The organism is Streptomyces sp. SLBN-118, assembly GCF_006715635.1.
Classification (GTDB): Bacteria; Actinomycetota; Actinomycetes; order Streptomycetales; family Streptomycetaceae; genus Streptomyces.
Genome location: NZ_VFNP01000001.1, coordinates 230,118 through 285,257, shown reverse-complemented (window position 1 = coordinate 285,257; position 55,140 = coordinate 230,118). Strand labels below are relative to the sequence as shown.

Below are 55,140 nucleotides of genomic sequence, written 5' to 3'. Positions count from 1 at the left end.
GAGGCGACACCTTTGCAGCGGCGCCTGGCCGCACTGGGACGGGTTCTCGCTCTGGCCACCCTGGCACTGTGCCTGCTGGTGTTCGCCCTGGGGCTGGTCCGTGGCCTGGCGCCGGGCACCATGGCGGTAACCGCGATCAGCCTCGCCGTCGCCGCCGTACCCGAGTCGCTCCCGGCCGTCGTCACGCTGGCACTGGCCCTGGGCGCGCGGCGCATGGCCGCACGCCACGCCGTCGTACGACGCCTCCCCGCCGTGGAGACGCTCGGATCGGTGACCGTACTCGCGACGGACAAGACAGGCACTCTCACCGAAGGCCGCATGGTCGTCGAGCGCGTATGGACAGCTGAAGGAGCCGTCGACTTCACAGGCACCGGGTACGAGCCGTTCGGTGACGTTCGCGTCGACGGCCGGGCAGCGGAGCCCGCCGAACTCGGCCCCGTACAAAAGCTGTTGACCACCGCAACGCTGTGCAACGACGCCGCGCTGCGCCCCCCGGACGAGTCCGACGACACCGGGCGCCGCTGGACTGCCCTCGGTGACCCCACCGAAGCCGCGCTCCTGACGGCCGCGGCCAAAGCACGCTGCGAGAAACCGAGCACGCTCCAGCAGACCTACCCGAGGACCGACGAAGCGCCGTTCGACAGCCTCCGCAAGCGGATGAGCACACTCCACCGAACGCCGTCCGGGTCATTGACGGTGTGTCTGAAGGGCGCTCCGGAAGCCGTCCTCGACCCCGCTGTGCTCGACGAGCCCGCGCAACTCCTCGATCGGGCCCGGGACGAGGCAGCGCTGCTCGCCGCGCAGGGGTACCGGGTGCTGGCCGTGGCCTGCGGCGAGCGGACCGAGGCTCCGGCGCGGGCAGCGGATGCCGAGTCGGGGCTGCGGCTGCTCGGTCTGGCGGCGATCAACGATCCTCCGAAGCCGGCGGCGACAGCCACGCTGGCCGCGTGCCGGGCCGCGGGCATCACGCCCGTCCTCATCACCGGTGATCATCCCGCCACCGCACGGGCCATCGCGACGCGCGTCGGCCTGCTGTCCCCCCACAGCGAGCCGGGCGAGGTCGTCACAGGTCAGTCCCTGGCGGCAGGAGCCGTCGACGACCTCACGGCGGTAAGTGTGTTCGCCCGCACGGACCCGCAGCAGAAGCTGGACATCGTCGAAGCCTGGCGCGACCGCGGGGATGTGACGGCGATGACCGGTGACGGCGTCAACGACGGACCCGCACTACGACAGGCGGACATCGGCGTCGCCATGGGGCGGCGAGGCACCGAGGTGGCGAGACAGTCGGCCGATCTGGTGCTCACCGACGACGAGTTGTCCACCGTGGTCGCGGCGGTCGAGGAGGGGCGCCGCGTCTACGACAACATCCGACGCTTCCTCGTCTACGGACTCGCCGGGGGCACCGCGGAGATCCTGGTGATGCTGTTGGGCCCGCTGCTCGGATTGTCACTGCCGCTGCGTGCGGGCCAGATCCTGTGGATCAATCTCCTCACCCATGGCCTGACCGGGGTGGCGATGGGGGCGGAGCCAGTGTCCCCTCGCGCCATGCACCGGCCCCCGCGCCCGCCGCAACAGCACGTGCTGGGGCACGGCCTGTGGCAACGGGTGCTCTTCCTCGCAGCCATGGTCACCATGGCAAGCCTCGCTGCAGGCCTCTCGGCTCATGCCGTGGATGCAGCCTGGCAGAGTGTGCTGTTCCTGTCCCTGCTGGCCGCCCAGCTCGGGGTCGTCATGGGGCTGCGGGACCGCCTTTTCACGCGGGAAAACCTCTTCCTGCCGGCGGCGGTGCTCGCCTCGGCCGGTCTCGCGGTGGCGGCACTGTACGTACCGTTCCTGCGTTCTGTACTTGAGACCGACCCGCTCGGCGGGACGGAGGTCGCTGCGGCCGCCGCCGTGGGCCTGGCCGGATTCGCCGCAGCCCGCCTCAGCAGGCAGGCGTGGCTGCGTCGATTGGTCGTCAAGCAGTAGCCGTCAAGCGGTAAGGGAGGGGTTGGGCCGAGCGGCACCGAAGGTGGGGCTGTTCGGCCCTGGCAGCAGCCCGCCCCCCGTGTTTCCATGGAATTGACGGAAAGGGCCCCTGACGAGGACGTGGAGAAGCGGCTCGTGGCCGTGCACCACGCAATCAGGATCCGCGAGAACCGGATGGGCCCTTTTCGCCTTGACGTGCCCGGGCCTTGACGGGCCGGGGCTGTCGTTCGCCTTGACGCGCCCGGGCTGTCGTGCTGATGCCTAGGGCGGTGGGGGTGCCTCGTCGTTGAGGCTCAGGCGGATGTCCACGACGCCTTCGACCGCGCGGGCGGCCCGGCCAAGCAGGGTGACCAGCGCCCGGTCCCGGAGGCTGCCGTGGAGGGTGACCACGCCGTCGGTGACGGAGACTTCCACTCGTGCCGGGGGTGGAAGGTGCTCGATGACGGTACGACGGATCTCGTCGGCGATGGCCTCGTCCGGCCTGAGGAACACCTTCAGCAGGTCGCTGCGGCTGACGACACCTTCCAGCAGGCCGACATCGTCGACCACGGGCAGGCGCTTGACCCGACGGCGCGCCATGATCCGTGCGGCCTCGGCGACCGTGGCGCTCGGGTGAACGGTGACGGCCGGGCTCGACATCAGCTCCTCCGCCGAGACCGCCCTCGCCTTCGCCATGTCTGACAGCGGCCGGTCTGCCTGTGCAGGGTCGTCGAGGTGGTATTCCTCCTTGGGGAGCAGATCGGCCTCCGAGACCACGCCGATCACACGGCCCTCGCCCTCCAGCACCGGCAAGGCACTGACCTTCCACTGCTCCATCAGCTCCACGATCTCCTTATAGGTCGCACGGCGCCCCACCGCGACTGCGGTGTGCGTCATGACATCGCTCACTGTGTGCGGGGAATCGGGCATGGCGGGCCTCTCGGACGTCGGGGTCACAGAGTCATGCCGCTGCCGTGCGGCGCGTACAGATCGAGCAGGCGGATACGGGCGGCATGCAGCCGGTGGGCGAGCACCCTGCCGACCCAGTTTCCGATCGCTGAGCCGAAGGCAGGGTCGGCATCCATCATCATCCGCACCGTTGACGCGTCGAACTCCTGGGCGCGTACGGGCGTCATGGCCTCGGCGCCGAGCTGCCACACATACGGAGGGAACAGCCAGGACCAGCCCACGAGTTCACCGAAGCCCAGGTTCTCGATCACCGCCGGGCGCCGTCCCGGAACCTTGATGTCGAGAGTGACAGTGCCGGACTGGATGATCCAGAACCGGTCGGCGCGGCCGCCTTCTTCGAAGATGCGGGTTCCCTCAGGGAATCTGACGTCGCGGGTTGTGCCCAGCAGCCGGGCACGGTGCTCGGGGGACAGAACGGCTGTCATGCGGATGGGGGAGGGGGTGCTCATTGCTGGGCCTCCGTTTCGAGCGCTCGGATTCCTCTGTGATGACCGGTGAGCCGTCCGGGCCGCACTCGCCGGTTCTCCTGCGGGGCCGCTGTCTGTGCTCAGCGTCTGTCACCCGATCGGCGCCGGGGAAGGGGCCGGGCGGCCCTGTCTACGGCCCCAACAGGGCCAGTTCTGCCCCGCCTCGGTATCGCGGTCAGGTAGGCGGCGATGCATTCGGCCCACAGGGCGATCCGTTTGAAGTCGCGGCAGTCGTCGCCGTCCTCCTCAAGGACCACCCGGGCGATGCGCCCTCGCGCTCCGTCTGCCGGCCGTCCGCCGAACGTGATGTGCTCCAGCGCTCCCAGTCGACGCTCGACCTGGTGGACCCCGCGCACGGCAGGGACGTCCCCTTCCAGTGCCGACGGGCCGAGGGGGCCACTGCTGAACAGCCACAGCGGCCGCCCAGCCAGAGCACGGCGATGGCGCCGGGCGAAGCGCCGTGCATCCCGGTGCCAGCGTCCCCTGCGCAGCGCGCCTCCGAGTACGACGGCCTCGTACGAGCGGATGTCACGCACCTCGGCCGCAGGCCGGGCGTCGGCCTTCACTCCTTCGTCGCGCAGGATGGAGGCGATGAACTGGGCGATCTCCGCCGTCGAGCCCTTCTTGCTGCCGTAGGCGACGAGCACGGTGCGAGTCATCGTGATCACTTCTCTTTACAGTGTGCGCCTCCGGCCGCTGTCGCCGTAGAACTCGTCCTCGGACAGCCCATTGCGCGCGTCGGTGACGCTGAAGGTCAGCTCGTCGACGACCGCGATCACACCGTCGATCTGGCGGGTCATCCGCAGCGCGACGGGTACGTCCCCGCGCCGTGGCAGCTGTCCTGTCAGGGTCACGACGCCGTCATGCACGTCAACACGGACAGTCTCGGGCGGGAGCCAGAGCGCGTGCACCAGAACCTCGTCGATCACCTCACGGCGGATTTCGGCGTCGGGCCGCAGGAAGATCCGAAGCAGGTCGCGTCGCGTGACGATGCCGACGAGACGGTCCTCCTCGTCCACGACCGGAAGTCGTTCGATGCGGTGTTCGGCCATGATGCGGGCGGCATGGGCGATGGACTGGTGGGCGTGGACGGTGACGGCCGGGTGGGTCATCAGCTGCCCGGCGTTGCGAGCCTGTGCCTTGGACTCCCGGACGCGTGCCCTGGAGGTGAGTGAGGACCAGTTGAAGCGGCCAGGAGTGTCTTCCTTTCCGGACCGGTGGACCATGAGATCGGTCGCGGAGATCACTCCGATGACCTTCTCGTCGTCGTCGACAACGGGAAGGCCGCTGATCCGGTGCTGCGACAGCAGCCGGGCGATCTCCTCGAAGGGGGTGTCGTAGGCGGCCTTGACGACTTCACTCGTCATCGTGGATTCGACGTTGTCGTGCTTCATCGCCCAGTCCTCCTTCAGCGGAGAGGGCGCCGGCGAGTTACCTGCGCGGGACGACGCGTCCAGAGTCCGGCGAACGGACGACGGATCACAGGGCTGCAAGGGGCAAGAAGGGGGGCCGGACGGCCCCTCCTCGCCATTGGCCCTGGTCACGGCCTGGACACGCGTACTGCCGTGACCTTGTACTCCGGGCACGATGTCGCTGTGTCCGAGCGGTCGGACATGTCGAGGGCCGGACCTCGTGTGGCACCGGCGTGCCCTCCGCTGCGCAATGGGGCCTTTCGGCCCGGGGCTCGGGCCCATGTGGCACATACGTGATCACGCGCATGTCGGCTTCGCTGGGATACATGGACGACCACCGGCCACTTCTCATCGCCTCCGGAGTGCAGAAGATCTACCGGACGGGCTCCGTGGCGGTGACCGCCCTGCTTGACCTGGACCTCGTCGTGAACCCCGGCGAGCTGGTCGGCGTCATGGGCCCGTCAGGGTCCGGGAAGACCACCCTGCTGAACTGCCTGTCCGGCCTGGACGACATTGACGGCGGGCGGGTGGAGGTCGACGGCCACGACCTGTTCGCCATGTCGGACGCCGCGCGCACCGAGCACCGGGCCCGCACGATGGGGTTTGTCTTCCAGGCGTTCAACCTGATTCCGGTCTTCTCCGCGGTGGAGAACGTCGAACTCCCGCTCCTGCTCGTCGGGACCCGGCCACGGGAGGCCCGGCGCCGGGCGCTGGCCATGCTTGACCGGGTCGGCCTCGGCCGCCGGGTCCATCACCGGCCGAGCGAGATGTCGGGCGGAGAACAGCAGCGGGTGACCATCGCACGCGCACTGGCCGGCCGCCCGGCCATCGTGTGGGCGGACGAACCCACCGGCAATCTCGACAGCGCGATGGCCATCCAGGTCATGGACCTGCTGTGCGAGCTGAACCAGGACGAAGGGCAGACGATCGTCCTGGTCACCCACGACAGCGCCATCGGGGACCGCGTCCCCCGGCTGATCCGCATGCGTGACGGACGACTTGTCGACGACATCCGTCAGCACGTCCCCCCTCCCGGCACGATGCCCAAGATCCCCACCGGCTGACCCCATGTACCCCAACCTGTTGGCTCCGCTGCTCATCGCCCTTGCGATCGCGCTCTCAGCCCTCGTGCTGGTCGCCGTCCGGCAGCCGGTCTCCCGCCGTCTGGCCTTCCGCCAGCTCGCCCGCCGCAGGACGGAGGCGGCGCTCGTGATCAGCGGTTCGGTGCTCGGGACGGCCATCATCGTCGGCGCGTTGGTCGTCGGCGACACCTTGAACTTTTCGGTACGCCAGGAGGCGTACCGGACTCTCGGGCCGGTCGACGAGCGCGTCATCGCACCCGCCGGTCCGGCCGGGCGGGGCATCGCCCAACGGCTGGGCGCACTCTCCGGAAATCCCGACATCGATGGAGTGCTGAGCGCCCAGGCCACACAGGCGGCAGCGGTCAGCCACCCTGGCGGCCAGCCGATCGCCGAACCGCGGGCGCTGGCGTGGCAGATGGACTTCGCCGAGGCGTCCCGCTTCGGCCGCGCGGGTGGCGACCCGGGGCTGGGCGGCGCGAACCCGAAACCGGGCCACGTCGTCGTCAACGAGCCGCTGGCTCGGTCACTGAGGGTGGGTGTTGGGCAGCGGGTCACTTTCTACCTGTTCGGGACACCGCAGACGTTCCGTGTCGACCGCGTTGTGCCGGAGCAGGGGCTGGCCGGTGTGGGGCTGGGCGGCAGGCTCAACCGCGACGCATTCCTGCCTCCGGGCACCCTTGACTCCGCTGCCCGTGCCGCCGGAGCGGAACCCCGCTCGGTCACCTTCGTGTCCAACCGCGGCGGCGTCGAGGGAGGCGACGCGCTGACCGAAGAGGTGACTGCGGACATCCAACGGACCCTGGGTCTGGTCGCCGAGCAGGCCGCAGTGGAAACGCCGAAACACACCGTGCTGCGGGAGGCCAAGGTCACCGGGGACACCCTCGGCGCGCTGTTCCTCATGATCGGCAGCTTCAGCATCATCGCGGGAGCCCTGCTGCTGGTGAACATCTTCGTCATGCTGGGCGAAGAGCGGAAATCCCAACTCGGCATGCTGCGGGCAGTCGGCATGAAGCGCTCGCGCCTGGTCGGGTCCTTCACCCTCGAAGGGGCTGCCTACGCGCTGCTGTCAGCTCTGCCGGGCGTCGCCATCGGTGTCGCCGTCGGCTGGGGAGTCGCCGTGGTGGCCGCGGAGATCTTCCAGGGCTGGTCGGTCGGCGGGAGCAGCCTGCAGATCGTCTTCGCCGTCACCCCCACCAGCATCCTCAACGGGGCGGCCATGGGTCTGCTCATTGCGTTCGTGGCGATTCTCGTGACGACGGTGCGGATCAGCCGCTTCAACATCATCGCCGCCATCCGGGATCTCCCTCCGGGGACCGGACGCAAGCCGCGCCGCAGGCTGCTGGTCATCTCCAGCACACTGGCGCTCCTTTGCGCACTCGCCGCCGTACCCGCCCTGGCACGCAGCCAAGCTGAACAGACCTACCTCATGCCGGCGCTCGCCATCGCCTTCGCCACCCCGGCCATGCTGCGCGTCATGCCCGGACGCACCGCCATCACACTGGCGGCGGGCGCCGTACTCGCCTGGACCCTCGTGGCGCCCGTCGTCCGCCCCCGTATCTTCGACACGCCCTCCATGGCCGTCTACGTCATCCAGGGCAGCCTGGCCGCGTTCTCCGCGGTGGTGCTGGTCAGCGAGAACCAGAAGGCGCTGGTGCGCCCGCTGCGCCCGCTGCTGGAACGCCCCTCGGAGTCCGGCCTGGCCGCGCGGCTCGCGGTCGCCTACCCCCTGGCCAAGCGGTTCCGCACCGGAGCGACGCTGGTGATGTACACGCTGATCGTTCTCGTCCTCGTTCTGCTGACCGAGATCTCGGGCATCCTCAACGCGAGCGTGAACACTGTCGTCTCCGACGCCACCGCCGGATACTCCCTACGGCTGGACTTCAATGCCCAGGTCGCACGTGATCGTCTTCTGACGGACCTGCGTAGCGGCCCGTCTGCCGGCCAGATCTCCGCCGTCACGCCGCTGCTGAATGCCACCGGCCAGGCCACCGACCCCGGGCATCGCACCAGCTCGCCCCTGGACACCGCGGTCGTCGGGGTGCCCGACGGCGCGATCACAGGCATCGCCTTCGGTGACCGGATGCCCGGCCTGCGCGACGACGCTGCGGTCTGGCGCGCGCTCGCCGCTCGTCCGCAGTACGTCGTGATCGACGCGTTCTTCGGCAGCACCGGCGGCCCCAGCGGCGACTACTACGACGCCGGTGACAAGCTCGCCCTGACCGATCCGCGCACCGGCAGGACCGAACAGAAGACCATCGCCGGAGTCCTTAAGAACGGCATGGTCTTCTACCCGGGTACCGGCGCCAGTTCGACGGTGTATCCCGTCGTGATCGGTGAGACCGGCATGCGCGACCTCTTCGGCACGGAGGCCCAGAACGCCTCCGTACTCGTCAGAACCCGGCCCGGGGTGTCCCCCGACACTCTGGCGACCCAGTTGCAGGGCGAGCAGTTGTCGTCCAGCCTGGTCGCCACGCCGATCGCCTCCGATGTGCGCCGCCAGTTCGACTCCAGCACCACCTTCTTCCGCCTCATGCAGGGCTTTCTCGCTCTGGGACTTCTTGTGGGCGTCACCGGCCTCGGGGTGGTCATGGTCCGGGCCGTCAGGGAACGGCGTCGCACCATCGGAATCCTGCGGGCGCTCGGCTTCAGGGCCCGGACAGTCCAGCGGTCCTTCCTGTGGGAGAGCGCTTTCATCGCCGTGGAGGGCATCGTTCTGGGCTCGCTGCTCGGGGTGCTCACCACGTGGCTGATGTATCGCAACAGTTCCGCGTTCGCGGGCCTCGAGGGAGGATTCCCCATCGAATGGGCCAGCATCAGCGTGCTCGCGGCAGCGACGTTCGCCGCGTCCCTCCTGGCCACGATCGGGCCGGCTCGCCGCGCCGCCGCCATCCGCCCGGCTCTCGCCGTTCGCATCGCAGAATGAAAGCGGCTCCCGCGTCACGAGGGGCAACATGCGGACTCAGTACGTCAGTTCATGCTGCGCTCGGCCGCCGGCCGGCCAGATCGTGCGGGCGGGAGGTGCCGTTCCGAGCCGCGTACCCGGATGCGACATGCAAGTGGGTAGAACCAGCACTCTGGCGCTGACCGATCACTCCCCGAGCGAAACGATACGTCTGTATCGGAAGGGTGCCCACCCCTCCCTAAAGCCCTTGGGAGAGGAGGAGTTCGTGCGCCAGCCGCGCGCCGCGGGCTGCCCGCTTCTCCATCTCAGTGTCCTCTGAGGGGATGTCCTCCAGTCCTTCGGCCAGTGCTCTGACGGCCTGTGCCAGGATCTGCACCTGGGACTCCAGGGTGCGCAGCCTTTCGTGCTCGTTCGGGGCAACGTTCTCAGTCATCGCACGTCTCCGTTCTCTGTACGGTCGACGAGGAAGCCGGCGCTGCCGGACAGTGTGGTGAAGAACACCGTGTCCTCGTCGTCGATGCGTATGCCGGTGCGTTCGCCGAGGGTCTCGACGAAGCTCAGGAAGTCCAGCGAGTCCATCTCGAGGACGTCGCGGAACGCGTCGTCCGGCCCCAAGGCGCCGAAGTCGGCATCCGGGATGACGCGGGCGATTGACTCCTTGACCACGTCCAGTGCTTCGGTTCGGTTCACAGCTGCTCCGGGTTCTGCAAGAGGCGGTCGACCGTCGTCAGGTAGCGGGCCCCCACGGCGCCGTCCGTCGCTCGGTGGTCCGCCGAAAGGGTGGCTGTGACGACGGGCCGTACACCCAGCAGGCCGTCGACAGCACACGGCCGGTCGCCCACCCGCCCGAAGCCGACCAGGGACACCTGCGGCGGGTAGATCACGCCGAAGACAGACTCCACGCCCTGATCGCCGAGATTGGTGACCGTGATCGTCGAGTCGGATACCTCCGATCCACGCAGCCGGCCCGTGCGGGCGCGGACAACCAGGTCCTTCAAGGCGGTCATCAACTGCGGGAGTTCGAGGCTGTCAGCGTCGTGGAGGGCGGGGGCGATGAGCCCGCCGCCGCGCAGGGACACGGCCACGCCGAGGTGTACGCCGTCGCCGGCGGTGAAGTGGTCGTCGGTCCAGAAGCCGTTGAGCTCGGGGACCTCGCGAGCTGCGCGGGCCGCGGCCTTGAGTAGCAGGGCTGTGGGAAGCAGTCGCTCGGCGACCCGGCTGCGCCGGTTGTGCTCGTGCAGCCAGTCCATGGCGGCGGCCATGTCGACGGTCGTGGACAGGTAGTAGTGCGGGATGTCGCGGTTGGCGCGGCTCATGAGGCCTGCAATCGCCTGACGCATGGCCGTCGCCCGGTCTTCGGAAGGATGCGCAGGGGCGGCGACATCGGGCGAGGGCGGGGCCGCGGTCGCCGGGCCGGGGGCTGCCTTGCGCACGTCCGCGGCACGGACGGCGGAGTCCTTGCCGGTCCCGGTCACCGCGGCCAGGTCGACGTCCAGTTCGGCGGCGAGCCGCCGGGCGAGGGGGGTGGCCCGTACGCGCAACGGCTGAGCAGCAATCGCGGCAGCCGTGGCCCGCTCGACGTCGGTTCGGGTGACACGCCCTCCGCGCCCGGATCCGTGGAGGGTATCCAGGTCGATGCCGCTGCGCTCCGCGGCATGCCGGAGCAAGGGGCCCGCTTCGGTGTGCCCGCGTTCGTGGGCAGCGGACGGCGCCGGAACCCCGGCGCGTTCGGGTGGGGTGGTGGGCGTCGCGAGGGTCGGCGTCGAGGGGACCGGTCGTTTCCCCTCGGCCTTCTCGGCCTTCTCGGCCTTTCGATGCTTCTCGCGTTTCTCGGGTCCTTCTGCGGTCGGCTCGATCACCGCGAGCGCCGCGCCGACCGGCACCGTCGTGCCCGGCTCGACGAGCAGCTGCCCCACCATCCCGGTCTCGAAGCACTCCACCTCGATCGTCGACTTCGCGGTTTCGACGACCGCGACGGCATCGCCTTTATGGACCTGGTCACCGGGCTGTACCAGCCATTCCTGGAGCGTGCCCTCCTCCATGTCGGCGCCCAGGGACGGCATGGTGAACTCGGCCATGGTCACTCCACCACCCGGTGCGCCGCCGCGACGATGTCGGCGGTCTGCGGCAGGGCCGCCTCCTCAAGCCGCCGGGCATATGGAATGGGGACTTCCGCGCTGCACACTCGCTCCACAGGTGCGTCCAGGTCGTAGAACGACTCCTCGGCGATGCGGGCGGACACCTCAGCGGCGAGGCTTCCGGTGCGCCATGCCTCATCGATGACCACGACTCGGTGCGTACGGGCTACCGAACCGGTGATGGCCGCATCGTCGAGGGGACGGAGCGTGCGCAGGTCGATCACGTCGGCGCTGATGCCTTCGGCGGCAAGCTCGTCCGCCGCCGCGAGGGCTTTGGGCAGCGAACCGCCGTACGTGATCAGGGAGATGTCGGTGCCGGGGCGGCGGATCGCGGCGTGTTCCAGATCCACGGGGGCGGTGGGAGGAGGGAGTTCGCCCGAGGCGTTGTAGAGGCTTCCGTGCTCGAAGATCAGTACGGGGTCGCGGTCAGCCAGCGCCGGGGCCAGCATATGGCGCGCGTCCTCGATGGTGGCCGGTGCGAGGACGCGGATGCCGGGAATGTGCGCGTACCAGCCCTCCAGACTGTGCGAATGCTGTGCGGCGAGCTGCCGCCCTGCGCCCGTCGTCATGCGGATCACCAGCGGCACGGGCAGCTGGCCGCCCGACATGTGCAACAGCGTGGCGGCGTTATTGAGGATCTGGTCGAGGGCGAGCAGGCTGAAGTTCACGGTCATGATCTCGACGATGGGCCGCATCCCGGCCAAGGCCGCGCCGATGCCCGCGCCCACGAACGCGGATTCCGACAGCGGGGTGTCGCGAACCCGTTCCGGCCCGAACTCCTCCAGCAGGCCGAGGCTGACGCCGAAACATCCGCCGTACCGGCCCACATCCTCGCCCATGAGGAAGACGCGATCGTCGGAGCGCAGGGCCTCACGCAGGGCCTCACGCATCGCCTCCCGGTAGGTGGTCTTCGGCTCCTGCGGCTGCCCGGTGGCGCCCATGGTCAGTTCACCTCCACCGGAGCACTGGTGACATGGCGGAGCAGGTTTTCGGCCGGTTCCTCGGGCGCCTGTTCGGCCGTTTCGACGGCGCGGTCGATCTCGTCGGTGACCTGCTGCTCGATCCGGGCGAGTTCCTTGTCGCCCAGCTCATCGTTCTCGCGCATGCGGTCCACGAGGCGGGTGATCGGGTCCCGGTTCTTCCACTGTTCGACCTCCTCCTTGTCCCGGTAGCGGTCCGGGTCGTACATGGAGTGGGCGCGGAAGCGGTAGGTGCGCAGCTCCAGGAAGTGAGGTCCGGCTCCGGCCCGGATGCTCTCGGCAGCCCGGCGGGCGGCCTGCTCGACGGCTTCGACGTCCATGCCGTCCACGGCCCAGGCGACCATGCCGTACGATGCGGCACGCATGGCCAGGTCTGTCTGTGCCTCGTGCCGCTCGATGGCTGTGCCCATGGCATAGAGGTTGTTCTCGCAGACGAGCAGCAGCGGCAGACCCCACAGGGCTGCGAGGTTCGCCGTCTCGTGGAACTCGCCCTCGGCGAAGGCCCCGTCACCGAAGAAGCAGCACGTGACGCGGGGCCGTGCGCGCATGCGGTCGGCGAGAGCGAGGCCGGCGGCCAGGGGGAGCCCGCCGGCGACGATCGCGTTGCCGCCGTAGAAGCGGCGGCTTGCGTCGAACAGATGCATCGATCCGCCCCGGCCACCGCTGCAGCCGGTCGTCCTGCCGTACATCTCGGCCATGACGGCTTCGGCCGGGATTCCGCGGGCCAGCGCGTGGCCGTGCTCGCGGTAGGTGGAGACAACCGCGTCCTCGGGGGTCAGCGCCTCGCTGACGCCGACGGCGACGGCCTCCTCTCCGATGTAGAGGTGGACGAAGCCGCGGATCTTGGCGGCGCTGTACAACTCTACGCATCGCTCCTCGAAGCGCCGGATGCGCGTCATGGCCTCCAGCAGATTCACCTTGTGCCCGATGCCCGGCCGGTCGTCGGGAAGTTCTGACGTCGTGCTCTGCTTGCTCGTCGGGGCCTTCTTCGCAGGCGTCGAGGTCGCCGAAGGCTTTCGGGTGCGGGTGCCGCGTGCGGGGCTCATGCCGATCCCTCCAGGGTGGACAGGTCGCCGGTGGGCAGGCCGAGTTCGCGGGCGCGCAGCACTCGGCGCATGACCTTGCCGCTGCGGGTCTTGGGCAGGTTCTGGTCGAATGCGATCTCCCGGGGTGCGACGGCGGGGCCCAGCCTGCGGCGGGCGAAGGCCAGCAGTTCGCGTTCGAGATCCGAGCTTGGCTCGATGCCGGGGCGCAGCGACACGAATGCTTTGACGATGTTTCCGGCGATGGGGTCCGGCCGTCCGATTACTCCGGCTTCGGCGACCGCCGGGTGTTCCATGAGCGCGCTCTCCACCTCGAACGGGCCGATCAGGTGGCCTGCCGACTTGATGACGTCGTCGGCACGTCCCACGAACCAGTACCAGCCCTCCGCATCCCGCCTGGCCAAGTCACCGGTCAGGTACCAGCCGTCGGCGAACGCGGCCTGGTAACGCTCCTTGTCGTGCAGATAGCCGCGGAACATGGACGGCCAGCCCGGCCTCAGCGCCAACTCGCCCTCGACGTCCGGGTTCTCCACCTGCGTGACCTTGCCGTCGGTGATCAGCGCCCGGCCGTCCTCGCCGCGCTTGAGCACGGCCGCCTCGACACCGGGCAGCGGTCGCCCCATCGAGCCGGGCCGGATGTCGCATGCCGCGAAGTTCGAGATCATGATGCAGCCGGTCTCGGTCTGCCACCAGTTGTCGTGGACCGGCAGGCCCAGCACCTCCTGGCCCCACACCACGGCCTCGGGGTTGAGCGGCTCACCGACGGAGGCGATGAACCGCAGGGCCGACAGGTCGTACGAGCGCGGCAGGTCGTACGGGCCTTGGCGGGGTGTGGCGCGCATGAGCATCCGCAGGGCCGTGGGTGCCGTGTACCAGACGCTGACCTGCTGTTCACCGAGGATCCGGTACCAGCGCCGGGCGTCATAGTCGCCCTCGTCGACGACGACTGTCACACCGTGGGCGAGCGGGGCGACGATGCCGTACGACATGCCGGTGACCCAACCGGGGTCCGCAGTGCACCAATACACGTCCTCGGGGTGCAGATCGAGCGCGGAGGCAGCCGTGGCCTGATGGGCGACGACCGCTTCGTGGACATGGATCGCACCTTTGGGTGTTCCGGTGGTTCCGCTCGTGAAGTGCAGCAGAGCCATGTCTTCCGGTGAGGTCGGCGGGATGATGAAGGAGTCGGAGACGGAGGACATGAGCTCGTCGAAGGAGACCGTGCCAGTCAGCTCCTCGGCACCCGGCCCGACGATGAGCACCTGCTCGAGCCCGGGCAGCGAAGCTCGGCGCTCGGCCACCTTGCGCTGGTACAGGGCCGCGGTGGTGACCAAAACCCGGGCGTCACCCAGACGCAGCCGCTGCTCCACCGGGTCAGGGCCGAACGCCGAGAAGAGCGGGCACAGCACGCTGGTGTTCTTCAGCGTGCCCAACACTGCCGTGTAGAGCTCAGGACAGCGGCCGAGCAGGGTGAAGACCCGGTCTCCATGGCCGACGCCGAGCGACCGCAAGGCGTTCGCGAAGCGGGCCGTACGGCGGGCCAACTCGGTGTAGGTGACAGTTGAGACGGCGTTGTCGCGGGCGACGCACTGCAGCGCGACCTTGTCCCCTGATGCAGAATCCGCGTGCCGGTCGACCGCCTCGTGTGCAATGTTCAGCCCCCCGCCCGGCAGCCCGGCCAGCGCAGTACGTGCCTGCGACCAGGTGAAATCGGAACGAGCCAGTTCGTAGTCGGCGAGATTCGGGGTGACACCGGGCGCGGTGTCCTTATGGATCGTCTCCCAGTGCATGGGCGCTCCTCCCGATGCATGCCTCTGCCTCCAGAGTCGCCGAGCCTGGGCCGGGCCGCACTGCGACCGGCCCTGATCGGGACTCGGGAGTGTCCACCAACCGGGGGCGCAGCACGCTGCCAGGTGTTCGGAGCGGTGTGGCTGCTGGGCCTGGCGCAGCGGCACCTCGACCGGTCGCTGCGCCGGATCGGTCCGGCTGTCAGCCGCAGTGCCTATGGGGCGTTCATCATGCGGGAACTGGTCCTGATCAGGCTCGCCGTCGTCCTGCGGCCCGTCCCCGTGCCATGGACGCCTCCGCTGGTCTTCGCCGACATGAACGCCGTGGTCGACACCAAGCAGGGGCTGACCGGCCCAGCAGGTGGGGACCTTCAGACCCTGCTCACATCGGCGCTGGAACAGAGAGGCTGACAGCAAGGGAAACCACCCCGACGACGACCGTCGGGGCCGCTTGTCCGGCTTGACATGGGGAGTGACACGCGATGATGTTCTGGTTCGACCACGACGTCAGCGGGTGGGGCTGGTTCGCGATGTCGGCCGGCATGATCCTGTTCTGGGCGCTGATCATCACCGTTGCCGTGCTGCTCTTCCGCGCCCTGGAACGCCCGCACGAGCACACCCGTACCCCCACTGGGCCTGCGCCAGAGCAGCTGCTCGCCGAGCGGTTCGCCCGTGGCGAGATCGACGAGGAGGAATACCGGCGCCATCTGAGCGTGCTGCGCGGTGCCGGCCCCGGTACCCATCCCTGATGTCGAGGCTGCGCACGTGCGGCCTGGGCACACCATGCGGCCCTTGAGGAGGCCCACTATGAGCACCAGCCAGCGCAACTACGGCCTGTACGCCATCGCGCTCGCCATCGTCGTGGTCAGCGCACTGGCGCTCGGAGTGCCCGTCGGCACCCTGGTCCTGCTGGGCGTCGTCATGGTCTGTCCGCTGATGATGTTCTTCATGATGCGCGGCATGCACGGCGGCCACCGCGGATCCGGCCAGGACAGTGACCCGACGGACCGGCTGCGTAAGCACGACCGGCACGCATCCGGTCGGCCGTAGGTCGGCCGGTCCGCGCGGTACCGGGCGAGAGCGTCATGGCTGCCGTGGTGGCCATCCTGAGCGGGGCACTGATCCTCGCGGCCGTGGTCTACGACCTGGCTCGCCTGATCACCCCCGACGAACCCCGCTGCCCGCCACTGGCCCGACTGCGGGGCTCTTGTGGGGTGCCGGCTACATCGCCGCAGCTCTCGTCCATGCCGTCGCCGCACTCGCCGCGACACCCGCGCTGCTCAGGGCCCGGCTGCAGCCGGGAGGAGGCCGTGACCGCCCGAGGCACGCTACGGCCTGGGGCGGGTGGAGCTGCCGGGACGGGGGCGTGCCCGGACAATGGAAGAGCCATGGTCGGGGCTGTGACCTGCGGCGGCAGACGCCGCTGCGCAGGTGCCCGCAAACGGCCCGGCCGGTCTCTCCCGCATCGCCCAGAAGCCGAGAGGAAGGCGTTGTCATGACCAGCATCACTCACCGTATCGCCGCCCTGTTCCGGATCAAGGCCAACAAGGCGCTGGACCGGGCCGAGGACCCGCGCGAAGTCCTGGACTACTCCTACGAGCAGCAGTTGGGGATGCTGCAGAAGGTACGACGTGGCGTGGCCGATGTGGCGACCAGCCGTAAGCGCGTCGAGCTGCAGGTGAACCAGTTGCAGCAGTCCACGGGCAAGCTGCAGGACCAGGCCCAGCAGGCGCTCGCGGCCGGTCGGGAGGATCTGGCCCGTGAGGCGCTGACCCGCCGGACGGCGGTGGCCTCGCAGATCACCGATCTGCAGGGTCAGCAGGCGTCTCTGAGGGAGCAGGAGGAGAAGCTGACCCTGGCTGCCCAACGTCTGCAGGCGAAGGTGGACTCGTTCCGTACCCGCAAGGAGACGATCAAGGCCACCTACACCGCGGCCGAGGCCCAGACCCGGATCACCGAGGCCGTCACTGGCATTGGTGAAGAGCTGGGCGATGTGGGCCTGGCCATGCAGCGCGCCCAGGACAAGACCGAGCAGATGCAGGCCCGCGCCGGTGCGCTGGACGAGCTGCTCGCCTCAGGGGCGTTGGAGGACGCCACGCTGCCCGCTGGGCGGGATGACATACAGGCCGAGCTTGAGCGCGTGACCGCGGGCAGTGACGTCGAAGCGGAGTTGGCCCGGATGAAGGCACAGCTGCCGTCCGCTTCCGCCCCGGCGGCGGTGGAGGGTCCTGATGCCCCGAAGAGCCTGTCGGACCAGGAGGCGACATCATGATCATGCGGATTCTCGGCGAGGGCCAGTACGAGATCACCGACGAGTACCTGGACCGGCTCAACGAGCTGGACTCCGCCCTGCAGTCGGCCGCCGACGCGGGCGAGGAGGCGGCGTTCACCACCGCCCTGTCGGCCCTGCTGGACGCGGTACGCAGCCTGGGCACGCCGCTGCCGGACGAGCAGATCACGCCGTCCGACCTGGTGCTGCCCGATGCGGGCACCAGCCTCGCAAAGGTGCGGGAACTGCTGTCCGACGAGGGTCTGATCCCGGGGTGAGGACGATGCACAGCCGCTTTGAGCCCGATCGGCAGCTGACCGCCCGCATGGTGGTCACGATGTTCCTGCTCGGGCTGGTGTACGTGGTGTTCATTGCTGCGCTGATCGTTCTGCTGAAGTCCGTCGTCCTGGTGGTCGTCATCGCCGCTGGGCTGCTGGGTGCGCAGTACTGGTTCTCCGACCGGATCGCCCTGTACGCCATGCACGGCCGCCTCGTCACGGCCGACGAGCAGCCCCAGCTGCATGGCGTGATCGACCGGCTGTGCGCCACCGCGGACATGCCCAAACCCCGGGTGGCCATCTCCGACATGGACCTGCCGAATGCGTTCGCCACCGGCCGCAACGCCAACCATGCCGTCGTGTGCGTCACCACCGGACTGCAGCGCCGCCTGACAACTGAGGAGCTCGAAGGCGTCCTCGCCCACGAGCTCTCCCATGTCGCGCACCGCGACGTGGCTGTGATCACCATCGCCTCGTTCCTGGGCGTGATCGCGGGGCTCGTCGTCCGCTTCGCCTTCTACTCCCAGCTGTTCGGCGGACGCGACCAGCGCGACCAGAACACCGCCGTCGCACTCGCGGCCGTCATGGCGGTCTCGGCCCTCGTCTACGCGCTCAGTTTCCTGCTCATCCGGGCACTGTCGCGCTACCGCGAACTGGCCGCAGACCGTGCCGGAGCCATGCTGACCGCGAAGCCATCCGCTCTGGCCTCGGCGCTCACCAAGGTCAGCGGGGACATCGCCCGTATCCCTACTCAGGACCTGCGTACCGCCCAGGCGTTCAACGCGTTCTTCTTCACCCCCGCCCTCGGGCCCGGAACGGCGCTGGCCAACCTGTTCTCCACCCACCCAAGCCTGGAACGCCGCCTCGAGGCCCTCGCGGAGATCTCCGCCGAGCTGGGCGAACCGGGCAGCCGGACGGCATGAGAAGGAGCTGAGACCCCGTGGGTTTCCTGGATTCCCTGCTCGGCCGGTCCAAGCCGGTCAAGCCCGACCTGGACCAGCTATTCGGCCTCCCCTCGGCGGCGATCACGCTCCAGGCAGCGATCGGCTTCACCCCGACCGGCGCGGGCTCGGTGTGCTTCGCCTCCATCGAGGGCGGGGCATTCACTCAAGTCCAGCAGGAAGTAGGGGCCCTGCTGGACGCCGACTCCGAACGTGCGGGTGCGCCGGTGGAGTTCAGCCGTGACGACTACGGGTACTCATGGCTGCTCTCGCGCCGCGATCCCGAGAGCCTGCCCGCGCTGGTGAGCGATCTGCACGCGGTGAACACCGCACTGCAGGACAGCGGCTTCGGACCACAACTCCTGTGCTCCCTGGTCTCCTTCCGCGACACCGAGCTGCGCCCCCTGGCGCTGGTCTACCTCTACAAGCGCGGCACCTTCTACCCCTTCGCGCCCCTTCCCGGCCAGAAACGCGACAACCCGCTGGAACTCCAGGCCAAGGCCGTGGTCAAGGACGACCTGCGCATCGAGCAGGACCTGAGCCGCTGGTTCCCGCTGTGGGGCGCCCCCGGCCTGTGAAGGAGCGGCAACGGTCCGGGGAGGTGGCACGTGACAGGAGTCGACACCCGTCGTGCCGGCGGGTCACCTGGCGACCGGGCGGTGTTGGCGGCGGCCGGGATGGAAAAGTCCTGTCGAAGCCGCCGACAGAAACCGCCCCCACGAGGGCGGCCGGGTGAGGCCACCAGCGGCCTGTCACGTGGTTGGGCGGGTGACGGATCCGGGCGGGCGAGACCACCCACGTGGCCGTGAAGGCCACAGCCACCCCACGATGCGTGCTGGATGGTCAGCGTCCTTCCCGCTGCGCCGGCTCGGCTCAGTCATGGGGGACGACGGCCACAGGGCAGCCCGCGTGATGGATGGCGGCGGTGGCCACGGGACCCAGGCGTGGCGCCAGGGCGGGACCGTGCTTGCGTCGGCCGATGACCAGCAGCCCGGCGCCCTTTGCGGCCCTTACCACGACCTTGGCGGGGCTTTGGAGACCGATGCTGTCGACCACCTCCACGCGCGGAAACTTCTCTCGCCAGGGACGCAGCGCCTGGCTCAGGTGCTTCTGCGCGTCCTGCGTCATCTCTTCGGTCACGTCGTGGTCCATGCCCCACGGAAGATGTGCATGGAGCGGCACGCTTTGTCCATGGACCACCCGAAGAGGCATGCCCCGCGCCGAGGCGGTGGCGAAGGAGAATTCGAGCAGGTCGTCGCATGGGCCGTGCAGTTTCAGTGCCACCACCACGCCGCCCGCCGTACCCGGAGTGGAGCCTTCTTCGCGCGTTTCGGCACGTACGAGGACCACCGGCCGCTCGGCCCGTGCCACGACGGTCATGCTGATGTCGCCCAGGAAGTAGCTCTCAACGGGCTCCAGCCCCCGCGAACCGAGCACGATCATCTCGGACTCCGATGCCGCTTGAAGCAGTGCGGTCTGGGCGTCGTCGGCGACCAGGTTGCCGACAATGGAGAGGCCCGGGTGGCGCGTCTGGAGCTCCGCCCGCGCGTTGTGCACGATCCGCTTCGCCCAGTAGTTCTGATCCATCTCTGATGGGACGTGGGTCGGCTCCGGCACCAGCAGGGGCCACGCGTGGAGCAGGCGCAGCGTGAGCTTGCGCCGCTCGGCTTCGTCGGCGGCCCAACGGGCAGCCGCAAGACTCTCGGGTGTGCCGTCGAGGCCCACGGTGACGACTGGCTCCATGGCGACTGCCTCCGTCTCGGAAGACGCTGGAATCACGGTGAGCGAATGCAGCTGTCCGGACTGCTGTCGTCCCCCGTGCCCTGGCTGGTGGGCGTGCAGGCGACCGTGAGGTGTGCTCGATGGTGACCATCTGCGCCAATGCGCCGAGCACGGCCGTTTCTCATTCGAGGAGTACCCCATATTTTCCTGCGGCGCATGTGGACCCCGATGTGGCAGGGCTCGGGCAGGCGCGGAAATCCGGCAGGAGGAGGCTGGCGATTTTGCTGGTGGTTGGCATCGACGGATCCGAGGCGAGCCTGTCGGCAGGATGCCGATCGGCCGCGCTGGACTGGGCTGCCGACGAGGCAGTCCGACACGACGTGCAGCTCCAGAGGGACCGGCGGGTGAGGGACTCCTGGAGGCCGCGTCAGGCGCCGGCCTGCTCGTCGTCGGAGCCCGCGGGCGACGAGAGGAGACGCTGCCGTCGACTCCCACGGCGAGGTACCCGGTCCTGGGTGGTGTGTTCCGGATTGCTGACCACAACGACAGGACAGTTCGCGGTCTTCTCGGCTCTCGCCTGGAGCGCCGACGAGGCCGTACATGCGAGATTCTGAGCGGCGTTCTGACGTGCCGGTGACCGCACAGCTCTTGCGGTGGCATCGCGCGGGGCGGTGGCGCGAGAGGGCCGCAGGGGCCCAGGGAAGGGCCAAGGTCCTGGGTGTCGGGCCGTACTCTGGGCAGGCTGCTACGCCCCGAACGCCATACGGGACAGAACGTGCGGCAGCAGGTGAGCACTACGGCGTCGTCGGCCTGGCCGGCACATCGGCGGCCCATCGCCGCCGTATCAAGTCCTCGTGCTCCGACTGCTCCAGCGCCAGGTCTGCCGCCGCGAGTTCCTCGGTGAGTCGTGGAATCCAGTGCCTGCGCAGTGCACGGGTCCGCTGCCGGGTCCGTTCCGCCTCGGCCCCGACCAAACGGGAGGCGGTGCGGGCAGCCGAGTAATCCGCCGCGGCGCGCACCGCCTCGCGGTACGCGGCCTCGGCGCGGGCAAGGGCTGTGTTCACCGGTGCTGTCTCATCCAGAGACCGGGCCGCCGGCGTCCAGACAACTCCAGACGGGTGTCGTACTCCCATGGAGGTGGTCCATTCGATGGTGACGTCCGCTCGGTCCGCGACAGCGGATGCCTCCAGGGCCCCTTCCCCGCTCGTGACCAGTCCTTTCAGCAGCCAGGTCTCGGCGTCCGCCAGCAGCTCGAGCCAGGCGCGGCGCGCGCTCTCCTCGGTCTCCTGGAGGCTCTGCTGACGGCCTCGGAGGATTCGCAGTTTCTGCTCCAGCAGGTCTGCGCCGCGCAGTGCCACTTCCAGGTTGCGGCGAAGGCGCAGCCGCCCGGCCCGGCCGGGAGGAACACGCCGTGCCCGGGTCATCCGTCGCCCCCCACGTCCGCGGCTTCGTCGCCGAGGGCGTCGAGGAACTCGGCCGGAATCATGCCGAGCTGACTCCGTGGCAGGGTGCGCAGCACCTGCCAGGCGCGGTCCAGGGCCTCGTCGAAGGGACGGTTCTCGTCGGGCCGCTGGGCCAGGAAGTGGTCCAGGAAGGCCTGGTCGAGGTCCAGATACTGCTCGTCGGTCGGACTCAGGGCCGCTCGTCCGATCAGGTCGGCGAGCTCGCGGATCTGCCGGGCCCGGGCGAGAGCGGCGAGCAGTTGGGCGGCGACGTCCAGATGGTCGGCCCGCGTCCGGCCTCGCCCTGCCCCTTTGCGCATCAGCCGGGAGAGCGAGGCGAGGGGGTCCACTGGCGGGTAGACACCGCGAGCGTGGGCCTGCGGGGACAGCACGATCTGGCCTTCGGTGATGTACCCGGTCAGATCGGGAACCGGGTGGGTGATGTCGCCGGCCGGCATGGTGAGCACCGGCAGCACGGTGAGGGATCCGGGCGCTCCCCGGATCTTGCCGCACCGCTCGTACAGCGAGGCGAGGTCGCTGTAGAGGTAGCCGGGGTACGCACGGCGGCCCGGAATCTCGCCCCTGGCGGCGGACACCTCTCGCAGTGCCTCGGCGTACGCGGTCATGTCGGTCATGACGACCAGCACGTGCCGTCCCTCCTCGAAAGCCAGATGCTCGGCGACAGTGAGAGCCACGCGAGGGGTGAGCAGCCTTTCGATCACCGGGTCGTCGGCGGTGTTGAGCATGAGCGCCAGCTCGCCCGCACCGAACCGCTCCGCGAGGCCCGCGCGGACGCCGGCGGCATCGGCGTGTGTGAGCCCCATGCCGGCGAAGACGACGCAGAAGGGCTCGCCCCCGCTCGTCGACTGAGCCGCGATCTGAACGGCCAGTTCGAGATGGGGCAGCCCGGCCGTGGAGAAGACCGGCAGCTTCTGACCGCGCACCAGCGTGGTGAGCACATCGACGGCACCGACACCGGTCAGCACCGGCTCGGCCGGCGGCTCACGCCGCACCGGGTTGATCGGGGAGCCCCCGACGGCGGCGTCGGCGGAACCGAAGACCGGAGGGCCTCCGTCGATCGGCTCACCGCGGCCGTTGCACACACGTCCCAGCCAGCCGGCTCCGACGGGAATGCGCAGGGGAGTACCGGCGAACGCAACCCGGGTGCGGTCGGCAGCCATTCCGGCCGTACCCTCCAGGACCTGGACCACGGCGAGGTCGCGGTCGACTTCCAGGACGAGTCCGTACCGCTCTTCGCCGGAGTCGAGACTGATCCGTACGAACTCGTCCCAGCCGACGTCTGCCACACCCTCGACGACGGCGAGTGGCCCGCGCAGCTCCCGGACGGCTGTGTACTCGATCTCTCCCCAGTCGGTCACGGGACCAACTCCCGGAGCCCGGCGAGAACTTCGTCCCGGCGGGCGTCCACACCGGCGGCATCGTCCGGGCCCACCTCTTCGCGGGCGCGCAACAGAGGTGTGAAGTCCGCCTCTTCGACGGCTTCGGCCGCTGTGCCCGATTCGACCAGGTCCCGGCAGCGGCCGACGACCGCCAGGACGGCATCCACCAAGGCGGCTGTCTTCTCCGGCGCGCAGTAAGCGTCCAGCTCCGACAGTGCGTTCTGTTGAAGCACGCCCTCGCGGACCAGGCGGCCGCCGAGGACGCTGACCCGCTCCTGTGCGGGCAGCGCGGTGATGCCCACGAGGTCGACGAGGTCGGCAAGCCGGTCGGCTTCCGAGAGCAGCCTGGCCACTTTGCCACGGCGCTCCGCCCAGACCGGATCTCCAGACTGGGCGTGGGCGACGGCGAGGGCACCGACCTCGCGGGAGAACGAATCGGACCAGGAGACGGCGGGGTAGTGCCGGGCGTAGGCCAGCTCCCGGTCGAGGGTCCATACGCACCGCACGAAACGCTGTGTGTGTGCAGTGACAGGTTCGGTGAGATCGCCGCCGGGGGGCGAGACAGCACCGATCACGGAGACCGAGCCCTCTCGACCGCCCAGTGTCCGTACCGCTCCGGCCCGCTCGTAGAACGCCGCGAGCTCCGAGGCAAGTCCGGCGGGATAGCCCTCCTCGGTGGGCAGCGCGCCCATGCGGGAGGCGAACTCACGCAATGCCTCGGCCCAGCGGGATGTCGAGTCGGCAATGACCACGACGTCGAGCCCCATGTCCCGGAAGTACTCGGCGACCGTGGCCCCGGTGTGGATGCTCGCCTCCCGGGCCATCATCGGCATGTTCGAGGTGTTGGCGATGGTCACCGTGCGGTCGGCGAGCCTGCCCCCTGTCCTCGGGTCGTCGAGCGCGGACAACTCCGCGATCACGTCGGCCATTTCGTTGCCGCGTTCGCCGCATCCAACGTAGACGATCACATGAGCGTCGCACCACTTGGCGATCTGCTGCAGAAGCACTGTCTTGCCCGTGCCAAAGCCTCCCGGAACGGCGACCGCGCTGCCCCGCGCCACGGGGAAGAGGAGGTCGATGGCGCGTTGTCCGGTGGTGAGCGGCTGTGCGGCCGGCAGGCGCTCCCGTACGGGGCGGGCGCGTCGGACCGGCCAGGGGGCCGCCATGCGAACCTCGGTGTCCGTCACGACGGCCAGCACCGCTTCGGCCGGGTACCGGCCCACCGGGGCAACGCGCGAGACCGTACCCGAGCAGCCAGGGGGTACCAACACATTGACGGGCACGGGGCCAGGGCCGCCGGTTTCGCCGACAACCTCGCCCTCGTCGACCTGTTGACCCTCTGTCACACGGGGGGTGAACGGCCACGTGCGCTCGTCGGACACAAGAGAGCCCGAGCCGGTGACAAGTCGGTCCCCGGCCCTCTGAAGCGGCCGCAGCAGACCGTCGTAGACGCCGCCGAGCAGCCACGGACCGAGCGGTACGGACAACGGTCTGCCCTGCGGGTGTGCCGTATGTCCGGGAGCCAGGCCGCCGGTGTACTCGTACGCCTGGACAGTGACCACGTCGCCGGCGATGGCCACCACCTCTGCGGGAAGCCTGACGTCTCCGAGAAGCACAACGTCATGCATGGCGGTACCGGCAGTGCGGTTGAGCTCGACCAGAGGCCCCGCCACCCGCAGGATCCGCGGCGGGCCTACGGCGCCCACAGGGACTCCGCCTCCACGCCGGCCCTGTCCAGTGCACGAGTCGCCAGGGCCGTCAGGCTGAGGTCGGCCCGTCTACCGGGCGCAACGGCCACCATTCCGCCGTCGGCGTGCTCGGTGATCTGCGCTTTTGGCCCGAGCAGCAACCTGGCCCGCGCCTGAAGGGATGCCTGTACGGGGGCGGAACGCCGGCCGGCCTGCTGGACGCGTTCGACGACGCGGCGGCGCAGTTCCCGGTACGTCTCGCCCTGGGCGGCGAGTTCAAGGGCCCTGGCCGTGCCGCGAGCATGCGTGCGCTCCTCCGCCGCGGCCGAGGCGCCGTCGGCTTCCCCCTCTCGCCGGGCCCCGTCGAGGATCTCCGCGGCCTGTGCACGGGCCGCCGCCAGCGCGTCGGCTGCGTCCTTGTGCGCCTCGGCGAGCAGCTTTGCCGCATCGGCCTCGGCCTCGCGCCGCAGCTCGGCGCGTGCGGGCTCCAGGGCGTCCGCCGGGTCGGTGGGCGGGAGGGTCATGGCATCACCACCACCAGTGGCCGGACGCTCTCCAGCGCGACGGCCCCGAGCGCCTGTGCGGCCGCCGGGGTGAGGATGACGAGCGTGGCCCCTTCGGGCAGCGCCTGCCAGGCGCGGCGGACCTCCTCCGGATCCTCGGCCGCACGGATCGTGACACCGGCGAGACTCAGCCCGCCCACCCGGACCTGTTCTCCGATGGCGGCCACGGTTCCCATGGTCAGGCCTTCCCGATGAGCAGGATGGCGACGACCAGGCCGTACACGGCGATCCCTTCCGCGAGTCCCACGATCACCATGGCCCGCCCGAAGAGTTCGGGCCGTTCGCTCAGTGCCGCCAGCGCCGCGGCTCCGGTGTACGCGACGGCGATGGCGGCGCCGATAGACGCCCCGGCCACCGCAATGGCGGCCCCGATGAGTGCTGCCGATCCGACCCCCTGATCTGTGGCGGCCTGGCCTGGGGAAGCCTCGGCCGCACCTCCGAGAGCCGTCGCCAACAGGACGAACGCGCCACCGAGCAGAGCGAGGTTGGAAATCAGAAGCCACCGCACGGCTCCTTTCCCGCGCCGCCGGGCCAGCAGACGTACGGCCCAGAATCCGGCCGCCAGAACGGGCATGACGACGAGCCAAGTGATCACGAGGTCACCTCCAGATGTCCAGTGGGCACGTGCCAGGGTCGGAACGGTCGGCCCTGAGCTGTGAAGACACGGGAGAAGAGTTCGTAGAACTCCAGCCGCAGTGCCTGTACTCCGGCGACCAGTGCTTCAAGTGCGAAAGCGACCGCCGTACCGGCGACGAACACGAGCGCCGCTCCGATCAGCGGCAGGGCACCTCGCGACGCAAGCCCTGAAGTGGCGCGCCAGACCAGATCTCCGAGTGCCGCATGGGTGAGACCGAAGGCCGCGAGGCGGGCGAAGGACACGGTGTTTGTGCCGATCCGCACCACGACATCAAAGAGCTGGACGCCGGTCTGGGCCGCTCCGCCGAGCCCGCCGGCCGTGGCTGCGTACAGCCCGGTCACGGTCAGTGCCAGTCCTGCCGAGGCGAGCACCACCCCGGCCACGGCATACCCAGGGCGGTGGAGAAACAGACCCGCGCCGCCCAGTGCGAGTCCCAGGAAGAGTGTCAGGCCCGCGGTTCCCGAGGCCGCGTACAGGGCATTGGCCGGGCCGCCCTCCCGCCAGCGGTTCACGGTCCCGCCCACATGGGCGAGTACGAGCAGTACGGCGCCGAGCCCGATCGCGGCCACGAGCAGCTGCTCCGGCTCGTCCAGAGGGTTCAGCCACAGAACCGGAAGGACCCCGGTGGGCCCGAAGAACTCGCCGTAGGCGATCCCCGCCAGGGTCCCGGCGATGCCCGCTCCGGCCAGGAAAGGCCAAAGGTGGCGCAGCGGCAGCAGTTTCCGTGGGCGGCCGAGCCGCAGCAGCAGCGCACCGAGGAGCAGCAGCGCACCGTGACCGGCGTCCCCGAACATCACACCGAACATCGCCACATAGGAGATCCCGGCCGGCCAGGTCGGGTCGACATCCGCATAGGGCACCGTGCCGTAGGTCGTCACCAGAGGTGTGAACGAGCCCTGGGACCGCCCCGTGGCGCGCAACTGCGTCGGCGGATCGATCCCACGGGGGACCGGCAGCCGCACCAGCGCGGCTCCGGTGCCCGCGAGCCGCTCAGCCAGGCGGACGGCTTCTCCGGCCGGGCACCAGCCGGCGAGCGCGGCCACGTCCCCGCGTTGGACGGCAGCGCCGAGTCGCTCCTCCAGCTGGGCCTCACCCGCGAGGAGCCCGATGCGGTGCTCCCGCTCCAGGACATGAAGGTCGGGCGCCTTGGCAGCCAGCACCGGAGGGGCCGGGGGAGTGGGCAGGCTCTGAAGCAGCCGCGCGGCCGGGCCGGGGCTCGCCTCCTCTGCCCGGTCGAGCTCCACGCATCCCGCATCGGCGATCCGCACCAGCGTCTCCCTGAGCACCGCACGTGGTGCGACGACTGCCACCCGTTGCATACGCACCGGCGCCATGACCTCAGACCACGGCATCGAGCACCTCCAGGGATCCGCCGCCGCGTGCGGCGAGCTCCAGCGCGGCCCGAACCCGCCACGCGTCCACGGACAGCACGGCGACGGCGCCCACCACAGGAGTGAGGCCATAGCCCCTGCTGTGTGTCATGGCGATGCCGTCCTCCTCCAGGGCGGTCCACCACCGGGCTTCCGCCCGCCACAGCTCGCCCGCTTCGGTGATGTCGTCCACTGGCCAGCGCGCGTGGCGGGGCAGGAAGGCCCGGAACTCCTCGAAGGACGAGGCTTCGATCGCCCGTCGGCCCAGGAGCTCGCGGGCATGACGGGCTGTCGGCTCCGTCAGGGGACGGCCGTGGACGAACAGCTCACGGCCCACCAGAAGGGCGGCGCGGCCGGTGGCCCACCGCCGCGCGGGCGGCAGCCGTTCAGCGGTGCGGGCGGCGGCCGAGATGCGCATACCGGTGGCCATCGCGGCCGGTGAGTCCCCGCCCGGATCTCCCCATGCCGAGGATGTGAGCACGGCCCGCAGTTCGCTCGGTGCGGCTGCCTGTCCGATCCGGCGCGATGCGGTGGCCAGTGCGCCCAGCCTGTACGGCTGCGGCGCCGAACCGCCGGAAAGCGACCGCAGCCGCCTCTCGGCGTTGGCGATCTCGAAACCGGTGGCCAGCAGCCTCAGGGCATCCGCCCCGGTGTGCGGGAGCCATCCCGCCAGAACCCGCAGATGCCACAGGAGAGTTGCTGACACCGCCCGCTGCGCCTGTGCCAGCGTGGCGTCCGTCGTGACGTATCTGCGGTAGGGCGTGGCACCGAGCTGTCGCAGTGCATCGCCCAGTGTCGCGGCAGCCGCCACCTCCCGGGCGCCCGAGACGCCCAGACTCCGGGTGATCAGGGCCCGCGCCCTGATCACCGCCCCGACCCACCCGGGGCCCATCGCGGTATTCCGGTGTCGTCCGGTCCAGGGCCGTCCAGCCCCCGGAACGCTTCGGCCACCAAGCGGTCGACCACCGCGGGCATCCGCTCCGCCGCCCGGCGCCGCAGCTGCGCCGCGGTCTGCTCGCCCACTGCGAGCGATCGGGCCGCATCCTCGCGGGCTGCCAGCAGCAGGGGCGCGGCCGCGACCTTTCGTTCGTGTGCGGCCCTGCCTCTGGCCTCGGACACGATCCGAGCCGCTTCTGCGCCGGCCTCCTGGCGGATGACCGCTGCCTCCCGGGATGCCGCGGCACGGATCGCGGCGGCCTGTTCCTGGGCCTGAGTCAGCTGCGACAAGGAAGACTCCAATTCGGCAGCCAGCTCCGCCGCGCGGTCTGCGGGGACTCCGGTCGCGGCCGCCCCCGGAGTGCCGACGGGGCGGAAACGCGCGAGGAAGCCCGGAAACTTCACCACGTTGGCCCTCTTTCCGTCGCCTCCTACTCAAGGTTCCACATCGAATGCGGCCTGTCGCCCTGGCATGGGCCGTCTGTCGGGCCGCGTGGGCCGTCCGGCACTTGGCTGGGGCGTAAATGGCGGAACACTGGTGTTGTAGCAGGAAAGCCTGTCGTTCTGGGAGGCCGCTGTGAGCGAGCGCGAGAAGTTCTCTGCAGGAGCCGAGGCCCGCGGCGCCAAGCCGGACCGGGCTTGGAGTCCCGAGGAAACCCATCGGCAGGACATGCTGGTGCGCTACATCGGTGCTGTCGCCGCGATTTCCACGAAGCAGGCGGTGGGCGCGCGGCCTGCCCATGAAGAGCCGCCCGTCCACGAAGAGCGGCCCCCCGAACGGCCGGAGCCCTCGCCCGCTGCCACGCCCACGCCGCTGCGCGTGCGAGAGGTGATGGACGTACCGGCCGCCTCGGTCCGTGGCAGCCTGCCGTTCATGGAGATCGCCCGGGTACTGTCGCGGGAGCGTGTGGGTTCCGTGCCGGTCGTCGACGAAGAGGACCGGGTGATGGGCGTCGTATCGGAATCCGACCTGCTGGCCAAGGCTGCGGTGGAGGCATCAGGCCACCGCCCCGGCCCGATCGGCAGGCTGCGGGAGCGGCGGATCCACGAGAAGGCGCACGGCGAGACGGCCGAGACACTGATGACGAGCCCGGCGGTCGCGGTGTACCCCGGGGCGTCGGTTGCCGAGGCCGCCTGGGTGATGGCGCTTTCCCGGCTCAAGAGGCTGCCAGTCACGGATCACGAAGGACGCCTCGTGGGTGTGGTGCAGAGGCGTGCGTTGCTGCAGGCACTCGTGCGCGACGACACGATGATCCGCCAGGAGGTCGAGTCCGAGATTCTCGAACGCCATTTCCCGAAAGCCCGGGACACGGTCGAAGTGACGGTGCACAACGGAGTGGTCGAACTCAGCGGCCGGATGGACGAGGACGGCATTCCCCGATTGCTGGCGCAGATCAAGGAGATCGAAGATGTCACCGAGGTCGTCGAGCATCTCTCCGCCGAGTGAGACTCGCTGGAGGCCGCGGGGGATCCTGTTGGCTGTCGGAACCGCCCGGGACCCCGCCAAATGGGGCACCTGACCCCGGCGACATCGGCCGTTGGTACCGAGCGCAAGCGACAGGGCACGACCCGGACAGAAAACAGCCCGCCGCGCCAGAATGGCGCCGGACTACCTGGCGTACCTCGAAGAACGCCCGACCGCCATCAACGCCTTGCAGCACACGCACCCGCCGCTGGGCGGGCCACCACCGCAGGCCGTGGACGCCTTCGCGGAGGGGCATGAACGGGCGTTGCGCCTGGCAGTGCGTCAGGAGGAGGCGGCCCGCCGGGAGTTCATCGACGACCTGCTGTACGGGCGACTCACCCTCTGAGGCGTGGCCTGCACAGCTCGGAGCGGGCTGCCGTGCATGCTGGGCACCGCATACGCCACGTTCTGGGAGACGCGTATGAAATGGCTGGTCTCATTGGTCGGAGCAGCTCTCGTCATGGTCGCGCTGCGGGACGTGTTCCACACGCTGTGGCACCCCACCCGTCACGGAGGGCTGAGCCGGCACGTCATGTCGGCCCTGTGGAGACTGTCCCAGCGCCTCCCTCTTCGCAGACGGGCGGCAGGGCTGGCCGGTCCGCTCGCCATGGTGGCGGTGGTGGCCATGTGGGCAGGCACCGTCGTCGTGGGATGGGCACTGATCTACTGGCCGCACCTGCCGGACGCCTTCTCGTTCGCCACGGGCCTGAAGCCGGCCGAGCACGGAGGACCGGTGGATTCGCTGTACATCTCGCTGGTCACCGTGGCGACGCTCGGGCTCGGCGACATCGCCCCGGCCGAGCCGTGGCTGCGCATCGTCGCGCCCCTGGAAGCCCTCGTCGGCTTCGCTCTGCTCACGGCCACGGTCTCCTGGGTGCTGGAGATCTATCCGGCTCTCATCCGCAGACGCACACTGGCTCTGCGGCTGTCCCAGCTGCAGCGGAACGATCCCTCACCGCTGCAGCTCGACTCCCCTCTGGGAGCGGGCGTCCTGGACAACCTCGCCGGGGAAGTGGCGCGTATCTCGGTGGACTTCCTCCAGTTCGCCGAGTCCTACTACTTCCACGAAGGCGAGGACCACACCTCACTGGCCGCCAGAATCCGCTACGCCGCCGACCTCGCCGACCGTGCCGACAACGCACGGCACGCCGAGGTGCGGTTCGCCGCCGCACTGCTCATCACCGCACTGGAGGACCTTTCCACCATCCTCGACGAGCGATTTCTCCACATCGGTGGCACACCACGCGACATCTACCAGGCCTACGCGGAAGATCATGGGAGAGCTCAGCTCCGAGCTGTGAACCGTCCGGCACACCCGTAGAAGTGGTGCGCCGCATCGCCGGGATCACCCCATCGGCTCGCTCGCAGGGCTTCCCGCTGAACACCGATGCCCTCGGATCTCGCCAAGAGCAACCACCAGCGTCGCCACATTCAGAGGGAACGCCACAGTTGAAGCGATCACCGTGATTCCGGCGGCCCGGGTGAGACTGGCGGCCAGCGCGGCGCACAGCAGTGCAGCGGGCAACAACCGGCGCCACGTGGGCAGGTCCCGTATGCGCCACACGCGTACGCAAAGGATCACATTGAGCGTCAGGAAAGCCACGGCCCAGGCGGCAAGCACAACCAGGGACAAGGACATCGGCGGATCTCCAGAGCAGAAGGAATTTCATGCCGACCAGACTTCCCGGCTCACCTGCCGTGATCCTAAGGGCTGTCCCGCAATACCCGCCGGGCGCGCGACGACAGCTACGGCACCTCGCTGCGTTGTCGAATCGCCCGAATACGCCCAGTATGAGGACGACTCTCCGCCTTGCGATGCACCGCATCTGACGCCGCGCGCTCATCCGCCGGGTATTGCGGGACAGCCCTTAGGGCGCGCCTGTGCCCGGCAACAGCCGCGCCCCCGACTGGACAGATCCATGGGATGATCCGGCCGGTCACGGCCGACTCCTGCCGCCGTAGCCGCCCGACGCTGCGAGGAGTTCATGCAGAAGATGGGCGGCTGTGATCACCCCGAGCAGATGGGTGCCGTCCTTGGCCTTCTCGGCCACGGCCACCAGCGGGCTGCGGACCCGTGCCATGAGCGCGGCCACCTCCAGCGCGGTGTCGTCGGGATCCGCGATGGGCGGCGGGGTCGTGGCCCGTGGGAGACAGTCGCCGACACTGCGGCCGACCAGGGCCCGGCACAGACGGTCGGCGTGCTTCTCGTCGACGACCGCGGCCAGAGTCGGGTCCTCGATCACGTACTCGGGCACCAGGACCTTGACCATCTGGGAGGCGGGCAGGATCGCCTTGGGTTCGCCGCGCTCGTCCAGCACCAGGAGTCCCGGGAGCTGGTGCTCGGCCATCAGCCGGGCCGCCTCCAGTGCGTCGCTGCCGACGCTCACCGATTCGTACTCAACTGCCAGGTCTCGTGCGCGCACGGCCGGCTCCTCGTCTGCTCGTCATGCCCCTGTTCCCAGCGTCGGTCATCATCGGGCTCCCGGCGATGACCTTGACGCGACACATACCTTCCGCGGTCCGGTCCCGGTTCATTCCCGCCCCTTTCCGGCTTGGTCCATCAGCCGGTCGACGATGAACGCGGTCAGGATCCCGCCCAGCAGCGCCCATACAGCATGGCCAGGATCGGTTTCGACGAATACGAGCGCCGCCCCCAATACGGCCGCAGAGGCGGCACCCGTCATCACAGCCGCCGTGTTGGTCAGGAACAGCCGCTGCTCTCGAGCGGTGCCAGGCCGGCGCAGCTCGCCCAGCGCGGTACGGATGACGAGCGCGGCCGCGACGATGCTGCAGGCGAGGGAAGCGTGTGTCCATGTGGTCATCGGTCAGGCCGGGGCGAAGTAGCGCAGCCAGACATACCCGGCCGAGATCGCCACGGTAACCACGGTGACGACGAGTCCGTACTTGGTGAACTGCCAGAAGGAGATGGGGGTGCGGTTGCGCTCGGCGATGCCGAGGACGACGACGTTGGCGCTGGCTCCGATGGCGGTGGCGTTGCCGCCGAGGTCCGCTCCGATGGCCAGGGCCCACCACATGACGTGGTTCGTGTCGCCGCCCATCGCCTCGACCAGGTCGCTCGTGATGGGCGCCATGGTGGCGACGTAGGGGATGTTGTCGATGATGCCGGACAGCACGGCGGAGGCACTGAGCAGCAGCATGGAGCCGCCCAGCTCGTTGTCGCCGATGGCGTCGGCGAGAGCCTTGGACACCTCGCCGATCACGCCGGTCTCGATCAAGCCGCCGATCATGATGAACAGCCCGGCGAAGAAGGCCAGGGTGGGCCACTCGACCTCGGCCAGCACCTCCCCGGTCTCCGCGGTGGACAGGGCGATCAGCAGGCCGGCGCCCAGCAGTGCAACGACGCTGGGCTCGTAGTGGAGCACCGGGTGCAGGACGAATCCGGCGACGACCAGGGTGAGCACGATCAGGCCCTGGACCAGGAGCCGGGGGTCCCGGATGGCTTCGCGCTCCTCCAGCTCCATCACCTCGGCCGCGCGGTCTTCGTCGTACAGGAACGCCTTGCGGAACAGCCAGCGGCACATGGCGATCAGCACCACGATCAGCAGAGCGGACAGCGGGGCGAGGTGAACGAGGAAGTCGTTGAAGGTGAGGCCGGCCCGGCTGGCGATGATGATGTTCGGCGGGTCGCCGACCAGGGTCGACATACCGCCGATGTTGGAGGCCAGGACCTCGGCGATCAGGAACGGGGCGACGGGCAGCGTGAGCCGTTCGCACACCAGCAGGGTGACGGGGGCGATGAGCAGCACGGTGGTGACGTTGTCGAGCAGCGCGGAGGCCACGGCGGTGATCACGATCAGCATGACCATCACCCGGAAGGGCCTGGCCCTGGCTCTCTTCACGGACCAGATGGCCAGGTACTCGAACATGCCGGTCTTCTTCAGCACGCCGACGATCATCATCATGCCCATCAGCAGGAAGATGACGTTCCAGTCGATGCCACTGTGCTCGGAGTAGAAGGCGGACGTGTCGTCGGTCGCCCTGATCACCAGCATCAGCCCGGCGCCACCGAGAGCGGCCGCCACCCGGTGGATCTTCTCGCTGATGATCAGGGCGTACGTGCCGGCGAAGACGACGATCGCGGCCCAGCTCTGCCAGTCGTTCACGATCCTCCGATGAGTCGCTGCATGAGGCGGGCGGCCGTGATGGCGCCCCCCAGCCGGACCTGGTCCCTGTCGCGTTCGATGGCGGCGACCAGCGGGCTGCGGGTCCGGGCCACGAGCGCCGCCACCTGCAGCGCTCCCGCGTCGGGCCCGACCACCGGCGGCGCGGACGTCCGCGGCGGCAGCCACTGGGTGACGGTCAGGCCCGCGATCTTCTCCGTGACCTCGGCGAGGTGCCGATCGTAGATCACGGCGGCGACATGCGGGGTCTCCGGGACGTAGTGGGGTACCAACTGCTTGATGAGCTGGGGGCCCGGCACGTTGGCGTAGGGCTGCTGGTCCGCATCGCGCAGCGCGGACAGCTGGCGCTCGGCCGGCAACCGTGCCGCATCCGAGGCGCTGTCGTCAGTCGAGGCGGAAGGGTAGGGCTCTGCGAGTTCATGCGCGCGCATGGCCGATCTCCTTGCTGTGGTCTGGTGTCGCTCCGTCCTGGTCGGCCGGGATACCGACCAGGTCGTCCACGTGGAAGAGCCGGGCGATCGGCACGTCCGTGCTGCTGTGGGCGATGATCGAGGCCGCGATGCAGACCGCGATCAGGGTGTACGCCTCCTGGCCGTGCGGGATGCCGGCCTGCAGCACCAGCAGCCCGTACACGACCGAAGCGAAGCCCTTCGGGCCGAACCAGGCCGCGACCAGCTTCTCCCGGCGGTCGAACCGCGTTCCGATGAGCGATATCAGCAGCGACGCCGGCCGGATGAGCACGATCGCCAGAACCACAGCGACATAGCCGCCGATGGACAGGTCGCCGAACAGCTGCGGGGTGAGCAGCGCGCCGAAGACCAGCAGGGCTGCGAACTTGGCCAGCTCGGCCAGCGCCTCACCGAGCGGCTCGAACGCTGCCTTCGCCTCAGGGGAGGCCGCGGTGAGGACCGCGCCCGCGGAGAAGGCCGCGAGGTAGGGGTTGGCGTGGGTGAGGTGGCACAGCCCGTACAGGATGATCCCGGTGGCCAGCGGCAGCAACGGCTGCAGCTTCGCCTCCGCGCCGAGCAGCCGGAACCGCACCAGCCCGGTCACGAGCAGCGGCAGCAGGATGCCGAGGGCGAGCCCGCCTCCCAGCTCCAGGGCGATCTTGCCTAGCGACGCGTGCGCAGGGCCCGCCGTGGGACCGGCCGCGGCGATGAGGATCAGGACGATCGGCAGGGCGAGGCCGTCGTTGATGCCGCTTTCCACATTCAACAACTGCCGCAGCTTGGCCGGGACTTCCTTGCGGCCGACGATCGCGGAGGCGAATACCGGGTCGGTGGGCGCGAGTACCGCGCCGACCAGGAACGACGTCGTCCAGTCCAGACCGACCAGATAGTGCGTGATCAGAGCCATGCCGGCGAAGGCGAGCGGCATGCCCAGGCCCAGAGCCCGGGCCGGGTTCTTCCAGTTGGCCCGCAGCTTCGGGAAGGAGACGTGCATTCCGTCGGTGAACAGCACCGCGAACAAGGCGAGGTCCGCGGTGACCGCGACGATCTCGCTCTCCGGCGTGATGTGGATCAGCCCGAGAAAGCCGTCACTGACCAGCGCCCCGCCGACGAGGAAGAGGAACGACGTGGACAGGACGGTACGGGCGGCAAGCCCGGAGAGCAGCACCGCGATGAGCAGCGCGACTCCGAAGACGGCAACGAGCACCATGAGGGTGTCCCCCGATCGGCAAAGAGAGCTCTCTCGAATTCGCCGACCAGGCTTCCCGGCACACCACGCTGAACTTTACACGTCCCTTACGCGACATTGACAGGTCTCCAGCGCGCACCCGCGGCGCCCTCACATTGCCGGATCCCGGCAGGGATTCTGTCCTGCGCCCTCGCGTGGATATCAGGCACGACCGTCCAAGGTCGAGCGCGCGACGGATGACCCGGCGCGCTCGGCGTCGCGGCGGTTGAAACGCTCGCACAGGGTCGCCCCGAGAACGAGTCCGTTTCCGCCAAAGACGGCCATCGGGACCAGGACCATCCGCAGGAAGTCCGCATCCTCGGAGCGCATTCCGGTCAGGGCTGTGACGGGCGGGATCAGCAGGGCCACATACAGGACCAGGATCGCGATCCCCTTCACCTTGAGTCCCCCACGTGTGGACTGCCGCCGCATCCACTGCGGCACCCGCCCGGACAGGAACAGCGCAGCCAGGGGCAGCACGATCACCGACCAGACAGTGATCCACAACCATGGGAACATTTCCCCTCCAGGGCCGAGTTGGGGACGCGAGCGGGCCGGCCACGCCGGTGCAGAGATGGTGCCACCGCCCCCAGCAATCCACGAGGACCCTGTCCACAAGTCGGTTTGAGGGGCGTGCAGCCCACCGGGGACGCCACTGCGTCATGAGCCCGCGCTTGTCGCCCTCCTCATCGCATCGTCACGAACCGCTGTCCGCCTGGTGAGTGACTCCCAGTGATGCTCGGTCTGGGCCAAGGCAAGGACGGCGGGCCTGCATTGGGACCGAGGCCGACCACATCACGTTGCCGCGCCACCGGTCGAGACTGGTTGTGCACCTGGCGGGTCCCGTGGTCGGACACCTTGCTTACTCCCCGGGACGATCCCTGTGGCCGAGACCGCCGGGAGGAACCGGCGAGGGCCGATGAGTTTCTCCGCGATCCGCAGTCATAGATCATGATTGGTGCGCCGCGGTCGAAGCGTGCACCGACCGAACCTGCTGAGAACCAGACAAGAGATACCGAGGAACCATAGATGCGTACCCTGATCAGTACCGCCTTCATCTCGCTCGACGGCGTCGTGGAGGGCCCGGGCGGTGAGGCCGGTTACCGGAACTCTGGGTGGACCTTCAAGGACGTCGAATTCCTTCCCGAGGCATTCGACATCAAGGGCCGGGAGCAGAAGGAAGCCACCGCGATGCTGATGGGCCGGAACAGCTACGAGGCCTTCAGCCCGGTGTGGCCCGACATGGAGGACTTCGCCGACTACAAGGTGATGCCGAAGTACGTCGTCTCCACCACCCTCACCGATGACGCCCTGGTCACGAACTGGGGCGAGACCACGATACTGCGCTCGCTCGACGAGGTCGCCGCACTGAAGGAGACCGAGGGCGGCCCGATCATCCTCCACGGCAGCGCCACCCTGAACCAGGCCCTTTCGGACGCCGGCCTGATCGACCGTTACCACCTGCTCGTCTTCCCGCTCCTGCTCGGCGCGGGCAAGCGCCTGTTCAGCGCCACGGACAAGGACACCCAGAAGCTGAAGCTGGTCGAGCACGAGGTCTATGCCAACGGTCTGCAGAAGAACGTCTTCGACGTCGTCCGCTGACAGCACAGCGTGCCCGTGCCCGACCCCGGCCGCGGTCGGGCACGGGGGATGTGTCAATTTACGCGATTACACCACTGCAGGGGACATGACCTCCGGCCCTGTGAGGAGGGAACGAGGCAGGGCACGGCTTGTCCCGCCCCGGCATGCGTACGGGATCCGAAGAACCCACACTGGCCCTAAGGAGTAGCGTCGGGGCGGGTCCAGCCCAAGGAGCCTCCCCGCGCAGACAGCGAGGCTCGAAGGAGGCGGCCATGACCACTGCCCGGGAGATCATGCACACAGGTACCGCCTGCGTGCAGGAGAGCGAAACGCTGGAGGCCACCGCGCGCCGGATGAGCGAGCTGGACGTCGGAGCCCTCCCGATCTGCGGGCCGGACGACCGACTCCACGGGATCATCACCGACCGGGACATCGTGGTGAAGTGTCTCGCCAGGGGCAAGGACCCGAAGACCATGACCGCAGGCCACCTCGCGCAGGGCAAGCCGATCACGATCGACGCCGAGGCTGACACGGACCGAGTCCTCCAGGTCATGGAGGAGCACAGGATCCGGCGGCTTCCGGTCATCGACAACCATCGCCTGGTCGGAATGATCAGCGAGGCGGACCTCGCACGTCGTCTGCCGGAGGAACAGGTGGGCCACTTCGTCGAGGCCGTGTGCGCGGCCCACTGAGCACTCGGCAGCGCCTTTCGGTACCCATCGTCGAAGACCTTGGCCGGGCGTGGTCACGGGGCGGCCACGCGCACTGCGGTGACCTTGTACTCGGGGCAGGACGTGACGGTGTCCGCGTGGTCGGAGGTGAGCCTGTTCACTCCACTCGCGGGGAAGTGGAAGGAGCAGAAGACCTGGCCGGGGGCGGTCTCCCTACCGATCCGGGCGACCAGCCGGGCCCTCCCGTGCCGGCTCTCCACCGTGACCTGCTGGCCGTCACGCACTCCGTACCGGGCGGCGTCGTCGGGATGGAGGTCCAGATGGTCGGCCGGATCGAGCCCGAGGTTGCCGCCGCGCCGCGTCATGCTGCCGGAGTTGTAGTGCGCCCAGCGCCGCCCGGTGACCAGGACCAGTGGATACGCCTCGTCGGGCTGCTCACCCGGCGGGAGATAGGGGGCGGCGGCCAGATGAGCCCGGCCGTCCGCGGTGGCGAACCGGCGTCGGTACAACGTGGCTTCTCCGGGGCGGTCGGGGCCGGGGCAGGGCCACGGGACGGCGTTCTCGCGGTCCAGCCGGTCGTGGGACAGCCCGGCGAAGAGGGGAGTGAGCCGTGCGCACTCGGCGAGGGCTGCGGCCGGAGTGGGGCAGCCGAGGTCGACGCCCAGGGCCGAGGCGAGGGCGTGCACGGCCGCGAAGTCCGTACGGGCTTCTCCCGGAGGGGAAACGGCGGCGCGCACCCGCTGGAAGCGGCGGTCGAAGTTGACGAAGGTGCCGTCCTTTTCCAGCCAGGACGCGACCGGCAGCACGACGTCCGCGTGGCGGGCCGTCTCGGACAGGAACAGCTCATTGCAGACGACGAGCGGACAGGTCGCCAGGGCCTGAGTCACCCGCTGCGTGTCGGGGTCGGTGGCGCACACGTCCTCCCCGACGATCCACAGCGCTCGCAGTTCCCCGCCCCGCGCGGCCGCGAACATCTCGGGGATACGCATCCCGGGCTGCTGCGGAACGGGCGCGCCCCACAGTTCCTCGGCCCGTGAGCGGGCAGCCGGGTCGGTCACCTTCCGGTACCCGGGCAGGACATCGGGCAATGCGCCCATGTCAGAAGCGCCTTGGACGTTGTTCTGGCCACGCAGCGGATTGACCCCATAGCCGAGATCCGTGCCGACGGCACCCCGCAGGATCGCCAGGTTGGACAGCGCGCGGACCCCGTCGGTGCCGTGGAGGTGTTCGGTGACGCCCAAGCCGTAGACGATCGCGGGATGCTCGGCGCGGCCGTACAGGCGGGCGGCGGCGATCAGGTCCGTGGCGGGCACGCCGGTGATGTCCGCCACCCGGTCGGGTGGGTAGTCGGCGAGCAGCTCGGCGAGTTCCGGCAGGCCGGTGGCCCGCTCGCGCAGGAAGTTCCCGTCGGTCAGTCCTTCGGTGAGCAGCACGTGGGCGAGGCCGTGGAACAGGGCGACATTGGTGCCGGGGCGCGGCCGCAGGTGCACGTCCGCGTGCAGGGCGAGGCCGACGGCCCGCGGGTCGGCGACGACCAACCGGGCGCCGTGCAGCACGCGTTGGAGCAGTCGCGCCCCGACCACCGGGTGGGCTTCGACAGGGTTGGCTCCGACCACCAGCAGGCAGTCGGCCCGCTCGACGTTGTCGAAGCTGTCCGTGCCGCCGGGCAGTCCGAAGGAGGCGGCCAGGCCGGCGGCGGACGGGGAGTGGCAGAGCCGGGAGCAGTTGTCGATGTTGTTGCTGCCGATCGCGACCCGCATGAACTTCTGGATCAGGTAGTTCTCCTCGTTGGTCGCCCGCGCGGAGGAGATCGCCGCAACGGCGTCGGGGCCGCCCGCGTCAACAGCTGCGCGCAGTCCGCGGGCGATATGGTCCAGCGCCTCGTCCCAGCCGACGGGCTCCATTCGGCCGTCGCGTTGTCGCAGAAGGGGCCGGGTGAGGCGTTCGGGCGAGGTGAGATATCCGTGGGCGAAGCGGCCCTTGACGCACGCGTGCCCCTGGTTGACCGGACCGTCCCGACTGGGCAGAACCGCACTGACCTCGCCGTTCCGGGTGGTGACCTCGAGGGAGCAGCCGACACCGCAGTATCCGCAGGTGGTGCGTGTGAGTCCTGCCGCCGGCCGGTTCCCCGAGGTGAGCCCGCGGCCGGGACCCGGCTCGGTGATCGCACCGGTGGGGCAGGTGTCGACGCAACCGCCGCAGGCCACGCAGTCCGACTCGGCCCACGGTCCGCCGGTACCGGGGGCCACGACGGTGTCGGCACCCCGGCCGGTGAGCGTGAGGGCGAAGGTGCCTTGTACCTCGGAGCACATGCGGACGCACCGGCCGCAGGCAATACACAGGTCACGGTCGAGGTGAACGTACGGATGGGACTCGTCGCCGCCCCGTCCTCCGTTGCCCTGTGCCGCGCAGGGGCCGATCCCCAGCGACCGGCAGGCCTGCGCCAACTCGCTGCCGCTGTCGGCGGCCAGGGCCCTCGGCGGCAGGGCGGAGGCGATGAGCTCCACCGCGTCCCGGCGCAGCAGCTGCAGATCGTCGGTACCGGTTTCGACGCACGCCCCTGCGACGGCCGGGGTGACACAGGCCGCAACGATGCGCCCGTCGGCCCGTACCAGGCAGGTACGGCACGATCCTGCGGGGCTGAGCCGGTCGTCGTGGCAGAGCGAGGGCAACTCGATGCCCACCGCGCGTACGGCCGAGAGCAGCGAGGCTCCTTCCGGCACCTCGACGCTCGTGCCGTCGATGTCGATCCCGGTCACTGGTCCCACCCCGCCAGCCGGTCGCCGTACGCGCGGGCGAGGCTGCGCACCGCAGGCGGGATCCGGCGGCCGAAGGCGCACAGGCTCGTCTCGGCCAGCACACGCGACAGCCGTCCGTACTCCTCTCCGGGAGGTCTGCCCGCAGAGGCCATTTCCAGACCGCGCCGTGAGCCCACGCGGCAGGGCGAACAGGCGCCGCAGCTCTCGGCGGCGGCGAACTCCCAGATGTGCCCCAGCACATCCTGCGGTGCCACGCTCCGGTCGAAGGCGACCAGCCCGGCGTGGCCCAGAGCGGCGCCCCGGGCTGTGAGGTCGGCCTCCGTCAAGGGCACGTCCAGCGCGTCGGCGGCCAGGAAGCCGCCCAGCGGGCCGCCGACCTGGAGAGCCACCAGCTCGGCGCCGTCCTTCAGGCCGCCGCCCAGCTCGGTGACGATGCGCCGCACCGGAGTGCCGAGTTCGACCTCGTACGCACCCGGTCGCGCGAACCGTTCGGACAGGCAGACCAGCTTCGTCCCGGTCTCGGACGCCGTCCCGCGCCGGGCATATGCCGCGCCGCCGCGCTGGACGATCCATGGGACAGCCGCAAGGGTCTCGACGTTGTTGACCACGGTCGGCGCTCCCCACAGCCCGCGCTCGGTCGGATACGGCGGGCGCGGCCGGGCACATCCCCTGCCGCCCTCAAGACCCGCGATCAGCGCGGTCTCCTCACCGGCAACGTATGAGCCGGCGCCTTCGACGACCTGGATGTCCAGAGCGCTGGTGGTTCCGTACAGCGACGGGCCGAGGCGACCGTCCGCGTACGCCTGCCCGACAGCCTCGCGCATCCGGGCCAGAGCCATCGGATACTCGGAGCGCACCAGCACAACGCCCTGGGACGCTCCGCAGGCGAAGCAGGCCAGGGCCAGCCCTTCCAGCACCCGCCCCGGGTCGGCCTCCATCAGCAGCCGGTCGGCGTAGGAGCCGGGATCGCCCTCATCCCCGTTGGCCACGACCACGGTGCCAGGACGGCGGCCCGCTGCTGCCCATTTCGCGGCCACCCGGAACCCCGCGCCGCCGCGCCCCCGCAACCCGGATGCGGCCACCTGCTGGTGGACCTCGTCAGGAGTAAGTTCCGTCACCGCCCGGGGCCATACCTGCCACGGGCGCTCCCCGGACACCACACCGCCCAGCAGAACCGGGTCGTCGGTGTCGTCGGCCACCGGGATCCCGGGTGCCCGCGGTGGCTCCCGGCCCGCGAGTTGACCGGCCAGGGTAGGGCCCGTACAGGGCACATCCCCGTCGAGCGCGGCGGGCCCCGCGTAGCAGTACCCGAGACAGCGCACGGCCTGTACCGACGTCCCTCCGTCGGATGAGGCCGTGCCCGCGGTGACGCCCAGCTCGCGCTCGACTGCGGTGAGATGAAGGCCGGCCTGCGCGGCGAAGCACGCCGTCGCGGCGCAGACCCGGATGTGACGGCTCCCGTGCGGGGCGGCGAAGTCCGCGTAGTAACTGGCCGGTCCGAGCACGGCAGCGGCGGGCAGGCCAACATCGGTGGCAACAGCCGGCGCCCAGGTCTCGGGGCGGGCCGCGGTGCCCGTCCGGGCTGCTGCCAGCGACGTCATCAACCGGTCTGCAGGTTTCCCACGCCGTTCGGCGAGGGCCCTGAAGGCGTCGAAACGGTCGGCGGGACAGACGGGCACCATGCCTTCATCGTGGAGTCCTTCGCGGGGGGCCGCATCCGGGGCAGCCGTCGCCCGAGTCGTCTCCTCGCTGCCCCGGCGTAGCGCCGAGGACACTCACTGATCCGACGGACTGATAGCCCGTCCCGTGAGGCGCTTGGGCTCGATCGAGATCCACAACTCGCGCTTGCCCCCTGCCCACGGCTCGGTGTGCGCGAGATCGGCCAGCCGTCGCACCGCGTCGGGCTCCTTGACAGCCCGCGCAGGGCCGACTGCGAGCACGCTCCAGCCCTGGCTCATCGCCTCGTCCACGTGGTCGACCTCGAATGCCACGTCTGTTCCCATGGCCGCCGCCGGGGCGGATCCAGGCGCGGTTCGGAAGACGATCGCGTCATCGACGACCTCGTAGTTCACAGGGATGACCGCCGGGCCGTCGGGCGTCGAAAAGGCGACGCGGCCCACGCCGTGCGTGGAAAGCAGGGCGCGGCATTCATCGCCTTCCAGGTCTCGCAGCCGGGGGTGCAGGAGCGCCTGACCCCGGCCGGGCGGTAGATCGATGCCGCCGCCGCGCAGAGCGGCTGCAGTGGTCCCCAGCGCGTCGGCGAGCCTGATCAGGCTCGCCAGGCTGGGGTCTGCCGAGCGCTCTTCGAGGTACGCCAGGTACTGCGGCGCCATTTTGGCGCGCCGCGCTGTTTCTGTCCGGGTAAGCCCTAGCCGCGCGCGTTCGAGTGCGATGCGGCGGCCGATGTCGCTGGGGCCGTGTCCTTCCTGGGACGGTGTTTCGCCCGGCCCGTGCTCGATGTGATGGATGTGCGCGTCCGGCCCGGGGAACACGAGCGTCACTTCGTCCGTGTCCGACCAGCGCACGTCGTACGGGGGCGTTCCGTCCGCGTGGTGGAGCCCCACGATTTCACCGTCCCGCCTGGCGGCGCCGGTGTTCGGTCCTTCGACGACGAGTTGATCGCCCAGGTGAGCTCGCATGATCATCACCGCTCCCGCGAAGCGTCGCTGTACCCCCAACGTGCCACGCGCGGTGTCCTGGCGCATGGGTCGAGAAGCCCGACTCCAGGGGGCCCTTCGGGCCGGTCTCGGCCCGAAGGGCCCCAAATAGGGACCGGACGGCTCATCCGATGACGCCCCCTCCCTGACAGGCTTGATCCGTGACCGTGACCGGTTGTCACGACGCCGAAGGGAGGGCGGAATGCACCACCGAACAGTCGGAGAGCTCATGACCCGGAAGGTCGTCCGGGTTCGGCGCGACGCGCCGTTCAAGGAGATCGTCAGGCTGCTTGCCGAGAACGATGTCACCGCCGTACCCGTCGTGGACGAACTGGACCGCCCGATGGGTGTGGTGTCCGAGGCCGACCTGCTGCGCAAGTCGTCCGGCCAGTCCGACCCGTCGGGTCGGGTGCCGGTGCCGCATCTGGAAGCGTGGGAGCGAGCCAAGGCCGAGGGAGCCCGCGCCGAAGAGCTGATGTCGGCTCCGGCCGTTTGCGCGCGTCCGGAGTGGACCGTTGTCGAGGCGGCTCGGCTGATGGCGGTACAGAACGTCAAGCGTCTGCCCGTGGTGGACGCGGCGGACAGGCTGCAGGGCATCCTCAGCCGCAGCGACTTGCTGCGCATCTTCCTGCGCCGCGACGACGCCATCCGCGACGAGATCAACCGGGATGTTCTGCAGTCGACGATGCGTCTCGCCCCATGGCAGGTGACCGTTGCGGTGGACGAAGGACAGGTCACGCTTGGTGGGTCCGTCGACGTCAAGAGCCTGATCCCGATCATTGTGCGGCTGTGCCGGAGCGTGGACGGCGTGGTTTCGGTCTCGGAACACATCACGTACCGGACCGACGACACCGCGAGTTCCACCAGCGGCACATAGGCCAACGAACGTCGCGCCGCACGCCGTGACTGAGCCGACCCACCACAGGGAGGCGCACGATGTCCACGCTCCGAACCGACGCATCCGTGCTCCGGGCAGCCACCGGCATCGATGTACCGCCGCTCCCGCGAGCAGAGGTGTGCGAGACCCATACGGCGGTCGTCTTCTTCGTCGGCGACCGCGCCTACAAGCTCAAGAAACCGGTGGACCTGGAATTCTTGGACTACACCACCGTGGCGGCTCGGCGTGCGGCGTGCGAGCGGGAACTGGCTCTCAACCGTCGCTTCGCCCCCGACGTCTACCTGGGCCTGGGAGAGTTTCGCAGCCCGGGCGCGGACACCCCGGAACTCCTCGTCGTGATGCGCCGCATGCCGGCGGAGCGCCGCCTCTCCCGGCTGGTGAGTGAAGGCGTCGTCGTGGACGATGTCCTGCGGACCGTCGCCCGGCAGCTCGCCACCCATCACGCGGATGCGACCCGCAGCCGGGACGTGGACCAGCAGGGGACCCGGGACGCGCTGTCGTCGCGCTGGGAAGCGAGCTTTGCGCAGGTCCACGCCCCGGCCGACGACGCACACACGTCCGACGCGGTGGAAGAGGTCGAGCGGCTGGTGCGCCGCTACCTCGCGGGGCGCAAGCAACTGTTCGACACGCGCATCGCGCAGGGGCGGATCGTCGACGGCCACGGCGACCTGCTCGCAGAGGACATCTTCTGCCTCGACGACGGCCCCCGCCTCCTCGACTGCCTCGAGTTCGACGACCACCTGCGCTACGTCGACGGCCTCGACGACGCCGCCTTCCTCGCCATGGACCTGGAACAGCTGGGGGCCCCGCAGGCCGCGGGGTTCTTCCTCGCCCAGTACAGCGAGTACTCCGGAGACCCGGCACCTCCGTCCCTGCGGCACCACTATGTCGCCTACCGCGCGTTCGTCCGTGCCAAGGTCTCCCTGATCCAGGGCCATCAGGGCGCGCCCGGCGCTGAGGCCGCGTCCCGGCGACTGATCTCGACGGCGCTGCGTCACCTGCGGACGTCCGCTGTCGGCCTGACGCTCGTCGGCGGGCTTCCGGGCAGCGGGAAGTCCACGCTCTCCGGCGCGCTGGCCGATCGCCTCGGCGTCACGCTGCTCAGCAGCGATCGTCTCCGCAAGGAGCTGGCGGGCATCCCGGCGGAACAGTCCGCGGCGACCGGCTACGGCGAGGGCCTGTACTCACCCGAGTGGACCGCCAAGACCTACGCGGCCCTGCTCGACCGTGCGTCCGCCCTGTTGTCCTCGGGCGAGTCCGTTGTCCTGGACGCCACCTGGTCCGATGCTGAACAGCGCGAAGCTGCCCTGCGCATGGCCGAACGCGTCAGCGCCGACCTGGTGGCCCTGCACTGCCAGGTTCCGGGCGAGGTGTCGGCGGCCCGCTTGAGTACTCGCGCCCCCGGTGCCTCCGACGCAGGGCTGGAGGTGGCCACCGCCATGGCGAGCAAGGAGTCATCATGGACGAAGGCGGTCACGGTCGACACCAGCGGTCCTTTGGAGGCCGCGGTCGTTCAGGCAATGGCGGCCGTACGCCCTTACGGCACTGGCCAGGCCCCAGTCTTCCGCCGCCCCTACATGGAGCCGGACTGAGGAGAGTCGCGACGATGCGGCTGGCGGCCTCATCGCCGAAAGAAACGGCTGCCTGGGAAGACCCAGCTGGGCTGGGCGGCCGGCGCTATCCGTCGTTAGGAGGCCCTCGATGACACAGAGCGTCACCCCGAACGTGTACGAACGGCTACGTCTCTTGGAGTCGCAGGTGCAGGTCTTGGCCCAGGCAGTCCGGGCACTCGCCGAGGGCTTCGAGGAGATCCCGTCGCAAGACACGAAAACGGCGGAGCAGGCAGCCCGTGGAGCGCGGCTGGCGCACGAACTCCTGCTCTCCCAAGGGCTTTAGATGCCGGGGAGCAGCTGGCCGAGGAAGCTTTCCGGGCGGCCGTGACGGACAACAGCGGGCCTGGCTTTCCAGATCATGCCCGAGTTGCCGCATGGGCACGTCGGCGCACGACGATCGCAGTCACCGCGCCCGCACCGGCGACGGTGATGGCAAGCAGCACAAACCCCCCATGTGTAGCCGGGGTTCGCAGGCGTCGGGCTCGTCACGGCTGCCTGCCTGCCGACCGACGTCAGGGCCTGCCGTCCCCATGTGGGGACCGTGTGGCCCTGATCCCGCCGCTGCCGGGGGCGCCAGGATGGTGGCAGGAAACGGGGACATCGATGAGGCTGACCACCCCGAACTCACCACCCTCGCCGATGCCTCGGAAATGCTGGTCGCTCGAACGGTCTGGCGCGGCAGCGGTTGACGGTCAGACGCAGGGTCTTGACGATCACCGCCACGCCGCCCCCTTGCACGACAGAGAGGCGAAGCCATGAACGTTCTGGTGGGATACGCCACCGCGCACGGCTCCACACGGGAGATCGCGGAGCGTATCGGGGCACGCCTCGGCGAGGCGGGCCTGAGGGCCGATGTGCGGCCCATGAGCGAGGTCGGGGACGAGGATGCGTATGAGGCGTTCGTGCTCGGCAGCGCGGTCCATGGGCAGGCATGGCTGGACGCTGCGAAGGACTTTGTGCACCGCAACAGCGATCTGTTCCGGGTCCGCCCCGTGTGGATTTTCAGCGTGGGGATGCCCGGCGCGATGCGCGGCCCGTGGAAGCGCTTGGCCGGCAAGGAGGAAACGGTCATCATCGACGACCTCCCCGATCACATCCCTTACAGGACTCACCGGCTTCTCTCGGGTGTCATCAAGCCCGGCCAGCTGCCCATCACCGGGCGAGTGATCTTCCGGCTGATGGGCCTCAGATACGGCGACTACCGTGACTGGTCGGCCATTGACACCTGGGCCGACGGCATTGCCAGGGCCCTGTGCGCACCGTGACGGGAAGGGGCCCTTCCGGTCGGTCGGGGTACGGCGGGCCTCACCGCGGACGCCAAGGATGTGGGGAGCATCCTCGCGTGGCGGGCTTCGCCGGGGGCGGGCAGCGTGGACTACGGGGCCGAAGCGAGAGAGGCGACTGGGCATGGGAACAGAAGCATCGGCTGGCCGGGTTGTGGTGGGTGTTGACGGATCACCGTCGTCGCAGACGGCTCTGCGGTGGGCGATGAGGCACGCCGGTCTCATCGGGGGCGTCGTGGAGGCGGTGTGTGCGTGGGAGCTCCCGGGGATGCGCGGCTGGTCGGCTCCGGCGGTGGACGCCGACCTCGACGCGGAGGTCGCACATTCCGGGTTCGTCGAAGAGCTGCGAAGTGTGGTGGGGGACGCGCCGTCCGTGGAGGTGCGGGAGCGTTTCGCGCGGGGTAATCCGACAGAGGTGTTGCTGGCCGCGGCGGAGGGGGCTGAGGTTCTGGTGGTGGGAAGCCGGGGCCGGGGTGGATTCGCCCGTGCTCTCCTGGGCTCCGTGAGCCAGCAATGTGCTCAGCATGCGACATGTCCGGTGGTCATCGTCCGGCCGGACAGCAACGCAGGAGTGGAACCGACCGCGGCCGCCTGAGCTGCGTTGCCTGCGTCCAGCTCGGCAGGGGGACGGCGAACGGGGCCTTCGCCGGTAAAAGGGAGGCGGAACGGTGCAACGCGCGACACCGGCGATCGAAATTGATGCCCTGACGAAACGGTACGGGAAGACCATCGGCGTCGAGCGGCTGGACATCACCGTGAACCGGGGCGAGGTGTTCGGATTTCTCGGCCCCAACGGGGCGGGCAAGACGACGACCATCCGCTGCCTGGTCGGGCTCCTGCGGCCGACGTCCGGGCGGGTCCGTGTGCTGGGCCTGGATCCCGTTGCCGACCACCTCCGGCTGACGCCGGCACTTGGCTATCTGCCCGGCGAGCTGCGGCTGTACCCGGAGTTGACAGGGCGGCAGACGCTGGAACTGCTGGCTGACCTGCAAGGGGCGGCAGTGCCGCGGTGCGCGGAACTGTGCGAGCGGCTCGCGCTGTCCGACGCGGTCCTCGGACGCCTCGTTCAGGAATACTCGCGCGGGATGAAGCAGAAGCTGGGACTCGTCCAGGCGTTGCAGCACGACCCCGAGCTGGTGGTGCTCGACGAGCCGACCGAGGGCCTGGACCCGTTGGTCCAGGAAACGTTCTTCGAACTGCTGGCGGAGGCCGTGGCGGCGGGGCGCACCGTTCTGCTTTCCAGCCACGTGCTGCCCGAGGTGCAGCGCGCCTGCGAGCGGGTGGCGATCGTCCGCGACGGGCGCCTGGTGACCGTACGCAGAGTCGCAGCCCTGCGCGAGGCCCGCGCAAGAAAGGTCCGGCTCACCTTCACCGACGGCCAGGGACCGCGCCCGCTCGGTGGCGCCGAACAGTGGGCGCCGAAGTGGGAGGCCGAACAGGTCGAGCTGCTCGTACCGCCCGATCAGGTGGTGGGCGCCCTTCGCGACCTGCTCACACTGCCGGTCGGAGACCTGACAGTCGAGGAAGCGGGCCTGGACGAGGCGTTCCTCGACTTCTATCGGCATCCTGATGCCGAGGACCAGCCATGAGGAGCCGCTTTGCGCTGTTGTGGCTGGCGCTGCACCGGCGCCGTCGCATGCTGGCGGCGCTGGCCTTCGGGATGGTCGTCTTCGAGACACTCATCGTGGTGATCGCCAACACAATTCCGCCCACCCAGCTGTTCGGCGGTCAGGGAAGAACGCCGCCGGGCGCGTTCAAGGCCTTCAGTGGTTCCACTGGCGATGTGTCAATCGCCAGCTATCCCGGACTGCTGGGCGCCGGACTGGTCCACCCTTTCTGGATTGCCATGCAGCTCACGGTGATCGGCTCGCTCGCAGCCGCCGCGGTGGCTGCGGATGTGGAGTCCGGGACGATCGAACTTCTGATGGTCCGGCCCGTCTCCCGGGCACGGCTGCTGGCCGAGCGGACGGCCGCCCTCGCCATCGCCTCCGTGCTGCTCAGCGCAGCGGCCACGGGCACCATGGCCGTCGGAGTCCTGCTCTCACCGCGCCTGCACCGCGAGGTGCCGATCACTGGTGTCTTCGCCGCGGGGCTGCTCGGCTGCGGCTTCGCCCTTTGCTTGACCGGTTTCGCGCTCGCCGTCTCGGCAGTGGGTCGGAGGAGAGGTCAGGTGGTCGGGGCGACGATTGCTCTCGGATCCGTGGGATTCGCTGTGAACTTCGTCGCGCTGGCCTGGTCCAGGGCAGCGGCCTTGCGCTTCATCAGCCCGTTCCACTACTACACACCGGGTGACGCGCTGGCCGACGGCACGGTCCCGTGGGTCTCGTTGGGCGTCCTGGCAGGTGCCGGTCTGGCCGGACTGACCGCGGCGTTCGTACTGCTCGCGCGTCGGGACCTCGCACCGTAGCGCGAGGCTGGAGAGGTCCGGGCCCCGGCGAGTGCCCCCGCGCACCATCAGTGATGGGCGACGACGGCGACGGGTGCGTCGGCGTGGTGCATCACCGCGTGGGCTGCGTGGTCGATGTGCGCACCGACGGGACGGCGCCGAAGACGGCGGCCGACGACCACCAAGTCCGCGGAGGCGGCCGCATACAGCACGGGCTGCGCGACCGGCCCGACGACGGCCTTCTCGACGCCGTTCACCGACGGGAACTTCTCTCGCCATGGAGCAGCAGATCGCTGAGTGTCGTGGCCACCCGCCGTTCCACGTCCGATGGGCTCCCAGGATCGAGGGTCGGCGCGTGGCTGAAGCCGAGAGGCAGGCTCCAGGCGTGGACGACCTGTAGTGTGCACCCGCGCTGTGCGGCCTCGTCGAAGGCGAAGGCAAGGAGTCCGTCGCAGGATTGATCGATGTCCACGCCGACTACCACTTCCCGGTACGGGCCCGTGCCCTATGGACGAGGTGCAGGCGGTCTCGGCGCAACTCGGCCTCACGTGCCGCCCAATGGGCCGCGCGGCGATACTTTGCGGCGAGCCGCCCGGCCCGCGGCGACGGTTCCAGTCATGGTCGGGGCTCCTTCGGCCGGCCCGCGGGGACCCGAACAGGCCTGCTCTCCGCTCAGTTCACCGGCATATCCACATCGATGTCGGCCTCCACGTTCACGACGCCAGGCACTGCCCGGGCGGCCCGGGCGAGAATGTCCGGAAGTGAGGTGTCGGGAACCGTGCCGGTCAGAGCGACGAGCCCGTCCTCGACATGCACGTGGACCGTTCCTGAGCCGACCGGGACCAGCTGCGCGACCAGCTCGCTCCGCACTTCCTCCGCGATGTCGGCGTCAGGGCGGAGATAGATCTTCAGCAGATCGCCACGGCTGACGACACCCATCAGGTGGCCCTCGCCGTCGACGACGGGGAGCCGCTTGAGATGACCGCGCGCCATCAGCCGGGAGGCTCCGGCGACCGTCGCGTCGGCTGACACCGTCATTGCCGGAGCGGTCATCAGCTGTTGTGCTGTCACCGCCCCTGACGTGTCGTCCCCCTGCGCCTTCACCAGCAGATCGGCCTCGGAGACCACGCCCGCGACGCGACCGTCGCCCGTGAGAACCGGCAGGGCGCTGATCCGCCACTGCCGCATACTCTCGACCATTTCCTTGATCGGCGCGTCCGGACCAACCGCGATCACCGCGTGGGTCATCACGTCACCGACAGTTCGCAGATGCTTCATGACTGACCTTTCGAAGCGGTCCACGATTCTCTGTCATGAGCCTCCGTCACAAGCCGTACGACGGATAGGGCCGACCGGGAACGACTGGAGAGCCGTTCGGACCTCGGCTCGCCCGATCGGCCCCCGCCCAACGGGCTGTGGCCTGTGGGTCAAGGTGGGACAAGGCTTGGCGGATGGACTGGAGGCGTGCAGGGGGTCTGGCCCAGGGCACGGAGGAGCAGAACGACAGCGGTGATGATCAGCGCCCAGAAAAGGATCATGCTGGCCGACATCCGCTGTGCCGATGCAAAGGGGCACCTCTGACGATCAGGAATTGCAAAATTCTGCAATTTGCTACATCATGCTTTTACTGTGTCCGCAGGTAGCCGCAGGCGCAGTACGAAACGATGTCCCTCCGTACGGGTGATGAGGAGAGTCCGCGACCGTGCCGGTTCCGCTGTACCAGGCCAAGGCAGAGTTCTTCCGGATGCTGGGGCACCCCGTGCGCATAAGGGTGCTGGAGTTGCTGCAGGGCGGCCAGATGCCGGTACGGGATCTGCTGGCAGAGATCGAGGTGGAGCCGTCGGCGCTGTCGCAGCAGCTCGCGGTCCTGCGCAGGTCGGGGATCGTGACCTCGACGCGTGAGGGCTCGACCGTGGTTTACGAGCTCGCGGGCGGTGACGTGGCGGATCTGTTGCGGGCCGCCCGGCGGATCCTGACCGAAATGCTGGCCGGCCAGAACGAGCTGCTGGCGGAGCTGCGGGGGGAAGCCGAGGTTTCTTCCCGGTGAGTGCGTTGCTTGCCCGGTCCTGGGGCCGGGTGCGGTCCCTGCTGCCTGCCCGCGCCGATTTTGCGACGATGGCCAGGGACCCGCGGCGCGATCTGCTCGCGGGCTTGACCGTGGCGGTCGTCGCGCTGCCGCTCGCTCTGGGCTTCGGCGTCTCCTCGGGGCTCGGCGCACGGGCGGGGCTTGCGACCGCGGTGGTCGCGGGCGCGCTCGCCGCGCTGTTCGGTGGCTCGAATCTCCAGGTGTCCGGACCTACCGGCGCCATGACAGTGGTGCTGGTGCCGATCGTGGCCCAGTACGGTCCCAGCGGGGTGCTCACCGTGGGGCTGCTTGCCGGAGGGATGCTGCTCGCGCTGGCCCTGCTGCGGGCAGGAAAGTACATGCGCTACGTGCCGGCACCGGTGGTGGAGGGCTTCACCTTCGGCATCGCCTGCGTGATCTTCCTGCAGCAGGTGCCGAGCGCCCTCGGTGTACAGAAGCCGGAGGGCGAACGGGTCCTGGTGGTGACATGGCACGCGCTGGAGGCGTTCGTACGGACCCCGAACTGGACGGCCGTCGCCATCGCCGTCGGCGTCGCCGCGATGATGCTGCTCGGGGCACGCCGGCGGCCGACCGTGCCGTTCTCGATCCTCGCGGTGATCGGCGCGACAGTCGTCGCGCAGCTGTTCCACCTGGACGCGGCGGCCCCGATCGGTGATCTGCCGTCCGGGCTTCCTGCGCCGTCCCTCGCTTTCCTCGACACCAGCGCACTGGGTTCACTCCTCGCCCCGGCCGTGGCGGTGGCCGCACTCGCGGCGCTGGAGTCGCTGCTGTCCGCGACCGTCGCGGACGGCATGACGGTGGGTCAGCAGCACGACCCTAACCGGGAGTTGTTCGGTCAGGGCGTCGCGAATCTGGCGGCACCACTGTTCGGTGGCGTTCCAGCGACCGCCGCGATCGCCCGTACCGCGGTCAACGTCCGTACCGGTGCCAGCTCGCGGCTCGCCGCCCTGACGCACGCCGCCTTGCTCGCCCTTATCGTCTTCGCCGCCGCCCCCCTCGTATCGAAGATCCCGCTGGCCGCGCTCGCCGGAGTGCTGCTCGCCACCGCGATCCGCATGGTCGAGGTCGGGTCGCTGCGGGCGATGGCGAAGGCCACCCGCTCCGACGCGCTGGTCCTCGTCCTGACCGCGGTTGCCACCCTCGCGCTGGATCTCGTCTACGCGGTAATCATCGGGCTGGCTGTCGCGGGCGCACTGGCGCTGCGGGCGGTGGCCAAGCAGGCCCGGATGGAGCAGGAGCCGCTCGACCTGGCCGACCACAGCCACGAGGAGCAGGCGCTGCTGGCCGAGCACATCGTCGCGTACCGGATCGACGGGCCGCTGTTCTTCGCCGCCGCACACCGCTTCCTGCTGGAGCTGACCGAGGTCGCCGACGTACGCGTCGTGATCCTGCGCATGTCGCGCATCACGACCATGGACGCCACCGGCGCACTGGTGCTCAAGGACGCGATCGAGAAGCTCGACCGGCGCGGCATCGTCGTGATGAGCTCCGGGATACGACCCGGCCAGCGCCAGGTCCTCGACTCGGTCGGGGCGCTGGACCTACTGGGCCTGGACGGCCGGGAGTACGCCACGACCCCCGAGGCGATCACTGGGGCCCGGGCTCATCTGCACGGCGCCGGCGTCCTGCCCGCCGTTCCCGCACAACCCGGCGCCCGCGTCGCCGAGGAGGCATCCCCATGAGCACGCCCGTCTCCCGTCGTATGGTCGAGGTTTCCGGCACCGAGGCCCTGTGGCTGCTCGAAGGCGCCGCCCAGGGACGACTGGTCTACGTCCAGCGCGAGACCGCCGTGGTCCGCCCGGCCGTGCACCTGCTCCAGTACGGGCGGCTGATCGTCCGGACTCCGGCCCAGGCGTCGGCCGTCACCGGCAGGACCACGCTCACGTACCACGCCGACGAGATACGGGTGGCCGGAGGCACCGGGTGGACGGTGACAGCCACCGGCCCGGCGGAGATCATCACCGACCCCAACGAGGCCGCCCACTACCGCCGTACGCTGCCCGGCTGGGTCCACGGCCCGCACGACTCCCTCGTACGCATCCACCCCCAGACGGTGACCGGCTTCCGCCTCGCCCACGAGACAGCCTGATGACCGATCAGCACGAGACCCTGCCGTACCGGCTTGTGCTGACGCTCCCGGCTATGGGCTCCGCCGTCCGGATCGCGCGGGAGACCACCGAGCAGGTCGTGACCGAGTGGGGCATCCACCGGACCCATCGGATCGTCGACCCCGCGCTGCTGATCCTGAGCGAACTGGTCACCAACAGCGTGCGGCACGCATCGGTGCTGTCCCCGAACATCACCGTGATCTACGCGGGCGGCCAGGACACCTTCGCGTTCGCTGTCCACGACCGCCACCCGTATCAGCCCTCTCTGCTGCACGCCCATCTCGCGCACCGCGGGGGACTGGCGACCGTCGCCGAACTCACCCTCGGCCTCGGCGGCACCACGGTCCTGCGCGCGGACGCGGACGGCCGGGGCAAGAGCATCTGGATCACACTCCCCCTATGAGCCCTGCGAGAACGAGAGACCGGCGATGACCATCGAGTGGCGTTACACCAACCGCGAGCGGCTCGGCATCCTCTCCCTGGCCGGGTTCCTCGGCGCCGACGCGGTGGACCGGTTCACCGGTGCCGTCGGCTGGGCCCTGGCACGCGGCACCGGACCGGTCATCCTCGACCTCACCGAACTGCGCGGCTGGTCCGCCGGGGGCCAGCTCGCCGTGGCCCAGGCAGCCCAACGGCTCGCCGACGAGGGCCGCCGCCTGGAGCTTGCCGCGATCCCCTCGGACGGCTCGCTTGTGCCGGACGGCACCCACCCGCCAGTCCCTCACCACTGCGACCTTGCCACCGCACTCGCCGCGCACCAGGACCACGACGCGACCGAAGAAGCACGGGAGTGGCGCACGACCGACTGGCCCGGCGTCCGGAATCCCGCACGCCAGGGCCAGATGTAAGAGAAGCACCAGAACGAGAACGAGCAAGGACAGAGCATGAACGACATCGTGGTGAAGGACAGCAACGGTACCGTCCTGGAGGATGGCGACTCCGTAACACTGATCAAGGACCTGAAGGTGAAGGGCACCTCCGAGACCCTCAAGCGCGGCACTCTGGTGAAGAACATCCGCCTCACCAGCAAGCCCGACGAAGTCGAGTGCAACACCAAGAAGGTCAAGGGCCTGGTCCTGAAGACCCAGTTCCTGAAGAAGGCGTAATCTACGATGCCGCCCGGCGGCGGGTGTCCGCCGAGGGGCGCTCTGACGCAGAGGTCTTCGCTCTGTTTGCCGCCTCCTGCGTTGCCCCGGCCTGCCGACGGCCGGGACACTGCACGTGCTCGGGCGGGGCTGCTACCCAGCCGAATCCGTCCGAAAAGTGGCCGATCGCATTGCTGCCGAGGAGCGTGCGGCACTCATGACCGCCACGCCGCACTGTTCTTCGACACTCCAGCTGATGTTCACGCCGGGTCTCTCAGCGATCGCCGTCGGCAGGCTTGTTGCTGTGCGCCGCGCGAGCGCCGTGCCGGATCCAGCCGCGGTCGATGTCCATGCTCAGCAGGCGCTGATGCCCACAGCGGGGGCATGAGCCGTCAGGTTCGACGGCCGCGGGCAGGCACTTGAGACGGCACGCGGGACACTTGTGCAGAGCGCCGCCGCCACGCAGCCGTGGGATTCGCACCCGAACCTCCCTCTCTGGACGTCGGTAGTTGCCAATCTTAGCAATTCCCAAGGTCGTCATGTTGATGTGATGGCGCGAGGATGGCCCCATGGCGAAGAGTTTTGGGTGGATGCGATGCGCGGTGCAGGCTCGGCAACGATCGTCCGGCCTTGCGGCGGCGCGCTCGGGCGCGAGGTGGGCTCGGTGAGCGCGCCGCTGTACCAGCTGAAGGCGGAGTTCTTCAAGACGCTGGGGCATCCGGTCCGGATCCGCGTGCTGGAGCTGCTGAGCGAGCG

The 55,140-nt window shown here is 69.6% G+C and carries 62 protein-coding genes and 1 pseudogene (2 of these 63 running past the window's edge); 30 read left to right on the top strand and 33 right to left on the bottom strand.

Annotation, left to right across the window (positions count from 1 at the left end; translation table 11 throughout):
• Positions 1-1,968 carry the 3' portion of a cation-transporting P-type ATPase gene (locus FBY35_RS01450; RefSeq protein WP_142212030.1) on the top strand. The gene continues 651 nt to the left of window position 1, outside the view, so 1,968 of the gene's 2,619 nt are visible here — the last part of the coding sequence; its start codon lies beyond the left edge, outside the window; its stop codon occupies positions 1,966-1,968.
• A 261-nt stretch (positions 1,969-2,229) separates the two neighbouring features.
• On the opposite strand, the gene FBY35_RS01445 is transcribed toward FBY35_RS01450, so the two are convergent.
• The 4 genes from FBY35_RS01445 to FBY35_RS01430 all read right to left on the bottom strand — a co-directional run bounded on the left by FBY35_RS01445 (position 2,230) and on the right by FBY35_RS01430 (position 4,777).
• On the bottom strand, positions 2,230-2,877 hold the full coding sequence (locus tag FBY35_RS01445; protein ID WP_142212029.1) for a CBS domain-containing protein: 648 nt from the start codon (positions 2,875-2,877) through the stop codon (positions 2,230-2,232).
• 23 nt (positions 2,878-2,900) lie between these two features.
• Positions 2,901-3,365 carry a cyclic nucleotide-binding domain-containing protein gene (locus tag FBY35_RS01440; RefSeq protein ID WP_142212028.1) on the bottom strand — a complete coding sequence of 155 codons (465 nt, stop codon included), beginning with the start codon at positions 3,363-3,365 and terminating at the stop codon, positions 2,901-2,903.
• A gap of 98 nt (positions 3,366-3,463) precedes the next feature.
• Positions 3,464-4,042 (bottom strand): flavodoxin domain-containing protein, encoded by a 579-nt coding sequence (locus tag FBY35_RS01435; protein WP_142212027.1) that lies wholly within the window; start codon positions 4,040-4,042, stop codon positions 3,464-3,466.
• A 15-nt stretch (positions 4,043-4,057) separates the two neighbouring features.
• Positions 4,058-4,777, bottom strand: coding sequence for a CBS domain-containing protein (locus FBY35_RS01430; protein ID WP_142212026.1), 720 nt, complete (start codon positions 4,775-4,777; stop codon positions 4,058-4,060).
• 323 nt (positions 4,778-5,100) lie between these two features.
• Between FBY35_RS01430 and FBY35_RS01425 the strand changes: the two genes are divergently transcribed.
• Both FBY35_RS01425 and FBY35_RS01420 read left to right on the top strand, forming a co-directional pair.
• Entirely contained in the window at positions 5,101-5,859 is a 759-nt protein-coding gene (locus FBY35_RS01425; RefSeq protein WP_260848461.1) for an ABC transporter ATP-binding protein, read from the top strand.
• 4 nt (positions 5,860-5,863) lie between these two features.
• Positions 5,864-8,800: an ABC transporter permease gene (locus tag FBY35_RS01420; RefSeq protein ID WP_142212025.1), complete on the top strand. Its 2,937-nt coding sequence runs from the start codon at positions 5,864-5,866 to the stop codon at positions 8,798-8,800.
• A 217-nt stretch (positions 8,801-9,017) separates the two neighbouring features.
• Here FBY35_RS01420 and FBY35_RS01415 read toward each other — a convergent pair whose 3' ends face one another.
• The 6 genes from FBY35_RS01415 to acsA are packed head-to-tail and all read right to left on the bottom strand — an operon-like array spanning position 9,018 to position 14,730.
• Positions 9,018-9,212 (bottom strand): hypothetical protein, encoded by a 195-nt coding sequence (locus FBY35_RS01415; protein WP_142212024.1) that lies wholly within the window; start codon positions 9,210-9,212, stop codon positions 9,018-9,020.
• The gene (locus FBY35_RS01410) at positions 9,209-9,469 is read right to left on the bottom strand and encodes an acyl carrier protein (protein ID WP_142212023.1); all 261 of its coding nucleotides are present in this window, start codon (positions 9,467-9,469) and stop codon (positions 9,209-9,211) included. Before FBY35_RS01410 ends, FBY35_RS01415 begins: the two co-directional genes overlap by 4 nt.
• Positions 9,466-10,857, bottom strand: a complete 1,392-nt coding sequence (locus tag FBY35_RS01405) for a 2-oxo acid dehydrogenase subunit E2 (protein ID WP_142212022.1) — start codon at positions 10,855-10,857, stop codon at positions 9,466-9,468. Before FBY35_RS01405 ends, FBY35_RS01410 begins: the two co-directional genes overlap by 4 nt.
• Before the next feature lie 2 nt (positions 10,858-10,859).
• Complete coding sequence (locus tag FBY35_RS01400) at positions 10,860-11,858, bottom strand: alpha-ketoacid dehydrogenase subunit beta (protein WP_142212021.1); 999 nt, start codon at positions 11,856-11,858, stop codon at positions 10,860-10,862.
• A 2-nt stretch (positions 11,859-11,860) separates the two neighbouring features.
• The gene (pdhA, locus tag FBY35_RS01395; protein ID WP_142212020.1) at positions 11,861-12,943 is read right to left on the bottom strand and encodes a pyruvate dehydrogenase (acetyl-transferring) E1 component subunit alpha; all 1,083 of its coding nucleotides are present in this window, start codon (positions 12,941-12,943) and stop codon (positions 11,861-11,863) included.
• Entirely contained in the window at positions 12,940-14,730 is a 1,791-nt protein-coding gene (gene acsA, locus FBY35_RS01390; RefSeq protein WP_142212019.1) for an acetate--CoA ligase, read from the bottom strand. Before acsA ends, pdhA begins: the two co-directional genes overlap by 4 nt.
• A gap of 123 nt (positions 14,731-14,853) precedes the next feature.
• On the opposite strand from acsA, the gene FBY35_RS01385 reads away from it, so the two are divergent.
• The 7 genes from FBY35_RS01385 to FBY35_RS01350 all read left to right on the top strand — a co-directional run bounded on the left by FBY35_RS01385 (position 14,854) and on the right by FBY35_RS01350 (position 18,793).
• A complete protein-coding gene (locus FBY35_RS01385) occupies positions 14,854-15,138 on the top strand; it encodes a hypothetical protein (protein ID WP_142212018.1) in 285 nt (94 codons plus the stop codon).
• Positions 15,139-15,209: 71 nt separating this feature from the next.
• Positions 15,210-15,476, top strand: coding sequence for an SHOCT domain-containing protein (locus FBY35_RS01380; protein ID WP_186356842.1), 267 nt, complete (start codon positions 15,210-15,212; stop codon positions 15,474-15,476).
• 58 nt (positions 15,477-15,534) lie between these two features.
• Positions 15,535-15,777 (top strand): DUF2933 domain-containing protein, encoded by a 243-nt coding sequence (locus FBY35_RS01375; RefSeq protein WP_142212017.1) that lies wholly within the window; start codon positions 15,535-15,537, stop codon positions 15,775-15,777.
• A 445-nt stretch (positions 15,778-16,222) separates the two neighbouring features.
• Positions 16,223-16,999: a PspA/IM30 family protein gene (locus tag FBY35_RS01365; RefSeq protein ID WP_142212015.1), complete on the top strand. Its 777-nt coding sequence runs from the start codon at positions 16,223-16,225 to the stop codon at positions 16,997-16,999.
• Positions 16,996-17,274: a PspA-associated protein PspAA gene (locus FBY35_RS01360; RefSeq protein WP_142212014.1), complete on the top strand. Its 279-nt coding sequence runs from the start codon at positions 16,996-16,998 to the stop codon at positions 17,272-17,274. The genes FBY35_RS01365 and FBY35_RS01360 overlap by 4 nt, the downstream gene beginning before the upstream one ends.
• A gap of 5 nt (positions 17,275-17,279) precedes the next feature.
• Positions 17,280-18,197, top strand: a complete 918-nt coding sequence (gene htpX / locus FBY35_RS01355) for a zinc metalloprotease HtpX (protein ID WP_142212013.1) — start codon at positions 17,280-17,282, stop codon at positions 18,195-18,197.
• Between the two features lie 17 nt (positions 18,198-18,214).
• Positions 18,215-18,793, top strand: coding sequence for a PspA-associated protein PspAB (locus FBY35_RS01350; protein WP_142212012.1), 579 nt, complete (start codon positions 18,215-18,217; stop codon positions 18,791-18,793).
• Between the two features lie 295 nt (positions 18,794-19,088).
• On the opposite strand, the gene FBY35_RS01345 is transcribed toward FBY35_RS01350, so the two are convergent.
• From FBY35_RS01345 to FBY35_RS01295, 10 genes are all read right to left on the bottom strand, one after another.
• The gene (locus FBY35_RS01345; protein WP_142212011.1) at positions 19,089-19,958 is read right to left on the bottom strand and encodes a universal stress protein; all 870 of its coding nucleotides are present in this window, start codon (positions 19,956-19,958) and stop codon (positions 19,089-19,091) included.
• Positions 19,959-20,731: 773 nt separating this feature from the next.
• The gene (locus FBY35_RS01335; RefSeq protein ID WP_142212009.1) at positions 20,732-21,361 is read right to left on the bottom strand and encodes a V-type ATP synthase subunit D; all 630 of its coding nucleotides are present in this window, start codon (positions 21,359-21,361) and stop codon (positions 20,732-20,734) included.
• Entirely contained in the window at positions 21,358-22,758 is a 1,401-nt protein-coding gene (locus FBY35_RS01330; protein ID WP_142212008.1) for a V-type ATP synthase subunit B, read from the bottom strand. Before FBY35_RS01330 ends, FBY35_RS01335 begins: the two co-directional genes overlap by 4 nt.
• Positions 22,755-24,452 carry a V-type ATP synthase subunit A gene (locus tag FBY35_RS01325; RefSeq protein ID WP_260848654.1) on the bottom strand — a complete coding sequence of 566 codons (1,698 nt, stop codon included), beginning with the start codon at positions 24,450-24,452 and terminating at the stop codon, positions 22,755-22,757. The genes FBY35_RS01330 and FBY35_RS01325 overlap by 4 nt, the downstream gene beginning before the upstream one ends.
• 20 nt (positions 24,453-24,472) lie before the next feature.
• Positions 24,473-24,991 (bottom strand): hypothetical protein, encoded by a 519-nt coding sequence (locus FBY35_RS01320; protein WP_142212006.1) that lies wholly within the window; start codon positions 24,989-24,991, stop codon positions 24,473-24,475.
• Positions 24,988-25,206 carry a hypothetical protein gene (locus FBY35_RS01315; RefSeq protein WP_186356841.1) on the bottom strand — a complete coding sequence of 73 codons (219 nt, stop codon included), beginning with the start codon at positions 25,204-25,206 and terminating at the stop codon, positions 24,988-24,990. Before FBY35_RS01315 ends, FBY35_RS01320 begins: the two co-directional genes overlap by 4 nt.
• Before the next feature lie 2 nt (positions 25,207-25,208).
• Entirely contained in the window at positions 25,209-25,625 is a 417-nt protein-coding gene (locus FBY35_RS01310; RefSeq protein ID WP_142212005.1) for an ATP synthase subunit C, read from the bottom strand.
• Entirely contained in the window at positions 25,622-27,019 is a 1,398-nt protein-coding gene (locus FBY35_RS01305) for a V-type ATPase 116kDa subunit family protein (RefSeq protein ID WP_186356840.1), read from the bottom strand. Before FBY35_RS01305 ends, FBY35_RS01310 begins: the two co-directional genes overlap by 4 nt.
• Positions 27,006-27,905, bottom strand: a complete 900-nt coding sequence (locus tag FBY35_RS01300; RefSeq protein WP_260848460.1) for a V-type ATPase subunit — start codon at positions 27,903-27,905, stop codon at positions 27,006-27,008. Before FBY35_RS01300 ends, FBY35_RS01305 begins: the two co-directional genes overlap by 14 nt.
• Complete coding sequence (locus tag FBY35_RS01295; protein ID WP_222123089.1) at positions 27,902-28,264, bottom strand: hypothetical protein; 363 nt, start codon at positions 28,262-28,264, stop codon at positions 27,902-27,904. The genes FBY35_RS01300 and FBY35_RS01295 overlap by 4 nt, the downstream gene beginning before the upstream one ends.
• Before the next feature lie 286 nt (positions 28,265-28,550).
• On the opposite strand from FBY35_RS01295, the gene FBY35_RS01290 reads away from it, so the two are divergent.
• The 3 genes and pseudogenes from FBY35_RS01290 to FBY35_RS01280 all read left to right on the top strand — a co-directional run bounded on the left by FBY35_RS01290 (position 28,551) and on the right by FBY35_RS01280 (position 30,759).
• Entirely contained in the window at positions 28,551-29,420 is an 870-nt protein-coding gene (locus FBY35_RS01290) for a CBS domain-containing protein (protein WP_142212003.1), read from the top strand.
• 244 nt (positions 29,421-29,664) lie between these two features.
• Positions 29,665-29,781 (top strand): annotated as a pseudogene (locus tag FBY35_RS01285) (PucR family transcriptional regulator); the annotation flags it as partial.
• Positions 29,782-29,820: 39 nt separating this feature from the next.
• Positions 29,821-30,759, top strand: a complete 939-nt coding sequence (locus tag FBY35_RS01280; RefSeq protein WP_260848459.1) for a potassium channel family protein — start codon at positions 29,821-29,823, stop codon at positions 30,757-30,759.
• 24 nt (positions 30,760-30,783) lie between these two features.
• On the opposite strand, the gene FBY35_RS01275 is transcribed toward FBY35_RS01280, so the two are convergent.
• From FBY35_RS01275 to FBY35_RS01245, 7 genes are all read right to left on the bottom strand, one after another.
• Complete coding sequence (locus FBY35_RS01275; protein WP_142212002.1) at positions 30,784-31,077, bottom strand: hypothetical protein; 294 nt, start codon at positions 31,075-31,077, stop codon at positions 30,784-30,786.
• A 298-nt stretch (positions 31,078-31,375) separates the two neighbouring features.
• Positions 31,376-31,861 carry a CBS domain-containing protein gene (locus FBY35_RS01270; RefSeq protein ID WP_142212001.1) on the bottom strand — a complete coding sequence of 162 codons (486 nt, stop codon included), beginning with the start codon at positions 31,859-31,861 and terminating at the stop codon, positions 31,376-31,378.
• Between the two features lie 108 nt (positions 31,862-31,969).
• Positions 31,970-32,260: a hypothetical protein gene (locus FBY35_RS01265; protein ID WP_142212000.1), complete on the bottom strand. Its 291-nt coding sequence runs from the start codon at positions 32,258-32,260 to the stop codon at positions 31,970-31,972.
• 3 nt (positions 32,261-32,263) lie between these two features.
• Entirely contained in the window at positions 32,264-33,562 is a 1,299-nt protein-coding gene (locus FBY35_RS01260; protein WP_142211999.1) for an SLC13 family permease, read from the bottom strand.
• Entirely contained in the window at positions 33,559-34,011 is a 453-nt protein-coding gene (locus tag FBY35_RS01255) for a CBS domain-containing protein (protein WP_142211998.1), read from the bottom strand. The genes FBY35_RS01260 and FBY35_RS01255 overlap by 4 nt, the downstream gene beginning before the upstream one ends.
• A complete protein-coding gene (locus tag FBY35_RS01250) occupies positions 33,998-35,239 on the bottom strand; it encodes a sodium:proton antiporter (RefSeq protein ID WP_142211997.1) in 1,242 nt (413 codons plus the stop codon). The genes FBY35_RS01255 and FBY35_RS01250 overlap by 14 nt, the downstream gene beginning before the upstream one ends.
• 180 nt (positions 35,240-35,419) lie before the next feature.
• Complete coding sequence (locus FBY35_RS01245; protein ID WP_142211996.1) at positions 35,420-35,776, bottom strand: hypothetical protein; 357 nt, start codon at positions 35,774-35,776, stop codon at positions 35,420-35,422.
• A gap of 510 nt (positions 35,777-36,286) precedes the next feature.
• Here FBY35_RS01245 and FBY35_RS01240 point away from each other — a divergent pair.
• Both FBY35_RS01240 and FBY35_RS01235 read left to right on the top strand, forming a co-directional pair.
• The gene (locus FBY35_RS01240) at positions 36,287-36,859 is read left to right on the top strand and encodes a dihydrofolate reductase family protein (RefSeq protein WP_142211995.1); all 573 of its coding nucleotides are present in this window, start codon (positions 36,287-36,289) and stop codon (positions 36,857-36,859) included.
• Between the two features lie 251 nt (positions 36,860-37,110).
• Positions 37,111-37,530 (top strand): CBS domain-containing protein, encoded by a 420-nt coding sequence (locus FBY35_RS01235; RefSeq protein ID WP_142211994.1) that lies wholly within the window; start codon positions 37,111-37,113, stop codon positions 37,528-37,530.
• A gap of 53 nt (positions 37,531-37,583) precedes the next feature.
• Here the strand turns inward: FBY35_RS01235 and fdhF are convergent, their stop codons facing one another.
• The 3 genes from fdhF to FBY35_RS01220 form a co-directional block, all read right to left on the bottom strand.
• Positions 37,584-40,268 carry a formate dehydrogenase subunit alpha gene (gene fdhF / locus FBY35_RS01230; protein ID WP_142211993.1) on the bottom strand — a complete coding sequence of 895 codons (2,685 nt, stop codon included), beginning with the start codon at positions 40,266-40,268 and terminating at the stop codon, positions 37,584-37,586.
• On the bottom strand, positions 40,265-41,950 hold the full coding sequence (locus tag FBY35_RS01225) for an NAD(P)H-dependent oxidoreductase subunit E (protein WP_142211992.1): 1,686 nt from the start codon (positions 41,948-41,950) through the stop codon (positions 40,265-40,267). The genes fdhF and FBY35_RS01225 overlap by 4 nt, the downstream gene beginning before the upstream one ends.
• 93 nt (positions 41,951-42,043) lie before the next feature.
• The gene (locus FBY35_RS01220; RefSeq protein ID WP_142211991.1) at positions 42,044-42,907 is read right to left on the bottom strand and encodes a pyridoxamine 5'-phosphate oxidase family protein; all 864 of its coding nucleotides are present in this window, start codon (positions 42,905-42,907) and stop codon (positions 42,044-42,046) included.
• A gap of 220 nt (positions 42,908-43,127) precedes the next feature.
• Here FBY35_RS01220 and FBY35_RS01215 point away from each other — a divergent pair, with 220 nt between their 5' ends.
• From FBY35_RS01215 to FBY35_RS01185, 7 genes are all read left to right on the top strand, one after another.
• Complete coding sequence (locus FBY35_RS01215) at positions 43,128-43,802, top strand: CBS domain-containing protein (protein WP_142211990.1); 675 nt, start codon at positions 43,128-43,130, stop codon at positions 43,800-43,802.
• Between the two features lie 137 nt (positions 43,803-43,939).
• Positions 43,940-45,415, top strand: a complete 1,476-nt coding sequence (locus FBY35_RS01210; RefSeq protein WP_142214833.1) for a bifunctional aminoglycoside phosphotransferase/ATP-binding protein — start codon at positions 43,940-43,942, stop codon at positions 45,413-45,415.
• A 109-nt stretch (positions 45,416-45,524) separates the two neighbouring features.
• The gene (locus FBY35_RS01205) at positions 45,525-45,719 is read left to right on the top strand and encodes a hypothetical protein (RefSeq protein ID WP_142211989.1); all 195 of its coding nucleotides are present in this window, start codon (positions 45,525-45,527) and stop codon (positions 45,717-45,719) included.
• A gap of 472 nt (positions 45,720-46,191) precedes the next feature.
• Complete coding sequence (locus FBY35_RS01200; RefSeq protein ID WP_142211988.1) at positions 46,192-46,701, top strand: flavodoxin domain-containing protein; 510 nt, start codon at positions 46,192-46,194, stop codon at positions 46,699-46,701.
• Positions 46,702-46,843: 142 nt separating this feature from the next.
• Complete coding sequence (locus FBY35_RS01195; RefSeq protein WP_142211987.1) at positions 46,844-47,314, top strand: universal stress protein; 471 nt, start codon at positions 46,844-46,846, stop codon at positions 47,312-47,314.
• Positions 47,315-47,387: 73 nt separating this feature from the next.
• Positions 47,388-48,308: an ABC transporter ATP-binding protein gene (locus FBY35_RS01190; RefSeq protein ID WP_142211986.1), complete on the top strand. Its 921-nt coding sequence runs from the start codon at positions 47,388-47,390 to the stop codon at positions 48,306-48,308.
• Positions 48,305-49,126: an ABC transporter permease gene (locus FBY35_RS01185; RefSeq protein WP_142211985.1), complete on the top strand. Its 822-nt coding sequence runs from the start codon at positions 48,305-48,307 to the stop codon at positions 49,124-49,126. Before FBY35_RS01190 ends, FBY35_RS01185 begins: the two co-directional genes overlap by 4 nt.
• Before the next feature lie 47 nt (positions 49,127-49,173).
• Here FBY35_RS01185 and FBY35_RS35980 read toward each other — a convergent pair whose 3' ends face one another.
• From FBY35_RS35980 to FBY35_RS01175, 3 genes are all read right to left on the bottom strand, one after another.
• Positions 49,174-49,362, bottom strand: a complete 189-nt coding sequence (locus FBY35_RS35980; protein WP_160159193.1) for a universal stress protein — start codon at positions 49,360-49,362, stop codon at positions 49,174-49,176.
• Positions 49,359-49,589: a hypothetical protein gene (locus FBY35_RS35975; protein ID WP_260848458.1), complete on the bottom strand. Its 231-nt coding sequence runs from the start codon at positions 49,587-49,589 to the stop codon at positions 49,359-49,361. Before FBY35_RS35975 ends, FBY35_RS35980 begins: the two co-directional genes overlap by 4 nt.
• Positions 49,590-49,777: 188 nt before the next feature.
• Positions 49,778-50,383, bottom strand: a complete 606-nt coding sequence (locus tag FBY35_RS01175) for a CBS domain-containing protein (protein WP_142211984.1) — start codon at positions 50,381-50,383, stop codon at positions 49,778-49,780.
• A 424-nt stretch (positions 50,384-50,807) separates the two neighbouring features.
• Between FBY35_RS01175 and FBY35_RS01170 the strand changes: the two genes are divergently transcribed.
• The 8 genes from FBY35_RS01170 to FBY35_RS01135 all read left to right on the top strand — a co-directional run.
• A complete protein-coding gene (locus tag FBY35_RS01170; protein ID WP_142211983.1) occupies positions 50,808-51,152 on the top strand; it encodes a metalloregulator ArsR/SmtB family transcription factor in 345 nt (114 codons plus the stop codon).
• Positions 51,149-52,873, top strand: a complete 1,725-nt coding sequence (locus FBY35_RS01165; protein ID WP_142211982.1) for a SulP family inorganic anion transporter — start codon at positions 51,149-51,151, stop codon at positions 52,871-52,873. Before FBY35_RS01170 ends, FBY35_RS01165 begins: the two co-directional genes overlap by 4 nt.
• A complete protein-coding gene (locus FBY35_RS01160) occupies positions 52,870-53,280 on the top strand; it encodes a pyridoxamine 5'-phosphate oxidase family protein (RefSeq protein ID WP_142211981.1) in 411 nt (136 codons plus the stop codon). Before FBY35_RS01165 ends, FBY35_RS01160 begins: the two co-directional genes overlap by 4 nt.
• A complete protein-coding gene (locus FBY35_RS01155) occupies positions 53,280-53,702 on the top strand; it encodes an ATP-binding protein (protein WP_142211980.1) in 423 nt (140 codons plus the stop codon). The genes FBY35_RS01160 and FBY35_RS01155 overlap by 1 nt, the downstream gene beginning before the upstream one ends.
• A 25-nt stretch (positions 53,703-53,727) precedes the next feature.
• A complete protein-coding gene (locus tag FBY35_RS01150; RefSeq protein ID WP_142211979.1) occupies positions 53,728-54,147 on the top strand; it encodes an STAS domain-containing protein in 420 nt (139 codons plus the stop codon).
• Positions 54,148-54,183: 36 nt separating this feature from the next.
• The gene (locus FBY35_RS01145) at positions 54,184-54,405 is read left to right on the top strand and encodes an alkylphosphonate utilization protein (RefSeq protein WP_142211978.1); all 222 of its coding nucleotides are present in this window, start codon (positions 54,184-54,186) and stop codon (positions 54,403-54,405) included.
• Between the two features lie 196 nt (positions 54,406-54,601).
• Positions 54,602-54,772 carry a hypothetical protein gene (locus FBY35_RS35970; protein ID WP_160159191.1) on the top strand — a complete coding sequence of 57 codons (171 nt, stop codon included), beginning with the start codon at positions 54,602-54,604 and terminating at the stop codon, positions 54,770-54,772.
• Positions 54,773-55,048: 276 nt separating this feature from the next.
• Positions 55,049-55,140, top strand: partial view of a metalloregulator ArsR/SmtB family transcription factor gene (locus FBY35_RS01135; protein WP_142211976.1) — the 5' portion only. 259 nt of this gene lie beyond the right edge of the window; 92 of the gene's 351 nt are visible here — the first part of the coding sequence; its start codon is at positions 55,049-55,051; its stop codon lies off the right edge, out of view.

Coding starts and splice junctions, on each gene's coding strand:
- FBY35_RS01445 (WP_142212029.1), bottom strand. CDS start 2,877: ATGCCCGATTCCCCGCACACAGTGAGCGATGTCATGACGCACACCGCA.
- FBY35_RS01440 (WP_142212028.1), bottom strand. CDS start 3,365: ATGAGCACCCCCTCCCCCATCCGCATGACAGCCGTTCTGTCCCCCGAG.
- FBY35_RS01435 (WP_142212027.1), bottom strand. CDS start 4,042: ATGACTCGCACCGTGCTCGTCGCCTACGGCAGCAAGAAGGGCTCGACG.
- FBY35_RS01430 (WP_142212026.1), bottom strand. CDS start 4,777: ATGAAGCACGACAACGTCGAATCCACGATGACGAGTGAAGTCGTCAAG.
- FBY35_RS01425 (WP_260848461.1), top strand. CDS start 5,101: ATGTCGGCTTCGCTGGGATACATGGACGACCACCGGCCACTTCTCATC.
- FBY35_RS01420 (WP_142212025.1), top strand. CDS start 5,864: ATGTACCCCAACCTGTTGGCTCCGCTGCTCATCGCCCTTGCGATCGCG.
- FBY35_RS01415 (WP_142212024.1), bottom strand. CDS start 9,212: ATGACTGAGAACGTTGCCCCGAACGAGCACGAAAGGCTGCGCACCCTG.
- FBY35_RS01405 (WP_142212022.1), bottom strand. CDS start 10,857: ATGGCCGAGTTCACCATGCCGTCCCTGGGCGCCGACATGGAGGAGGGC.
- FBY35_RS01400 (WP_142212021.1), bottom strand. CDS start 11,858: ATGGGCGCCACCGGGCAGCCGCAGGAGCCGAAGACCACCTACCGGGAG.
- pdhA (WP_142212020.1), bottom strand. CDS start 12,943: ATGAGCCCCGCACGCGGCACCCGCACCCGAAAGCCTTCGGCGACCTCG.
- acsA (WP_142212019.1), bottom strand. CDS start 14,730: ATGCACTGGGAGACGATCCATAAGGACACCGCGCCCGGTGTCACCCCG.
- FBY35_RS01380 (WP_186356842.1), top strand. CDS start 15,210: ATGATGTTCTGGTTCGACCACGACGTCAGCGGGTGGGGCTGGTTCGCG.
- FBY35_RS01375 (WP_142212017.1), top strand. CDS start 15,535: ATGAGCACCAGCCAGCGCAACTACGGCCTGTACGCCATCGCGCTCGCC.
- FBY35_RS01365 (WP_142212015.1), top strand. CDS start 16,223: ATGACCAGCATCACTCACCGTATCGCCGCCCTGTTCCGGATCAAGGCC.
- FBY35_RS01360 (WP_142212014.1), top strand. CDS start 16,996: ATGATCATGCGGATTCTCGGCGAGGGCCAGTACGAGATCACCGACGAG.
- htpX (WP_142212013.1), top strand. CDS start 17,280: ATGCACAGCCGCTTTGAGCCCGATCGGCAGCTGACCGCCCGCATGGTG.
- FBY35_RS01345 (WP_142212011.1), bottom strand. CDS start 19,958: ATGGAGCCAGTCGTCACCGTGGGCCTCGACGGCACACCCGAGAGTCTT.
- FBY35_RS01335 (WP_142212009.1), bottom strand. CDS start 21,361: ATGACCCGGGCACGGCGTGTTCCTCCCGGCCGGGCCGGGCGGCTGCGC.
- FBY35_RS01320 (WP_142212006.1), bottom strand. CDS start 24,991: ATGACCCTCCCGCCCACCGACCCGGCGGACGCCCTGGAGCCCGCACGC.
- FBY35_RS01315 (WP_186356841.1), bottom strand. CDS start 25,206: ATGGGAACCGTGGCCGCCATCGGAGAACAGGTCCGGGTGGGCGGGCTG.
- FBY35_RS01305 (WP_186356840.1), bottom strand. CDS start 27,019: ATGCCGTGGTCTGAGGTCATGGCGCCGGTGCGTATGCAACGGGTGGCA.
- FBY35_RS01280 (WP_260848459.1), top strand. CDS start 29,821: ATGCTGGGCACCGCATACGCCACGTTCTGGGAGACGCGTATGAAATGG.
- FBY35_RS01275 (WP_142212002.1), bottom strand. CDS start 31,077: ATGTCCTTGTCCCTGGTTGTGCTTGCCGCCTGGGCCGTGGCTTTCCTG.
- FBY35_RS01265 (WP_142212000.1), bottom strand. CDS start 32,260: ATGACCACATGGACACACGCTTCCCTCGCCTGCAGCATCGTCGCGGCC.
- FBY35_RS01255 (WP_142211998.1), bottom strand. CDS start 34,011: ATGCGCGCGCATGAACTCGCAGAGCCCTACCCTTCCGCCTCGACTGAC.
- FBY35_RS01250 (WP_142211997.1), bottom strand. CDS start 35,239: ATGGTGCTCGTTGCCGTCTTCGGAGTCGCGCTGCTCATCGCGGTGCTG.
- FBY35_RS01245 (WP_142211996.1), bottom strand. CDS start 35,776: ATGTTCCCATGGTTGTGGATCACTGTCTGGTCGGTGATCGTGCTGCCC.
- FBY35_RS01240 (WP_142211995.1), top strand. CDS start 36,287: ATGCGTACCCTGATCAGTACCGCCTTCATCTCGCTCGACGGCGTCGTG.
- FBY35_RS01235 (WP_142211994.1), top strand. CDS start 37,111: ATGACCACTGCCCGGGAGATCATGCACACAGGTACCGCCTGCGTGCAG.
- FBY35_RS01225 (WP_142211992.1), bottom strand. CDS start 41,950: ATGGTGCCCGTCTGTCCCGCCGACCGTTTCGACGCCTTCAGGGCCCTC.
- FBY35_RS01220 (WP_142211991.1), bottom strand. CDS start 42,907: ATGCGAGCTCACCTGGGCGATCAACTCGTCGTCGAAGGACCGAACACC.
- FBY35_RS01215 (WP_142211990.1), top strand. CDS start 43,128: ATGCACCACCGAACAGTCGGAGAGCTCATGACCCGGAAGGTCGTCCGG.
- FBY35_RS01205 (WP_142211989.1), top strand. CDS start 45,525: ATGACACAGAGCGTCACCCCGAACGTGTACGAACGGCTACGTCTCTTG.
- FBY35_RS01200 (WP_142211988.1), top strand. CDS start 46,192: ATGAACGTTCTGGTGGGATACGCCACCGCGCACGGCTCCACACGGGAG.
- FBY35_RS01195 (WP_142211987.1), top strand. CDS start 46,844: ATGGGAACAGAAGCATCGGCTGGCCGGGTTGTGGTGGGTGTTGACGGA.
- FBY35_RS01185 (WP_142211985.1), top strand. CDS start 48,305: ATGAGGAGCCGCTTTGCGCTGTTGTGGCTGGCGCTGCACCGGCGCCGT.
- FBY35_RS01175 (WP_142211984.1), bottom strand. CDS start 50,383: ATGAAGCATCTGCGAACTGTCGGTGACGTGATGACCCACGCGGTGATC.
- FBY35_RS01160 (WP_142211981.1), top strand. CDS start 52,870: ATGAGCACGCCCGTCTCCCGTCGTATGGTCGAGGTTTCCGGCACCGAG.
- FBY35_RS01155 (WP_142211980.1), top strand. CDS start 53,280: ATGACCGATCAGCACGAGACCCTGCCGTACCGGCTTGTGCTGACGCTC.
- FBY35_RS01150 (WP_142211979.1), top strand. CDS start 53,728: ATGACCATCGAGTGGCGTTACACCAACCGCGAGCGGCTCGGCATCCTC.
- FBY35_RS01145 (WP_142211978.1), top strand. CDS start 54,184: ATGAACGACATCGTGGTGAAGGACAGCAACGGTACCGTCCTGGAGGAT.
- FBY35_RS35970 (WP_160159191.1), top strand. CDS start 54,602: ATGACCGCCACGCCGCACTGTTCTTCGACACTCCAGCTGATGTTCACG.